Origin of the sequence: Nocardioides rubriscoriae, assembly GCF_008087085.1 — a bacterium.
GTDB classification, from domain to species: Bacteria; Actinomycetota; Actinomycetes; order Propionibacteriales; family Nocardioidaceae; genus Nocardioides; species Nocardioides rubriscoriae.
On the sequence record NZ_VIYJ01000005.1, the window covers coordinates 230,687 to 287,364 of the forward strand.

The 56,678-nt window shown below is 72.7% G+C and carries 51 protein-coding genes (2 of these 51 running past the window's edge); 20 read left to right on the plus strand and 31 right to left on the minus strand.

Annotation, left to right across the window (positions count from 1 at the left end; genetic code table 11):
- Positions 1 to 480, plus strand: the 3' portion of a protein-coding gene (locus FZC61_RS10720; RefSeq protein ID WP_148614159.1) for a class I SAM-dependent methyltransferase. Its footprint begins 354 nt before the window's first position; 480 of the gene's 834 nt are visible here — the last part of the coding sequence; its start codon lies beyond the left edge, outside the window; its stop codon occupies positions 478 to 480.
- Between the two features lies 1 nt (position 481).
- Here FZC61_RS10720 and FZC61_RS10725 read toward each other — a convergent pair whose 3' ends face one another.
- The gene (locus FZC61_RS10725; RefSeq protein ID WP_148614160.1) at positions 482 to 2,026 is read right to left on the minus strand and encodes an acyl-CoA synthetase; all 1,545 of its coding nucleotides are present in this window, start codon (positions 2,024 to 2,026) and stop codon (positions 482 to 484) included.
- A gap of 117 nt (positions 2,027 to 2,143) precedes the next feature.
- Here FZC61_RS10725 and FZC61_RS10730 point away from each other — a divergent pair, with 117 nt between their 5' ends.
- The 3 genes from FZC61_RS10730 (at position 2,144) to FZC61_RS23060 (ending at position 7,216) form a co-directional block, all read left to right on the plus strand.
- Positions 2,144 to 4,288 (plus strand): MMPL family transporter, encoded by a 2,145-nt coding sequence (locus tag FZC61_RS10730; protein ID WP_148614161.1) that lies wholly within the window; start codon positions 2,144 to 2,146, stop codon positions 4,286 to 4,288.
- Between the two features lie 69 nt (positions 4,289 to 4,357).
- Positions 4,358 to 6,889, plus strand: coding sequence for a bifunctional FO biosynthesis protein CofGH (locus FZC61_RS10735; protein WP_148614162.1), 2,532 nt, complete (start codon positions 4,358 to 4,360; stop codon positions 6,887 to 6,889).
- A gap of 162 nt (positions 6,890 to 7,051) precedes the next feature.
- Positions 7,052 to 7,216 carry a GPGG-motif small membrane protein gene (locus tag FZC61_RS23060; RefSeq protein WP_170286066.1) on the plus strand — a complete coding sequence of 55 codons (165 nt, stop codon included), beginning with the start codon at positions 7,052 to 7,054 and terminating at the stop codon, positions 7,214 to 7,216.
- Between the two features lie 107 nt (positions 7,217 to 7,323).
- Here FZC61_RS23060 and FZC61_RS10740 read toward each other — a convergent pair whose 3' ends face one another.
- On the minus strand, positions 7,324 to 7,716 hold the full coding sequence (locus tag FZC61_RS10740; protein ID WP_148614163.1) for a VOC family protein: 393 nt from the start codon (positions 7,714 to 7,716) through the stop codon (positions 7,324 to 7,326).
- A gap of 77 nt (positions 7,717 to 7,793) precedes the next feature.
- Here FZC61_RS10740 and FZC61_RS10745 point away from each other — a divergent pair, with 77 nt between their 5' ends.
- A complete protein-coding gene (locus FZC61_RS10745; RefSeq protein WP_148614164.1) occupies positions 7,794 to 8,291 on the plus strand; it encodes a DUF5709 domain-containing protein in 498 nt (165 codons plus the stop codon).
- Positions 8,292 to 8,362: 71 nt separating this feature from the next.
- The gene (locus FZC61_RS10750) at positions 8,363 to 9,220 is read left to right on the plus strand and encodes a TIGR03619 family F420-dependent LLM class oxidoreductase (RefSeq protein WP_148614165.1); all 858 of its coding nucleotides are present in this window, start codon (positions 8,363 to 8,365) and stop codon (positions 9,218 to 9,220) included.
- A gap of 6 nt (positions 9,221 to 9,226) precedes the next feature.
- Here FZC61_RS10750 and FZC61_RS10755 read toward each other — a convergent pair whose 3' ends face one another.
- Together FZC61_RS10755 and FZC61_RS10760 are read right to left on the minus strand one after the other, a co-directional pair.
- A complete protein-coding gene (locus tag FZC61_RS10755; RefSeq protein ID WP_170286067.1) occupies positions 9,227 to 10,507 on the minus strand; it encodes a calcium-binding protein in 1,281 nt (426 codons plus the stop codon).
- The gene (locus tag FZC61_RS10760) at positions 10,504 to 11,481 is read right to left on the minus strand and encodes a calcium-binding protein (protein WP_148614167.1); all 978 of its coding nucleotides are present in this window, start codon (positions 11,479 to 11,481) and stop codon (positions 10,504 to 10,506) included. The genes FZC61_RS10755 and FZC61_RS10760 overlap by 4 nt, the downstream gene beginning before the upstream one ends.
- 97 nt (positions 11,482 to 11,578) lie before the next feature.
- Here FZC61_RS10760 and FZC61_RS10765 point away from each other — a divergent pair, with 97 nt between their 5' ends.
- Together FZC61_RS10765 and FZC61_RS10770 are read left to right on the plus strand one after the other, a co-directional pair.
- Entirely contained in the window at positions 11,579 to 12,916 is a 1,338-nt protein-coding gene (locus FZC61_RS10765; protein WP_148614168.1) for a cation:proton antiporter, read from the plus strand.
- A gap of 41 nt (positions 12,917 to 12,957) precedes the next feature.
- The gene (locus FZC61_RS10770) at positions 12,958 to 13,647 is read left to right on the plus strand and encodes a response regulator transcription factor (RefSeq protein WP_148614169.1); all 690 of its coding nucleotides are present in this window, start codon (positions 12,958 to 12,960) and stop codon (positions 13,645 to 13,647) included.
- Between the two features lie 47 nt (positions 13,648 to 13,694).
- Here FZC61_RS10770 and FZC61_RS10775 read toward each other — a convergent pair whose 3' ends face one another.
- Positions 13,695 to 15,140 carry an SGNH/GDSL hydrolase family protein gene (locus tag FZC61_RS10775; RefSeq protein WP_148614170.1) on the minus strand — a complete coding sequence of 482 codons (1,446 nt, stop codon included), beginning with the start codon at positions 15,138 to 15,140 and terminating at the stop codon, positions 13,695 to 13,697.
- Positions 15,141 to 15,221: 81 nt separating this feature from the next.
- On the minus strand, positions 15,222 to 16,820 hold the full coding sequence (gene guaA, locus FZC61_RS10780) for a glutamine-hydrolyzing GMP synthase (protein WP_148614171.1): 1,599 nt from the start codon (positions 16,818 to 16,820) through the stop codon (positions 15,222 to 15,224).
- 43 nt (positions 16,821 to 16,863) lie between these two features.
- Between guaA and FZC61_RS10785 the strand changes: the two genes are divergently transcribed.
- Complete coding sequence (locus tag FZC61_RS10785; protein WP_170286068.1) at positions 16,864 to 17,712, plus strand: sulfotransferase family protein; 849 nt, start codon at positions 16,864 to 16,866, stop codon at positions 17,710 to 17,712.
- Between the two features lie 304 nt (positions 17,713 to 18,016).
- On the opposite strand, the gene FZC61_RS10790 is transcribed toward FZC61_RS10785, so the two are convergent.
- From FZC61_RS10790 to FZC61_RS10810, 5 genes are all read right to left on the minus strand, one after another.
- Complete coding sequence (locus FZC61_RS10790) at positions 18,017 to 19,726, minus strand: GMC family oxidoreductase N-terminal domain-containing protein (RefSeq protein WP_148614173.1); 1,710 nt, start codon at positions 19,724 to 19,726, stop codon at positions 18,017 to 18,019.
- Between the two features lie 86 nt (positions 19,727 to 19,812).
- Positions 19,813 to 21,441, minus strand: coding sequence for a succinic semialdehyde dehydrogenase (locus tag FZC61_RS10795; protein WP_148614174.1), 1,629 nt, complete (start codon positions 21,439 to 21,441; stop codon positions 19,813 to 19,815).
- A 180-nt stretch (positions 21,442 to 21,621) separates the two neighbouring features.
- On the minus strand, positions 21,622 to 23,076 hold the full coding sequence (locus tag FZC61_RS10800; RefSeq protein ID WP_148614175.1) for an aldehyde dehydrogenase: 1,455 nt from the start codon (positions 23,074 to 23,076) through the stop codon (positions 21,622 to 21,624).
- A 76-nt stretch (positions 23,077 to 23,152) separates the two neighbouring features.
- Positions 23,153 to 24,295 carry an Rv3169 family protein gene (locus FZC61_RS10805; RefSeq protein ID WP_246142631.1) on the minus strand — a complete coding sequence of 381 codons (1,143 nt, stop codon included), beginning with the start codon at positions 24,293 to 24,295 and terminating at the stop codon, positions 23,153 to 23,155.
- Position 24,296: 1 nt separating this feature from the next.
- The gene (locus FZC61_RS10810) at positions 24,297 to 25,460 is read right to left on the minus strand and encodes a phosphotransferase family protein (RefSeq protein WP_211357205.1); all 1,164 of its coding nucleotides are present in this window, start codon (positions 25,458 to 25,460) and stop codon (positions 24,297 to 24,299) included.
- A 142-nt stretch (positions 25,461 to 25,602) separates the two neighbouring features.
- On the opposite strand from FZC61_RS10810, the gene FZC61_RS10815 reads away from it, so the two are divergent.
- Positions 25,603 to 27,183 (plus strand): sulfatase-like hydrolase/transferase, encoded by a 1,581-nt coding sequence (locus FZC61_RS10815; RefSeq protein WP_148614176.1) that lies wholly within the window; start codon positions 25,603 to 25,605, stop codon positions 27,181 to 27,183.
- A gap of 28 nt (positions 27,184 to 27,211) precedes the next feature.
- Here FZC61_RS10815 and FZC61_RS10820 read toward each other — a convergent pair whose 3' ends face one another.
- Entirely contained in the window at positions 27,212 to 27,652 is a 441-nt protein-coding gene (locus tag FZC61_RS10820; RefSeq protein WP_170286069.1) for a PaaI family thioesterase, read from the minus strand.
- Between the two features lie 53 nt (positions 27,653 to 27,705).
- Between FZC61_RS10820 and FZC61_RS10825 the strand changes: the two genes are divergently transcribed.
- From FZC61_RS10825 to FZC61_RS10845, 5 genes are all read left to right on the plus strand, one after another.
- A complete protein-coding gene (locus FZC61_RS10825; RefSeq protein ID WP_148614178.1) occupies positions 27,706 to 28,305 on the plus strand; it encodes a TetR/AcrR family transcriptional regulator in 600 nt (199 codons plus the stop codon).
- Positions 28,302 to 29,927 carry an acyl-CoA dehydrogenase family protein gene (locus FZC61_RS10830; protein WP_148614179.1) on the plus strand — a complete coding sequence of 542 codons (1,626 nt, stop codon included), beginning with the start codon at positions 28,302 to 28,304 and terminating at the stop codon, positions 29,925 to 29,927. The genes FZC61_RS10825 and FZC61_RS10830 overlap by 4 nt, the downstream gene beginning before the upstream one ends.
- A 132-nt stretch (positions 29,928 to 30,059) precedes the next feature.
- Complete coding sequence (locus tag FZC61_RS10835; RefSeq protein WP_148614180.1) at positions 30,060 to 31,232, plus strand: glycosyltransferase; 1,173 nt, start codon at positions 30,060 to 30,062, stop codon at positions 31,230 to 31,232.
- On the plus strand, positions 31,229 to 32,875 hold the full coding sequence (locus FZC61_RS10840) for an ABC-F family ATP-binding cassette domain-containing protein (RefSeq protein ID WP_148614181.1): 1,647 nt from the start codon (positions 31,229 to 31,231) through the stop codon (positions 32,873 to 32,875). Before FZC61_RS10835 ends, FZC61_RS10840 begins: the two co-directional genes overlap by 4 nt.
- 197 nt (positions 32,876 to 33,072) lie before the next feature.
- On the plus strand, positions 33,073 to 34,452 hold the full coding sequence (locus tag FZC61_RS10845; protein WP_170286070.1) for a sensor histidine kinase: 1,380 nt from the start codon (positions 33,073 to 33,075) through the stop codon (positions 34,450 to 34,452).
- A gap of 16 nt (positions 34,453 to 34,468) precedes the next feature.
- On the opposite strand, the gene FZC61_RS10850 is transcribed toward FZC61_RS10845, so the two are convergent.
- The 5 genes from FZC61_RS10850 to FZC61_RS10870 all read right to left on the minus strand — a co-directional run bounded on the left by FZC61_RS10850 (position 34,469) and on the right by FZC61_RS10870 (position 38,121).
- The gene (locus tag FZC61_RS10850) at positions 34,469 to 34,705 is read right to left on the minus strand and encodes a DUF1059 domain-containing protein (protein WP_148614183.1); all 237 of its coding nucleotides are present in this window, start codon (positions 34,703 to 34,705) and stop codon (positions 34,469 to 34,471) included.
- Between the two features lie 71 nt (positions 34,706 to 34,776).
- Positions 34,777 to 35,631 (minus strand): sigma-70 family RNA polymerase sigma factor, encoded by an 855-nt coding sequence (locus FZC61_RS10855; protein WP_148614184.1) that lies wholly within the window; start codon positions 35,629 to 35,631, stop codon positions 34,777 to 34,779.
- Positions 35,632 to 35,717: 86 nt separating this feature from the next.
- Positions 35,718 to 36,287, minus strand: a complete 570-nt coding sequence (locus FZC61_RS10860) for a C40 family peptidase (protein WP_148614185.1) — start codon at positions 36,285 to 36,287, stop codon at positions 35,718 to 35,720.
- On the minus strand, positions 36,284 to 37,387 hold the full coding sequence (locus FZC61_RS10865) for a dipeptide epimerase (RefSeq protein ID WP_148614186.1): 1,104 nt from the start codon (positions 37,385 to 37,387) through the stop codon (positions 36,284 to 36,286). Before FZC61_RS10865 ends, FZC61_RS10860 begins: the two co-directional genes overlap by 4 nt.
- Positions 37,384 to 38,121 (minus strand): serine hydrolase, encoded by a 738-nt coding sequence (locus tag FZC61_RS10870; protein ID WP_170286071.1) that lies wholly within the window; start codon positions 38,119 to 38,121, stop codon positions 37,384 to 37,386. Before FZC61_RS10870 ends, FZC61_RS10865 begins: the two co-directional genes overlap by 4 nt.
- Positions 38,122 to 38,145: 24 nt before the next feature.
- On the opposite strand from FZC61_RS10870, the gene FZC61_RS10875 reads away from it, so the two are divergent.
- Complete coding sequence (locus tag FZC61_RS10875) at positions 38,146 to 39,000, plus strand: protein kinase family protein (protein WP_148614188.1); 855 nt, start codon at positions 38,146 to 38,148, stop codon at positions 38,998 to 39,000.
- Positions 39,001 to 39,019: 19 nt separating this feature from the next.
- Positions 39,020 to 39,928, plus strand: a complete 909-nt coding sequence (locus tag FZC61_RS10880; protein ID WP_148614189.1) for an NAD(P)H-dependent flavin oxidoreductase — start codon at positions 39,020 to 39,022, stop codon at positions 39,926 to 39,928.
- A 29-nt stretch (positions 39,929 to 39,957) separates the two neighbouring features.
- Here FZC61_RS10880 and FZC61_RS10885 read toward each other — a convergent pair whose 3' ends face one another.
- Together FZC61_RS10885 and rnhA are read right to left on the minus strand one after the other, a co-directional pair.
- Entirely contained in the window at positions 39,958 to 41,064 is a 1,107-nt protein-coding gene (locus tag FZC61_RS10885) for a GuaB3 family IMP dehydrogenase-related protein (protein WP_148614190.1), read from the minus strand.
- Between the two features lie 26 nt (positions 41,065 to 41,090).
- Positions 41,091 to 41,543: a ribonuclease HI gene (gene rnhA, locus FZC61_RS10890; RefSeq protein WP_148614191.1), complete on the minus strand. Its 453-nt coding sequence runs from the start codon at positions 41,541 to 41,543 to the stop codon at positions 41,091 to 41,093.
- A 99-nt stretch (positions 41,544 to 41,642) separates the two neighbouring features.
- Here rnhA and FZC61_RS10895 point away from each other — a divergent pair, with 99 nt between their 5' ends.
- Positions 41,643 to 43,709, plus strand: a complete 2,067-nt coding sequence (locus tag FZC61_RS10895; protein WP_148614192.1) for an autotransporter outer membrane beta-barrel domain-containing protein — start codon at positions 41,643 to 41,645, stop codon at positions 43,707 to 43,709.
- A 7-nt stretch (positions 43,710 to 43,716) separates the two neighbouring features.
- Here the strand turns inward: FZC61_RS10895 and guaB are convergent, their stop codons facing one another.
- The 5 genes from guaB to FZC61_RS10920 all read right to left on the minus strand — a co-directional run bounded on the left by guaB (position 43,717) and on the right by FZC61_RS10920 (position 48,039).
- Positions 43,717 to 45,219, minus strand: a complete 1,503-nt coding sequence (gene guaB, locus FZC61_RS10900) for an IMP dehydrogenase (protein ID WP_148614193.1) — start codon at positions 45,217 to 45,219, stop codon at positions 43,717 to 43,719.
- Positions 45,220 to 45,266: 47 nt separating this feature from the next.
- Positions 45,267 to 46,151, minus strand: coding sequence for a GNAT family N-acetyltransferase (locus tag FZC61_RS10905; RefSeq protein ID WP_148614194.1), 885 nt, complete (start codon positions 46,149 to 46,151; stop codon positions 45,267 to 45,269).
- 72 nt (positions 46,152 to 46,223) lie between these two features.
- Complete coding sequence (locus tag FZC61_RS10910) at positions 46,224 to 47,129, minus strand: hypothetical protein (protein ID WP_148614195.1); 906 nt, start codon at positions 47,127 to 47,129, stop codon at positions 46,224 to 46,226.
- Positions 47,126 to 47,500 (minus strand): hypothetical protein, encoded by a 375-nt coding sequence (locus FZC61_RS10915; RefSeq protein ID WP_148614196.1) that lies wholly within the window; start codon positions 47,498 to 47,500, stop codon positions 47,126 to 47,128. The genes FZC61_RS10910 and FZC61_RS10915 overlap by 4 nt, the downstream gene beginning before the upstream one ends.
- Positions 47,497 to 48,039 carry a hypothetical protein gene (locus tag FZC61_RS10920; protein WP_148614197.1) on the minus strand — a complete coding sequence of 181 codons (543 nt, stop codon included), beginning with the start codon at positions 48,037 to 48,039 and terminating at the stop codon, positions 47,497 to 47,499. The genes FZC61_RS10915 and FZC61_RS10920 overlap by 4 nt, the downstream gene beginning before the upstream one ends.
- A 104-nt stretch (positions 48,040 to 48,143) precedes the next feature.
- Here FZC61_RS10920 and FZC61_RS10925 point away from each other — a divergent pair, with 104 nt between their 5' ends.
- The gene (locus FZC61_RS10925; RefSeq protein WP_148614198.1) at positions 48,144 to 49,196 is read left to right on the plus strand and encodes a hypothetical protein; all 1,053 of its coding nucleotides are present in this window, start codon (positions 48,144 to 48,146) and stop codon (positions 49,194 to 49,196) included.
- On the opposite strand, the gene FZC61_RS10930 is transcribed toward FZC61_RS10925, so the two are convergent.
- The 4 genes from FZC61_RS10930 to groES all read right to left on the minus strand — a co-directional run bounded on the left by FZC61_RS10930 (position 49,174) and on the right by groES (position 52,455).
- The gene (locus tag FZC61_RS10930) at positions 49,174 to 49,731 is read right to left on the minus strand and encodes a hypothetical protein (RefSeq protein WP_148614199.1); all 558 of its coding nucleotides are present in this window, start codon (positions 49,729 to 49,731) and stop codon (positions 49,174 to 49,176) included. The genes FZC61_RS10925 and FZC61_RS10930 overlap by 23 nt on opposite strands.
- Before the next feature lies 1 nt (position 49,732).
- Positions 49,733 to 50,275 carry a cbb3-type cytochrome c oxidase subunit II gene (locus FZC61_RS10935; protein ID WP_148614200.1) on the minus strand — a complete coding sequence of 181 codons (543 nt, stop codon included), beginning with the start codon at positions 50,273 to 50,275 and terminating at the stop codon, positions 49,733 to 49,735.
- Between the two features lie 165 nt (positions 50,276 to 50,440).
- Positions 50,441 to 52,066, minus strand: a complete 1,626-nt coding sequence (gene groL / locus FZC61_RS10940; RefSeq protein WP_148614201.1) for a chaperonin GroEL — start codon at positions 52,064 to 52,066, stop codon at positions 50,441 to 50,443.
- A gap of 92 nt (positions 52,067 to 52,158) precedes the next feature.
- Complete coding sequence (gene groES / locus FZC61_RS10945; protein WP_148614421.1) at positions 52,159 to 52,455, minus strand: co-chaperone GroES; 297 nt, start codon at positions 52,453 to 52,455, stop codon at positions 52,159 to 52,161.
- 204 nt (positions 52,456 to 52,659) lie between these two features.
- Between groES and FZC61_RS10950 the strand changes: the two genes are divergently transcribed.
- Positions 52,660 to 53,838 carry a class I SAM-dependent methyltransferase gene (locus tag FZC61_RS10950; RefSeq protein WP_148614202.1) on the plus strand — a complete coding sequence of 393 codons (1,179 nt, stop codon included), beginning with the start codon at positions 52,660 to 52,662 and terminating at the stop codon, positions 53,836 to 53,838.
- A 3-nt stretch (positions 53,839 to 53,841) separates the two neighbouring features.
- On the opposite strand, the gene FZC61_RS10955 is transcribed toward FZC61_RS10950, so the two are convergent.
- From FZC61_RS10955 to FZC61_RS10965, 3 genes are all read right to left on the minus strand, one after another.
- The gene (locus FZC61_RS10955; RefSeq protein ID WP_148614203.1) at positions 53,842 to 54,867 is read right to left on the minus strand and encodes a cobalamin B12-binding domain-containing protein; all 1,026 of its coding nucleotides are present in this window, start codon (positions 54,865 to 54,867) and stop codon (positions 53,842 to 53,844) included.
- Positions 54,868 to 54,958: 91 nt separating this feature from the next.
- Positions 54,959 to 55,606 (minus strand): MBL fold metallo-hydrolase, encoded by a 648-nt coding sequence (locus tag FZC61_RS10960; RefSeq protein ID WP_148614204.1) that lies wholly within the window; start codon positions 55,604 to 55,606, stop codon positions 54,959 to 54,961.
- On the minus strand, positions 55,606 to 56,678 hold the 3' portion of the coding sequence (locus tag FZC61_RS10965; RefSeq protein ID WP_148614205.1) for an S-(hydroxymethyl)mycothiol dehydrogenase. Its footprint extends 28 nt past the window's final position; 1,073 of the gene's 1,101 nt are visible here — the last part of the coding sequence; the start codon falls outside the window, past its right edge; the stop codon is at positions 55,606 to 55,608. The genes FZC61_RS10960 and FZC61_RS10965 overlap by 1 nt, the downstream gene beginning before the upstream one ends.

Genomic DNA, 56,678 nt, shown 5'->3' on the forward strand with positions numbered 1-56,678 from the left:
GAGGGCGCCTTCGACCTGGTCTTCACCGGGATCGGCGCACTGTGCTGGATCCCGTCGGTGGCGCGGTGGGCCGACGTGGTCGCCCGGCTGCTCGCACCCGGCGGCCGGCTGTTCCTGCGCGAGGGGCACCCGATGCTGTGGGCCCTCGGCGACCCGCGCCCCGACGGCCTGGTGACCGTGGAGCACCCCTACGTCGAGCGCGCCGAGCCGACGGTGTGGGACGAGCCCGGCACCTACGTCGAGACCGACCACGAGTTCGAGCACACCGTCACCCATGAGTGGAACCACGGCTTGGGCCAGATCTTCACCGCGCTCACCGCCGCCGGCCTGCAGGTCACCTCGTTGGAGGAGCACGACAGCGCCCCGTGGAACCCCCTGGGCGACTACTGCGAGCCCGCCGGGCACGAGGGTGAGTTCCGGCTGCGGGACCGGCCGTGGCGGGTGCCGTTCACCTACACGCTGCAGGCGGTCAAGGGCTGAGTCAGGAGCCGACCTGTGCGGCGTACTCGTCACGCAGGCGGCCCTTGACCATCTTGCCGGTCGGGGTGCGAGGCAGCTCGTCGCGGAAGTAGATCTCGCGCGGCACCTTGAAGTGCGCGATGCGGTCGCGCGCGTAGGCCGTCAGCTCGGCGGCCAGCGCCTCGTCGGGCTCGACCCCGGGCGTGGGCTGGACGAACGCGACGACCCGCTCCCCCATCTCGTCGTCGGGCACGCCCAGCACGGCGATGTCGAGGACGGCGGGGTGCAGCGAGAAGAGGTCCTCGACCTCCTGCGGGTAGATGTTGACGCCGCCGCTGATGATCATGAAGGCCTGGCGGTCGGTGAGGTAGAGGTAGCCGTCGTCATCGAGGTAGCCGAGGTCGCCGACCGTGGTCCAGTTGGGGTGCTGGGGGTGCTGGGTGGACGCGGTCTTCTCCGGGTCGTTGTGGTACTCGAACGAGGCGCCCTCGAACTCCTCGCGCTCGAAGTAGATCGTGCCGACCGACCCGACGGGCACCTCGGCGCCGTCCTCGCCGCAGATGCGGGGCCTGCCGATCAGCGGCACCCCGACCGAGCCGGGGTGGGCCAGCCACTGGGCGCTGTCGATCATGGTGCCGCCGTTGGCCTCGGTGGAGGCGTAGTACTCGTTGATGATCGGGCCCAGCCACTCGATCATGCGGTGCTTGACCTCGACCGGGCACGGCGCGGCCGCGTGCACGACGCAGAGCAGCGACGACACGTCGTACGACGCCCGCACCGACTCGTCGAGCTTGAGCAGCCGCACGAACATCGTCGGGACCATCTGGGTGTGGGTGACGCGGTGCTCCTGGACCGCGGCCAGGAAGGCCTCGGGCTCGAACCTCTCCATCATCACCAGGGTGCCGCCGAGGGCGTGGATCACGCCGCCGAAGCGCAGCGGCGCCGCGTGGTAGACCGGCGCCGGCGACAGGTAGACCGTCGAGGTGTCGAAGCCGTAGAGACCGCCGAAGATGGCGACGTACTTGTAGCCGGGCTCGTCGACCGCGTAGTCGGGCAGGGGCAGCTTGATGCCCTTGGGGCGACCGGTCGTGCCGGAGGAGTAGAGCAGGTCGTCGCCGTGGGGCTGCGCCGGCAGCGGGTCGTTGCCCGCGCCGGCCAGCGCGGCCTCGTAGTCGCCGTACCCGTCGAGCCGGCCGCCGTAGGCCAGCCTCTCGGCGACGTCGACGTCGAGGGCGGCGACGAGGTCGGACTTGGCGGCCGACACCACGAGGGCCTTGGCCCCGCAGTCGCGCACGATGTAGGACACCTCGTCGGCGCTGAGGTGGTGGTTGACGGCGGTGATGTAGAGACCCGAGCGCAGCGCGGCCCAGTAGACCTCGTAGGTCTCGGGGGTGTTGTCGCTGACCATCGCCACGACGTCGCCCTGCCGCAGCCCGGCGGCGCGCAGCCGGTTGGCCAGGCGCAGGCTGCGGTCGTCGAGCTCGGTGTAGGTCAGGGTGCGTCCGGAGCCGGCCATCACCAGCGCGGGCTTGTCGGGGTGGGTCTGGGCCCAGGTACCGGGGTACATGTCACGACTCTGTCAGCCCGCCCGTCGGTGGACCAGAGATGAATTCGTCCCCGGACCCCGGTCCGTCCGGGAAATCCCTGATGCCGAGTGTCCCCCGTACCTGAGAGGGTCGTGACCATGCACCGTCAGATCGCCGGCCGGCTGACCGGCCGTGTCACCAAGTGGGTTGTCCTCGTGGTCTCGCTGGTCGCCATGGCGACGTGCGCGCCCTACTTCGAGAAGCTCGCCGACGTCCAGGACAACGACTCGACTTCCTGGCTGCCGGGCAACGCCGAGTCGACCCGCGCCTACGAGCTGCTCGCCGACTTCGGTGACCCCGAGGCGATCACCACGGCCGTGGTCTACGAGAAGCCCGCCGGCTTCGACGAGGCCGACGTCACCGCCCTGCAGGAGCAGGCGACGCAGATCGCCACCATCAAGGGCGTGATCGGTCAGGTCGACCCGCCCCGCCTCTCCGATGACCGCCAGGCGGCGGTGATCGAGGTGACCGTCAGCTACGGCGGCGACACCTTCCTCGAGATGCCCAAGGCTGCCGACCGGATCCGTGAGATCGCCGAGTCGGGTCCGCAGGACGACGTCTACGTCGCCGGCTTCGGCGGCCTGGTCGCCGACCAGGCCGAGGTGTTCAGTGGCTCCGACGTCAACCTGCTCCTGATCACCCTCGGCATCGTCATCCTGATCCTGCTGGTCACCTACCGCAGCCCGATCATGTGGGTCCTGCCGATCTTCTCCTCCATGGTCGCGCTGGCCGTCTCCAACGCGGTCGTCTACTTCCTCGCCAAGGAGGCCGGGCTGACCGTCAACGGGCAGAGCGCGTTCATCCTCACGGTGCTCGTGGTGGGGGCGGGCACCGACTACGCACTGCTCCTCGTCGCGCGCTATCGCGAGGAACTGCGCCGGCACGCCGACCGTCACGAGGCCATGGCCGTGGCCCTGCACCGGGCTGCTCCGGCCATCATCGCCAGCGCGGCCACCGTGGCCCTGGGGCTGTTGTGCCTGACCCTGGCCGAGATGAACTCGACCGCGGGTCTCGGGCCCGTCCTCGCCGTCGGGGTCGTCGTGACCCTGCTGGTGATGGTCACGACCCTGCCGGCGCTGCTGGTGATCTTCGGGCGCTGGATCTTCTGGCCCAAGCGTCCCCTGGAAGGCTCCCACGAGCCGACCACGACCGGCGTCTGGGCCCGGGTCGGCTCGGCCATCGCCCCTCGCCCGCGACTGGTGTGGGTGGGCACCGCGGGGCTGCTCCTGGTGGCGTGCCTGGGCCTGTTCACCCTCGACAACCGCGGCCTGTCCGGCGAGGAGTCGTTCGTCGGGTCCGACGAGGTCGAGTCCCTGGTCGGCGATCAGGTCGCGGTCGACCACGGCCTGAGCGACAACTCCAACCCGCTGCTGGTCGTCGCCCGAGCCGACCAGGCGGAGGCCGTGACGGCTGCTGTCGGCGCCGTCGACGGCGTCACGGGCGTCGCCCCCGCCGGGGAGGCCGACGGCCGGGTGCTGCTGGCCGCCTCGATCAACGGCGACCCCTACGCGCAGGCCGCCTTCGACATCGTCAAGAAGGTCCGCACGGCCGTTGACGACGTCCCGGGCGACGAGGTGCTCGTCGGTGGCAACTCCGCGGTGGGCCTCGACATCGCCGACGCCTCCGCGCGCGACAACTTCGTCGTGACCCCCGTGGTGCTGCTGGTCGTGCTGCTCGTGCTCATGGTGCTGCTGCGCTCACTGGCCGCGCCCCTGCTGCTCATCGGCACGGTGGTCCTGTCCTTCGGAGCGGCCCTCGGGCTCTCGTCGCTGATCTTCACGCAGGTCCTGGGCTACGAGGCCACCGATGCGGCGTTCCCGTTGTTCGCCTTCGTGTTCCTGGTGGCACTCGGGATCGACTACAACATCTTCCTGATGACCCGCGTGCGGGAGGAGTCGGCCAAGCACGGCACCCGCAAGGGCTCGCTGATCGCGCTGTCCGCGACCGGCGGGGTGATCACCTCGGCCGGCCTGGTGCTCGCAGCGACGTTCGCCGCCCTCGGCACCCTCCCGTTGGTCTTCGCCCTGCAGATCGGCATCGCGGTCGCGCTCGGGGTGCTGCTCGACACGATGATCGTGCGCTCGATCCTCGTCACGGCCCTCAACCTCGACCTGGGCGCCAAGATCTGGTGGCCGAGCCGCCTCGACCCCGACGACCGGCCGCTGACCCGCGACGACCTCGACCGCGCGCTCGACGAGCCCTCCGGCGAGGGTCGGCCCACCCCGCAGTCCGCCGGGGTCTGACCCGGCGACGGTCGATCAGCACGTGGGCCGGGGAACACCGCCGGGCGACATGCGCTTACCGTTCTCGTGATGAATGACACGCCGACCCCGCAGCAGGTACGCCGCGCGCTCGCGCGGGCCGAGCGCGGTGCTGCCCTCGACGTGGCGGAGGCGACCGTCCTGCTGGCCGCCACCGGCGACGACCTCGACCGGCTGACCGCCGCCGCGGCCCGGGTCCGCGACGCGGGCCTGGTCGCCGCGGGGCGTCCAGGCGTGGTGACCTACTCCCCCAAGGTCTTCATCCCGGTCACCAAGCTGTGTCGCGACCGCTGCCACTACTGCACCTTCGTCGAGACCCCGGGCCACGCCGCCCGCGAGGGCCGCGAGCCGTTCCTGTCGCCCGACGAGATCCTCGAGATCGCCTCGCAGGGCGCGGCGCTGGGCTGCCTCGAGGCCCTGTTCACCCTGGGCGACCGGCCCGAGGACCGCTGGCCCGAGGCCCGCGAGTGGCTCGACTCGCAGGGCTACGACTCCACGCTCGCCTACGTGCGGGCCATGGCGGTGCGGGTGCTCGAGGAGACCGGCCTGCTGCCCCACCTCAACCCCGGCGTCATGTCGTGGGAGGAGATGAACCGCCTCAAGCCGGTCAGCCCGTCGATGGGCATGATGCTCGAGACCACCTCGCGTCGGCTCCACGAGACCAGGGGCGAGGCCCACTTCGGCTCCCCCGACAAGGACCCCGCCGTGCGGCTGCGCGTCCTCGAGGACGCCGGGCGCCTGTCGATCCCCTTCACCACCGGGCTGCTGGTCGGCATCGGCGAGACGCTGGTCGAGCGGGCCGAGACGATCTTCGCCCTGCGCAAGGTCTCCACCCAGTTCGGCTCCGTGCAGGAGGTGATCGTCCAGAACTTCCGGGCCAAGCCCGACACCGCGATGCGCCACACCGACGACCTCGACCTCGACGACTTCCGCGCCGCGATCGCCGTGACCCGCCTGGTCCTCGGCCCCAAGGCGCGCCTGCAGGCCCCGCCCAACCTCGTCGACCTCGCCGAGTGCCGGGCGCTGCTCGGTGCCGGCGTCGACGACTGGGGCGGGGTCTCCCCACTCACCCCCGACCACGTCAACCCCGAGCGCCCCTGGCCCAGCCTCGAGCGGCTCCGGTCGATCACGGCCGAGTGCGGCTTCGACCTGCAGGCCCGGCTCACCGTGCACCCCGAGTACGTGCGCGCCGGCGAGCCGTGGCTCGACCCGCGCGTCTCGGGCCACGTCGCGGCCCTCGCCACCGACGAGGGCCTGGCCGTGCCCGGCGTACGACCGGTGGGCCGGCCGTGGCAGGAGCCCGACGGCGGGTTCGAGTCCGTCGGGCGCACCGACCTGCACGCGGCCATCGACGCCGACGGACCCGACGGGGGCCGCACCGACGACCGGCGCTCGGACTTCGACGACGTCTACGGCGACTGGGGCCAGGTCAAGGACGCCGCGGCCGGCACGTCCCTGCTCGACGGCGCGCCGTCGGTGCTCCACGCCGAGGGGCGCGACGCCCTGGCCGCCGCCGAGGCCGACCCGGGCCACCTGTCCGACGAGCACGCGCTGACCCTGATGACCGCCGAGGGGGCGCTGCTCGACCAGGTCACAGCCCTGGCCGACGCGCTGCGCCGCGAGGTCGTCGGCGACGACGTGACCTACGTCGTCAACCGCAACATCAACTTCACCAACGTCTGCTACGTCGGCTGCCGGTTCTGCGCGTTCGCCCAGCGGCGTACCGACGCCGACGCCTACACCCTGTCCCTCGACGAGGTCGCCGACCGGGCCGCGGAGGCCTGGGACCTCGGCGCCACCGAGGTCTGCATGCAGGGCGGGATCGACCCCGAGCTGCCCGCCGACGCCTACTTCGAGCTCGTCGGCGCGGTCAAGCAGCGCGTGCCCGACATGCACGTGCACGCCTTCTCGCCCATGGAGGTCGTCAACGGCACCGCCCGCACCGGGCTCTCGGTGGAGGACTTCCTCGTCAAGGCCCGCGAGGCCGGGCTCGGCTCGCTGCCCGGCACCGCCGCCGAGATCCTCGACGACGAGGTGCGGTGGGTCCTCACCAAGGGCAAGCTGCCGGCCCGCACGTGGATCGACATCGTGAGCACCGCTCACCGGGTCGGCATCCCCACGACCTCGACGATGATGTACGGCCACGTCGACAACCCGCGGCACTGGGTCGGCCACCTGCGGGTGCTGTCGCGGATCCAGGACGAGACCGGTGGCTTCACCGAGTTCGTGCCGTTGCCGTTCGTGCACACCAGCGCCCCCATCTACCTGGCCGGCGTCGCCCGCCCCGGCCCCACGCTGCGCGACAACCTCGCCGTGCACGCGATGGCGCGGATCCTGCTGCACGGTCGCATCGACAACATCCAGACCTCCTGGGTCAAGCTCGGCGTCGAGGGCACCCGCGCCATGCTGACCGCCGGCTGCAACGACGTCGGCGGCACGCTGATGGAGGAGACCATCTCCCGCATGGCCGGCAGCGAGCACGGCTCCGCCAAGACCGTCGCCGAGCTCGAGGCGATCGGCGCCGGGATCGGTCGCCCGGTGCGCGAGCGCACCACGCTCTACGGCGTCCCCGCCCCCCGCTGACCCGGACGCGCGGGGGTCCCCGGGCCGGCGCGCTCCATCCCCAGGTGTACGCCAGTGCGGGTGAAGCGACCCCCACCGCACCGCGGAAGGGTGGAAGTCGCCCGAGATCCGGGCCGGCCCCACCCCCACTACCGGGGCCACCAGCAGTCAGGAGCAACACCCATGGGCTTCCTTCTTTGGATCCTTGCCGTCATCCTCGTCGTCGTCGGCGTCGTCCAGCTCATCCAGGGGCAGATCCTCTTCGGGATCGTCCTGATCGTCGTCGGCCTGGCCATCGGCCCGGGCGGCTACAGCATCTTCAACAGCCGCAAGGGAAGCCGGGTCTGACCCCTGCCGGCGCCCCTCGAGGGGCGCCGGCACCCACGGCGTACGAGGGCACTCCCAGCGGGGGTGCCCTCGTGGCGTGTCCGGGGCCGGCCGCAGGCCGGGACCGGTCAGCGGCCGGGCTCGAGCACGACCTCGACCTCGAACCCCTCGGAGCTCTCGAGGTAGAGCGCCACGTGCTCCTCACCGCCGGCGTGCGGGTAGCGGTCGGCGTAGAGCTCGTGCCAGCCGTGGGCCGTCGACTCCGCACGCAGCCGATCGAGCAGGGCCCGCGCATCGACGGTCAGGGCCAGGTGGTTGACCCCGGGACGCAGCCGGTCGTGAGGCTCGTCGACCTGGTCGGGCGACCGCTCGAGGAAGAGGTAGGTGCCGTCAGGGTGGCACCACGACGACCCCGCCGCGTCGACCTCCCACTCGAGCTCGCCGAGCAACCAACCCCACTCGTCGGCCGCCACGGCCGCGTCGGACACCCACAGGTCGACATGGTGGATCGCTCGTCCCATGGCCCCACCCTAGGAAACCCCAGGGTCGACGACCTTCGGCCCTCGGCGCGGCCGCGGTCGGCTACTACGGTGGGGCCATGACCGAGTCCGAGAGCAGCGACGAGTACGGCACCTACAGCACCGACGACAGCGACCAGCTGACCGGTGAGGACACGCTGGGCGACGGTGGCGGTACCGACGTGGTCGACGAGCTCGACCGCGGCTACTCCCCGCCGGAGCGCTGGTCGGCGGCCGAGGGCTTCGGCAACACCCCCTACGAGGAGTCGATCGGCGAGAGCTTCGAGCAGCGCCTCGCGCAGGAGGAGGCCGAGCCCGACGTCGACCTGCCCGCCCCCGACGAGCAGTCCGAGTCGGCCGTCGACGACGGCCAGGTCGGCCGGGTGCGCGCCGGCCGGCTGGTCGCCCCCGACCATGGGTTCGGCGAGGACACCGAGAAGGACCTCATCGGCATCGACGTCGGCATCGATGGCGCGGCCGCCTCGGCCGAGGAGGCCGCCATGCACATCGTCGACGAGGACGACCACGTCTTCGACGAGGACGACGACCTCGACGACCTCGACGACCTCGACGACTGACGATCTCTCTCGCGGCCAGAACGAGAACACGTTCTACTTCCCTGCTCTAGGCTGCGTGCGTACGCTTCTCCATCGTCACCGCCTTCCAACCGGCCGACCACCTCGTTCCCCTGGCCCGCGCGGCCGACGAGCTCGGCTACCACGCGATCTCCGTGCCCGACCACGTCGTCGACCTGGAGGAGCTGAGCACGCCGTACCCCTACACGCCCGACGGCGCACGACGCTGGGACATCGAGGCCGAGTGGCCCGACCCCTGGGTGCTCATCGGGGCCCTGTCGGCGGTCACGACCCGGGTGCGCTTCTTCACCTCCGTCTACGTCGCCGCGCTGCGCAACCCGTTCCAGGTCGCCAAGTCCGTCGGTACGGCGGCCGTGCTGTCGGGCGGTCGCGTGTCGCTGGGCGTGGGCATCGGCTGGTGCCGTGACGAGTTCGACCTGCTCGGCGCCGACTTCAGCACCCGCGGGCGGCGTACCGACGAGGGTCTGGCGCTGATGAGGGCGCTGTGGGAACCCGGGTGGACCGAGTTCGAGGGCGAGTTCTACTCCGCGCCCCGCCTGCAGATGAACCCCTCGCCGCCGTCGCAGGTGCCGATCCTGGTCGGCGGCCTGTCGGAGGTCGCGTTCCGGCGCGCCGTGCGCCACGAGGGCTGGGTCGGCGACATCTACACCGTCGAGGAGGCCTGCGGGCACGCCGCCCGCCTGCGCGAGCTGCGCGCCGAGGCGGGTCGGGCCGACGAGCCGTTTGAGATCATCACCGCGCTCTCCGACGCGTTCCTGCCCGGACAGTTCGCGACCGCCCGCGACGCCGGCGTCACCGAGGTCTGGACGATGCCGTGGGCCTACTACAGCGGCGTCGACGCGACCCTGGAGCAGAAGCTCGACGGCATGCGGCGCTTCGCCGACGACGTGATGGCGCCGGCGCAGCGCTGACCGGCGCTAGGAGAACAGGTCGACGAGGACCCGCGGGGACGGGCGGCTGTGGGTCGTCTCGGGCAGCGGCAGGTCCGGGTACTGCGCCTGGAACTCGGCCTCGGTCAGGCTGACCGACTGCTTGTCCTGATCGTCCTTGGGCCCGCAGTTGCGGATGTCGTCGAGGGGGTCGACGGTCTTGTCGGCGCTGACGTAGACGACCAGGTCGCCGGGGTCGGGCGTGGGACCGCCGCTGAAGGCGTCGACGCAGAAGATGCGATCGTAGACCCCGTCGTTGCGGAGCACGAACAGGTCGGCCCCCTCCTCGCCGAAGACGACGTCGATGCCGTCGCCGGGGTAGATCACGTCGTCGCCGGCGTCACCGGTGGTGTTGATGCCGCCGCCCGTCGCCGGGAACCCGGTGCACCCGTTGTCCTCGGTCTTCGGCGTGGGTGACAGACCGAACCCCGGACACGAGTCGTCGCCAGGGCCGGCGTCGATGAAGTCGGCGCCCTCGTCCCCGTCGAGCTGGTCGGTTCCGTCGCCGCCGTAGACCCGGTCGTCGCCGGGGCCGCCCTGGACGTAGTCGTCACCGAGCTCGCCGTAGACCCGGTCGTTGCCGGTGGCGCCCTGAAGGGTGTCGGCGCCGTCGCCGCCGGTCACCAGGTCGTTGCCGCCGTCGCCGTTGAGGACCCGGTCGTCGCCGGCCTCGCCCTTGATGGTGTCGTTGCCGTCCTGGCCCTTGGCCTGGTCGTCGCCGGGACCACCCAGCACCTTGTCGACCCCGTCACCGGCCCCGAGCACGTCGTTGCCGCTCCCGCCCGACACGAGGTCGTCGCCAATGCCGGCGTCGGTGGTGTCGTTGCCGTCCTCGCCGTAGACCCGGTCGTTGCCCGCGGCCGCCTTGAGCGAGTCGTTGCCGGGGCCGCCGTAGAGCTGGTCGGTGCCGTCGCCCGACACGACCTTGTCGTTGCCGTCGCCGAGCAGGACGTAGTCGTCGCCGAGCCCGGCGTCGACGTCGTCGTCGCCCGTGCTCGCATCGACGCGGTCGTTGCCCAGCCCCAGGTCAAGCCGGTCGTTGCCGGGCCCGCCGTTGACGGAGTCGTTGCCGCCGGCAGCGTCCACGGTGTCGTTGCCGCCCAGCGCGGTGACCTTGTCGTTGCCGCCGCGTGCCGTGATCGTGTCGGCCTGGGCCGTGCCCTTGATCGTGTTGGCGCCGGCGGTGCCGTCGATGACCTTCGCCTGCGCGACGGCGGGGACGGCGAGCAGCACGGCGGCGAGAGCGGTGGCGGCGATGCGGGCGTTCACGACGTCCTCCTGGCGTTCGCGGCGGTGGTCGGCAGTGGGAGGTCGGGGTAGCGGCGCTCGAACTGCACGGGGGTCAGCGACACGCGCTTGCAGCGGCGCAGCTCGTCCCTGCGGTCGATGCCGCCGACGTAGACCACGGTGCCGCCGGCGGCGCTGAGACCGGGCTCCGACGCGGCGTCGCGGCACGACAGCCGGTCGTAGGAGCCGTCGCGCACGGCCACGATCAGGTCGTCGCCCTCCTCGCCGAAGACGTTGTCGACGCCGTCGCCGGGGTAGATGACGTCGTCGCCCGCGTCGCCGGTCACGTTGATCGACCCGCCACGGGCGGGGAAGCCACGGCAGGCGGACCGGTCGACTCCCGGGCCGAAGCCCGGGCAGGAGTCGTCGCCGGGACCGGCGTCGATGAAGTCGTCACCCTTGTCGCCGTCGACCTGGTCGCGGCCGGGCCCGCCGAAGACCCGGTCGTTGCCGGGACCACCCTGCGGGTGGTCGTTGCCGGGGCCGCCGTCGATGCGGTCGTTGTTCTCGGCGCCGGCGAGCTCGTCGTTGCCGTCGCCGCCGTCGATGCGGTCGTTGTCGGGCCCGCCGTTGAGCACCCGGTCGTTGCCGGGGCCGCCGACGACCACGTCGTCGCCCTTGCCCCCGGTGACCGCGTCGTCGCCCTCGCCGCCGTCGATCCGGTCGGCGCCGTCGAAGCCGCTGACGACGTCGTCGCCGTCGCCACCGTCGACCAGGTCGCGACCGGCACCGGCCTCGACCTTGTCGTCACCGCCGAGGGCGGCCACCCGGTCGTTGCCCGACAGCGCGCGGATCGTGTCGCCCCGCCCGGTGCCGTTGACGGTGTCGTTGCCCAGGGTGCCCCTGATCGAGGCGGCCCCCGCGACGGACGGGACGAGGAGCACCACGGCCAGGACCGCGGCCGACGTCAGGAGGCGGGGCGCGACGGGAGGACGGGTGTGGCCGGGGGGGAGCACGAGATCGACGCTACGCGAATCCGCGGTCTCCCGCGGGCGAACGTGTCACCCGCGCGGGGATGGTGGGCGCACCGCCGCTGCGCGAGGCTGGGACGACATGAGTTCCGAGGGCTACTTCCTGCTGGCGGGCGTGTGCCTCCTCGGAGCCGTCGCCCTGCCGACCCTGCTGCACCGCTTCGCCGTCTCCCCCGCGATGGTGCTGCTGCTGACCGGGGTCGTGCTCGGCTTCACGCCGCTGACCGACTCGCTGGTGGTCTACGTCCCCGACGCCGACGACCGACTGGTGGTCGAGCACGTCACCGAGATCACCGTGATCGTCGCGCTGATGGGCGTGGGCCTGGCGATCGACCGGCCCCTCGACCTCCTGCACCCGTCGACCTGGCGACGCTGGTCGGCCACGTGGCGCCTGCTGGGGGTCGCGCTGCCGGTCACGATCGGCCTCGTCGCGCTCCTCGGCTGGGCGGCCTTCGGCCTCGCACCCGCGACGGCGCTGCTGCTGGGCGCCGTGCTGTCCCCCACCGACCCGGTGCTCGCCTCCGACGTGCAGGTCGGCGGGCCGGGGTCGTCGATCGCCGACGACGCGCCCGACGAGGTGCCCTACGCCGAGGACTCCACCACGGTCGACGAGGCCGGCGAGGTGCGCTTCGCCCTCACCTCCGAGGCCGGGCTCAACGACGGGCTCGCCTTCCCGTTCGTCCACCTCGCGGTGCTCGTGGTCGCGGGCGGCTCGTTCTGGGCCGGGGCCGGGCAGTGGCTCGGCTGGTACGTCGTGGGCAAGGTCGTCATCGGCGTCGTCGTCGGGGTGGCCCTGGGCCGCGGCCTCGGTGCGGTCGCCTTCCGCAGCCGGTCGGCCTCGTTGCGCCTGGCCGAGCAGGGCGAGCCGCTGCTGGCCCTGGCAGCCCTGCTGACGGCGTACGGCCTGACCGAGGTCGCGCACGGCTACGGGTTCTTGTCGGTCTTCGCCTGCGCGATGGCGCTGCGTGCAGCCGAGCACCGCCACGACTACCACCGCGCGATGCACGACGTCGTGCAACGGCTCGAGCGGCTCCTCACGCTGGTCGTGCTGCTCCTGCTGGGCGTCGCCCTGGCCTCGGGGCTGCTCCAGGACCTCGACTGGCGCGGGGTCACCGTCGGGGTCGCCCTGGTCCTGGTGATCCGTCCGGTCGTGGCGTGGGCGGCGCTGGCCGTGCTCCCCCGCCGCAACCCGCTGGCCGGCGGGCTCGGCACCCGGGGCCGCCTCGCCGTGGCGTTCTTCGGCATCCGCGGGGTCGGCAGCCTCTACTACATGGCGTGGGCGACCCACGAGGCCGACTTCCCCGACGCCGGGTGGGTGTGGGCGACCGTCGGCTTCACCGTCGCCTTCTCGGTGATGGTGCACGGCATCGCGGCCACCCCGGTGATGCGCCGGCTCGAGGACGAGACCACGGCGGTCTGAGAACGGCCCGGCAGGCACGTCACAGCGGTACGTTGGCCCCCATGACGTCCTCCCGGGCCCCGCTACGACTGGCCATCGTGGACGACTACGCGGTCGTGGTCGCCGGCGTCTCGGCCTTCCTCGCCGCGGAGCGCATCGACGTCGTCGAGATCGGGGCGTCGGTGCCGGTCATCACCGACGTCGACGTCGTCCTCTACGACACCTTCGGCCAGGTCCAAGGCACCGGCGTCGACCTCGAGGACTTCGTGCGCGACAGCGGCGCCAAGGTCGTCGTCTACAGCTGGAACCTCGACCCCCGCCTGATCCACCAGGCCATCGCGGCGGGCGCCCGGGGCTACCTGTCCAAGGTGCTCACCGGCCCGCAGGTCGTCGACGCCCTCGAGCGGGTCATGCGCGGCGAGGTCGTGGTGCGTGCCGGTGACATGGAGACCAGCGCCGACGGCGAGGGCGACTGGCCTGGACGCGAGGCCGGGCTGACGCCTCGTGAGGCCGAGGTCATCGCCCTGGTCACCCAGGGCCTGACCAACCAGGAGATCGCCGACCGCGTCTACCTCGGCATCAACACCATCAAGACCTACATCCGCACCGCCTACCGCAAGATGGACGTCACCCGGCGCTCGCAGGCGGTGCTGTGGGGCATCGCCCACGGCTTCCAGCCCGACACGCTGCGCAGCATCGACCCGGCGCTGCTCGTCCGCCCGGCCACTCCTTCTCGTACGCCGGTCCCCTGACCCGACCTGCGTGCTCCTGGCGCTGCCCGGTGCCCGTCCGGGCGCGCTCAGCCCCGCCGCACCCGGACCGTGACCACCACGGCCTTGCGGCGCTGCTGCTGGTCGACGTAGACCGCCCTGACCCGGTGGGGCCCGGGCCGCAGGCCCTCGACCCGGAGCACGTTGCGCCCGCTGGCCGCCACCCGCGCCGTGCTCACGACCTGCCCACGAGACCGCAGCAGCACCCGGCCCCGCGGCCGGGTCCCGTCGCTCCTGGTGACGGTGGTGCGGACCCGGACCACCCCACCGGCAAGGTAGCTGCGCCGGACCGACCTGGCCCGCAAGGTGGTGCGCACGACCGCGGCCGGGGTCGCTCCGTAGTCGCCGCCACGCAGCAGCACCGCGGCGTAGGCCGTCTGGCCCAGGCGGTTGGGGTGGTACCACAACGAGGTGTTGGTGCCGTCGCCCGCCTGGTTGACCCACCGGTCGAGGTTGCCCACCGGTGTGGTGGCGTCCGGCTCGTGCCCGGCGAACGCCTCCGTGACGCCCCCGACGAAGACCATCTGACCGGGGTGCCCGACGTTGGCGTCGGCCGGGACGCTCGCGAGCGCGGCGGTGCCGTCGTCGATCAGCGAGCGCACCGCGTCGCCGGCGGCGTACGGCGGCACCCCGACGGCCGTGTAGCCGTTGTCGAGCTGGAGGTAGGGGTAGCCCAGCTGCACGATCCTGGCGTCGTCGCGCAGGCCGGCCGCGCGCAGGCCGGCGACGTCGTCGAGCAGCTGCTGCTTGATCTGCGGCAGCAGGGAGCGGGCGGTGTCGATGGTGCCCTGGCAGCCGGGACCGGACTTGAGGATGAAGCACTGGGTGACGATGTCGGTGAACCCGGCGTCGTTGCCGCCCATCGTGAAGAGCACCAGGTCGGTGCCCGCGGTGACGAACTGCGCCTGGGGCCGGAGCCGGCGGGTGCAGTCGTAGTCGATCGTGGCGTCGTCGACCGCGGTGGCGTGATAGGTCCAGAACTCCTCGCGCGGGAAGCGCCGGGTGTTGCAGAGGTCCTGCGCGGCGAGGTAGGCGTCGGCCTGGGCGAGCGTGGTCACGCCGTCCTTGTTGTCGGTCGAGCTGCTGGCGGTGTCCATCTCGCGCGGCGCGACGATGTCGACTGCCGTGCCCCCGCTGCAGGCGTGGTTGGCGAGATGGACGGTCCGGCCCTGGCTGCGCAGGGCGGCGGCGTACTTCTCGGCCCAGCCGACACGGCTGCGGTAGCAGTCGGCGGGGCCGTAGGTCTGCGGCTGGCCGGCGTCGTCGGTCGCGCCGTTGCCGGCCGAGTAGGAGTCGCCGAGCACCACGATGTCGAGCGGCGGCGCCGGGGCGGTCACGCGAGCCGGCGCGGTGGCGGGCGCGGTGGCGGGCGCGGCGACGGCCGTCGGCCCCGCCGGGGCCAGGAGCGCGGTGCCCGCGACCAGGGTGGCGACGAGCACCAGGACCGGTGTGTGACGCAGCGAGGCGACTCGCACGATGAACCCTCTCTGAGCAGTAGATGTCAGGAGGGTTAACGCGGCCTGTCGCAGGAGGCTACGGGCGGGTGCGGGCGAGACTCACTCCCACTCGATGGTGCCCGGCGGCTTGCTGGTGATGTCGATGGTGACCCGGTTGACCTCGGCGACCTCGTTGGTGATGCGGGTGGAGATGCGCTCCATGAGCTCGTAGGGCAGCCGGGCCCAGTCAGCGGTCATGGCGTCCTCGGAGGTCACCGGTCGCAGCACGACGGGGTGGCCGTAGGTGCGGCCGTCGCCCTGCACGCCGACCGAGCGGACGTCGGCCAGCAGCACGACCGGCATCTGCCAGATGTCGCGGTCGAGCCCGGCGCGGGTGAGCTCCTCGCGGGCGATGGCGTCGGCCTGGCGCAGCAGGTCGAGGCGCTCGCGGGTGACCTCGCCGATGATCCGGATGCCGAGCCCGGGGCCGGGGAACGGCTGGCGCCACACCATCGTCGACGGCAGGCCGAGCTGCTCGCCCACGGCGCGCACCTCGTCCTTGAACAGCGTGCGCAGCGGCTCGATGAGCTCGAAGTCGAGGTCGTCGGGCAGCCCGCCGACGTTGTGGTGGCTCTTGATGTTGGAGGCACCCGCTCCCCCACCGGACTCGACGACGTCGGGGTAGAGCGTGCCCTGCACGAGGTAGGCCGTCTCGGCGCCGGCGTCGAGGTCGCCGAAGACCCGCGCCTCGGCGGCCTCGAAGGTGCGGATGAACTCCCGCCCGATGATCTTGCGCTTCTCCTCGGGGTCGCGGACCCCGGCGAGCGCGTCGAGGAACTGGTCGGCGGCGTCGACGACCTCGAGGACGTCGAAGACCTCCTCGAAGTCGTGGCGCACCTGCTCGGTCTCGCCCTGGCGCATCATCCCGTGGTCGACGTAGACGCAGGTGAGCCGATCGCCGATCGCGCGCTGCACGATCGCCGCGGCCACGGCGGAGTCGACACCGCCCGAGAGCGCGCAGATGGCGCGCCCCTCGCCGACCTGGGCGCGGATGTGCTCGACCTGCTCCTCGACGATGTTGAGCATCGTCCAGGTCTGCCGGCAGCCGGCGATGTCGTGCAGGAAGTGCTCGAGGACGGCCTGGCCGTGCTCGGTGTGGAGGACCTCAGGGTGCCACTGGACCCCGGCCATCCGGCGCTCGAGCGACTCGAAGGCCGCCACCGGGGTGCCGGCGGTGGCGGCCAGCACCTCGAAGCCCGAGGGAGCAGCGACGACGCAGTCGCCGTGCGACATCCACACCGAGTGGGCCACGGGGACGTCGGCCAGCAGCGTGCCGGGCGTGGAGACGGTGACGGGGGTGCGGCCGTACTCGCGCGCACCGGTCGCGGCGACCTCGCCGCCCAGGCCCTGGGCCATCAGCTGGAAGCCGTAGCACATGCCGAACACGGGCACCCCGGCCTCGAAGATCGAGGCGTCGACGCCCGGCGCCCCCTCGGCGTACACCGAGGACGGGCCGCCGGACAGGATGATCGCCTTGGGGCGGCGGGCCAGCATCTCGGCGACCGGCACGTGGTGGGGCACGATCTCGGAGTAGACCCGCGCCTCGCGCACGCGGCGCGCGATCAGCTGGGCGTACTGGGCGCCGAAGTCGACCACCAGGACCAGGTCGTGCTCGGTGGTCGACGTGCCGGCCGACGTGGGATTCTCGGGCGCCGTCATGGCCGCACTGTATCGAGCGCCGGCGCCGCCTAGACTCGCGCCCGTGCCTGCACCCACCTTCCTCTGCATCGGCGTGCAGAAGGGCGGCACCACCTGGCTGGCCAGGGCCGTCGGTCAGCACCCCCAGGTGGCCACCGGCAGCCGCAAGGAGCTGCAGTTCTTCAACCACCGCGAGGCCTACGACCGGGGGCTGGAGTGGTACGAGGGTCAGTTCCGCGCCCGCCGCCGGACCCGGGCGATCGGGGAGTTCACCCCCAACTACTGGTGGACCGAGGGCACCACGACGGCCAACAACTACCTCGGCTCGGCCGGCCGCGTCGCCGAGGCCTACCCCGACCTGCAGCTCGTCGTGTGCCTGCGCCACCCCGTCGACCGGGCCGTCAGTGCCTACTTCCACCACATGAAGGCCGGGCGCTACCCGCCGTCGGTCGGGCTGCTCGAGGCGGTCGAGCGCTATCCCGACGTCCGCGAGTTCGGCGACTACGGCACTCAGCTCGGCGCCTGGCTCGAGCACTTCCCGCTCGAGCGGTTCCTGTTCCTCGTCTACGAGGACGACATCCGCCCCGACCACGCCAAGCTGCCGACGCTGCGCCGGGTCTTCGAGCACCTCGGGGTGCGCCCCGGCTTCGAGCCGGTCGACCTGGGCCTGGCCCGCAACGAACGGGGCTCCCACTTCGACCTGCGCCTCAAGCACGCCCCGCCCCGCACCCAGCGGGTGATGCGCGCGCTCCCCGCGCCCGTACGCCGCTGGTCACGGTGGGACATCGAGATCGCCGAGGCCGACCGGGCCACCCTGGCCGCGCACTACCGCCCCGAGATCGCCCGGCTCGAGGAGCTCCTCGGCCGGTCGATGCCCTGGGACCTCGGCGCGCCGCGTCCGTCACGCAGGTAACTGACTGTGCAAGGCACACCCAGGTCGGTAGAGCGCCCGGGGTGTACGACGAACAGTCAGTGACATGCGCTGCTCGGCCTCGGCGACGGCGGCGATCCAAAAAGCACTCAGCCCCGCCGGGGAGGGAGGGTGGCGGGGCTGTGCGCGTCCACGCGGATGTTGGACATCACACGGACTGTGAACCCGGCCCTTCGGGAGGGAGCATGTATCGCCGGGTTCGATGGCTTAACGAGCCGGGTGCGGGCGGGTTACGCCCGGTCCGAAAACTTTCTGCAAGAGTGCCCCACTGGTCTGGACCAGGACCTCAGGAGACGCTCACGATCGGCAGCCGCAGGGCACCGGACGCCGTCGGCGGGACCGCCGGGTGGCGCGGGGTGACCGGGGCTATCCGCTCGTAGTCGGCACCCAGGGCCGGGCGGGGGTCGGCCTCGCCCTTGTTGGGCCACAGCGCCATCGCCCGCTCGGCCTGGGCCGTGATCGTCAGCGAGGGGTTGACGCCGAGGTTGGCCGAGATGGCCGAGCCGTCGGCGACGTGGAGGCCGGGGTAGCCGAAGACCCGCTGGTAGGGGTCGACGACCCCGGTCTCGGGCGAGGTGCCGATGGCGCAGCCGCCGATGAAGTGGGCGGTCAGCGGCATGTTGAACGGCTCACCGATGTTGCCGCCGGGGATGCCGCCCAGGATGCCGGCGATGCGGCGTACGGCGTCGTTGGCGGCCGGGATCCAGGTCGGGTTGGGCGCACCGTGGCCCTGCTTGGAGGTCATCCGCCACCCGAGCGCGCCCTTCTTGCCGTAGGTCGTGATCGAGTTGTCGAGGCTCTGCATCACCAGCGCGATCACGGTGCGCTCCGACCAGTGCTTGAGGTCGTAGAAGTCCAGCAGGCTGCCCTTCTGCTTCCACATCTCCTTGGCCCACTTGCGCACGCGCGGCACGTCGCCGTCGCCGTCGGTGAGGACGGTCTGCAGCATCGCCATCGTGTTGAAGCCCTTGCCGTAGCGGCACGGCTCGATGTGGGTGTGCTCGTCGGGGTGGAAGCTGGAGGTGATCGCCACGCCGTAGGTGTAGTCGGTCGTGTCGCTCTTGGGCGCGATGGCGCCGAGGATCGACTCGGAGTTGGTGCGCGACAAGAAGCCGAGCCGGTCGGACAGACGCGGCAGGTGCCCCTCGTCCTTCATCCGGTGCAACAGCTTCTGGGTGCCGAGCGCGGCGGCCGCCATGACGACGTGCTCGGCGGTGATGACCCGGGTGTTCTTGCCGGTGGCGCGCTTGGCCTTGGTGTACTTGACCCGGACGTCGTAGCCGCCGCCCTCGCGCGGGTTGATGCGGGTGACCGTGGTCAGCGGGAGGACCTTCGCGCCGCGCTTCTCGGCGAGGTAGAGGTAGTTCTTGACCAGGGTGTTCTTGGCGTTGTGGCGACAGCCCGACATGCACTCGCCGCAGTTGAGGCAGGCGTTGCGCGCCGGGCCCTCGCCGCCGAAGAAGGGGTCCTCAACCTGCTCGCCCGGCGCGGCCTCGGGGCCGCCGAAGAACACGCCGACCGGGGTCGGGTGGAAGGTCTCGCCGACGCCCATGTCGGTCGCGACCTTCTCCATCACGTCGTCGGCGGGGGTGCGCACCGGGTTGTCGACCACGCCGAGCATCCGCTTGGCCTGGTCGTAGTAGGGCGCGAGCTCGTCCTTCCAGTCGGTGATGCCGGACCACTGCGGGTCCTTGTAGAACTGGTCGAGCGGCTCGTAGAGGGTGTTGGCGTAGACCAGCGAGCCGCCGCCCACGCCGGCACCGGCGACGATGAGGGTGTCGCGCAGCGCGTCGATGCGCTGGATGCCGTAGCACCCGAGCGCGGGCGCCCACAGGTAGCGCTTGAGGTCGAAGGTGCCGGAGGCGAAGTCCTTGTCCTCGAAGCGAGGGCCGGCCTCGACGACGCCGACCTTGTAGCCCTTCTCGGTCAGCCGCAGGGCGGCGACGGAGCCACCGAAGCCGGAGCCGATCACCAACACGTCGAAGTCGTAGTCCATGTCCCTGTCCTTGTCCCTGGTCACACCGGTGGTCGAGCTGGTCGAGCTGGTCGAGCTGGTCGAGCTGGTCGAGCTGGTCGAGCCCATCAGGCCCGTCCGAGCTTCTTCATGAGGCGGAGGTTGGCGGTCATCACCTTGGCGTAGGTCTCGTCGGACATGCCGAGCATCGGCGCGAACCGGACGAGCCGCTGCGTGGCGACCGACTGCGACTCCGTGTAGCGGTGGACGCCCTCCGCGCCCTGGCGGCGTCCCATGCCCGACTCGCGCATGCCGCCCATCGGGGAGTCGATGCTGGCGAACGTCGCCCCGAAGGCCTCGTTGATGTTGACGGTGCCGCACTTGATCTCGCGGGCGACCGAGCGGGCGCGGTGGCCGTCCTGGCTGTAGATCGACGCGTTGAGGCCGTACTCGCCGTCGTTGGCGCGGGCCACGGCGTCGGTCTCGTCGTGGAAGCGGTAGAGCGACACGACCGGGCCGAAGGTCTCGTGGCCGAAGCAGGTCATGTCGGGCGTGACGCCCTCGAGGATCGTCGGCTCGTAGTAGAAGGGCCCGAGATCGGGCCGCGCCCGGCCGCCGACGAGCACCCGGGCGCCCTTCGCGACGGCGTCGTCGACGTGGGCGACGACGGTGTCGAGCTGATCCTGGCTGATCAGGGAGCCCATGTCGTTGTCCCAGTCGAGGGTGGCCCCGAGGGTCATCGCCTGGGTCCGGGCGACGAACCGCTCGACGAACCGGTCGTAGACCTGGTCGGCGACGAACATCCGCTCGGTCGAGACGCAGAGCTGGCCCGCGTTGGAGAATGACGCGCGCACGGCGCCCTCGGCCGCCTTCTCGAGGTCGGCGTCACGCAGCACGAGCAGGGGGTTCTTGCCGCCGAGCTCGAGCGAGCAGCCGATCAGCCGCTCGGCGCACTGGGCGGCGATGATCTTGCCGGTGGCGGTCGAGCCGGTGAAGCAGACGTAGTCGGACCGCGAGATGATCGGGCCGCCGAGCTCGCGCCCGGGCCCGGCGACGACCTGCCAGAGGTCCTTCGGGAAGCCGGCCTCGTCGAGCAGGCGGGCGCCGAGCAGGGCGGTGAGCATCGTCTGCGCGTCGGGCTTGGTCACCACGGCGTTGCCGGCGAGCAGGGCGGGCAGCCCGTCGCACAGCGCCATCGTGAACGGGTAGTTCCACGGCGAGATGATGCCGACGACGCCCTTGGGCACGTGGTTGACCTCGACCCGGGTCAGGCCGGGCACCACGCCGAGCCGGCGCCTGGTGTCGAGGTGACGATGGGCGGTGCGCGCGTAGTAGCGGGCCGTGAGCGCGATGTGGAGGGCCTCGTCGAAGGCGTGCTTGCGGGCCTTGCCCGACTCGAGCACGACCAGGTCGATGATCTCGTCCTGCCGGTCGAGCACGAGGTCGTGCAGGCGCAGCAGCATCGCGGCCCGCTCGTCGAGCGGGGTGCGGGCCCACACGGCCTGGGCCCGTCGGGCCCGGGCGAAGGCGTCGGCGACGTCGTCGTCACCGGACTGCGGGACGTGCGCGAGCGGGGCGCCGTCGAGCGGGCTGTGCACGGCGACCGTGCGGCCGGTGGTGGCCACGAGCCGCGCGGTGAGGCCGGCGACGTAGTCGGGCTCGAGAGCGTAGGCCGCCGTCGGGTCGTGCTCGGGATCGGCCGGGCCCTGCGCCAACGGAGGTCCACCTGCGGGCGTCGGGTTCTGAGGGGCGACCATAAGTACCGAGAGTATGTGACCGGGGTCTCCACGGCTACCGATCGGTCACGATGTGGCGCTTTACACATCATGGTCGCGTGTCAACCGCGGGTGGGGTCGGCCTGGTCGGCTGCGGTCGGGGTCTCGAGACGGTCGCGGGCGACCACCTCGACCACCGCGGGGTGACGGTCGCGGGCGGTGCTAGGTGGCCGGCGCCTCGAGGTAGATCGACTTGAGCTCGGTGTACTGGCCCAGGCCCTCCGGTCCGAACTCGCGACCCAGCCCGGAGGCCTTGTAGCCGCCGAACGGCGCGGCGAAGTCCATCGTGTAGGTGTTGACGCCGTAGGTGCCGGTGCGCACGCGGCGGGCCACGTCGAGGCCGGCGGTCGGGTCGCCGGTCCAGACCGTGCCGGCCAGCCCGTAGTCGGAGTCGTTGGCGATCCGGACGGCGTCGTCGACGTCGTCGTAGGCGATCACCGACAGCACGGGGCCGAAGATCTCCTCCTGGGCGATGCGCATCCGGTTGTCGACGTCGGCGAAGACGGTGGGCCGGACGTACCAGCCGCGGTCGAGGCCGTCGGGCATGCCGTTGCCGCCGACGACCACGCGGGCGCCCTCCTCCTGGCCGATGGCGATGTACTTCTCCACGCGCTCCTGCTGGCGCTGGGCGACCATGGGCCCGATCTCGGTGGCGGGGTCCATCGGGTCGCCGACCTGCATCGTGCCGACCGCCTCGGCGAGGGCGTCGACCACGGCGTCGTAGTTGGCGCGGCTGGCCAGGATGCGGGTCTGGGCCACGCAGGCCTGCCCGGAGTTCATCAGGGCGGTGAACTTCAGGCCCTCGATCGCGGTGGTCAGGTCGGCGTCGTCGAGCACGATGGCGGCGGACTTGCCGCCCAGCTCGAGGCTGACCCGCTTGAGCTGGGTGCCGCAGACGGCGGCGATCCTGCGGCCGGCGTCGGTCGAGCCGGTGAACGCGACCTTGTCGACGCCCGGGTGGGCCACGAGGTGCTCGCCGACCTCGCGGCCACCGGCGACGATGTTGACCACGCCGGCCGGCACCCCGGCCTCGTGCAGCAGCTCGGCCATCAGGTAGCAGTCGAGCGGGGTCTCGGGCGCGGGCTTGACGACCACGGTGCAGCCGGCGAGCAGCGCCGGGACGACCTTGGACATGATCGTGAACTGCGGGACGTTCCACGGCGGGATGGCAGCGACGACGCCCACCGGCTCTCGGCGTACGAGGACCGGGGTGCCGAGGACGCCGGTCCGGGACTCCTCCCACGGGTAGTCGCGCGCGATCGTCAGGAACGCCTCGATCTGCATCCACGGCGCGGGCGACTGGGCCAGGTTGGAGAACGACGTCGGCGAGCCCATCTCGGTGGTGATGAGGTCGGCCATCTCGGCCAGTCGGCCGGCGTAGAGACCGGAGAAGGTCTGCACGACGTCGATCCGTTCCTGCGGCGTGAGCCGGGGCCATGGCCCGTGGTCGAAGGCGCGCCGGGCTGCGGCGACCGCGGCATCGATGTCGGCGGTGGTGCCCTCCGGCACGGTCGCGACCACCTCCTCGGTGTGGGGCGAGACGACCTGGAGGGTCTGGCCCGTGGCGGGGGCCGCCCAGCCGCCGTCGATGAAGAAGGTGTCGCGGTCGAGGGTCATGGTCGTCTCCGTCAGGGTCGGGTGGGCTGATGTGGTCTCGACGCTCGCTTCGCTCGCACCTCGACCACCGTCGTGGTCAGGGGGCGAGGGTGAACCAGTCGGCGAAGCCGGAGGGGTCGTGGCGGCCGAGCGCGCCGTGCTCGAACAGGCCCCAGCCCTCCTGGGCGTCGCCCCCTCCCTCACGGCACAGGGCACGGCCGACGTGGTCGATCACCCCGAACATGACGCGCCCGGCGACGTCGGGGGCGCTGACGTCGTAGGTGACGCGCTCGGTGAACCCGGCGCCCTTCCAGACGCCGTGGCTCCAGTCGGGGTCGCCGCCGTAGCCACCCCCGACGTGCAGGGGAACGGCGAGCCGCGACTCGACCTCGACGACCAGCGGCGTGCCGGTGGGCGTGGTGCACGTGAGGGTCGCGCCGGTCGGGACCCGGGTGCCCGAGGTGTAGCGCACGCTCACGTGCGGCCAGCCCAGCTGCTCGACGCGACCGTCCTTCCAGACCCGGTGGCAGTCGTTGAGCGAGCGGTAGCCGTCGGGCTCCTCCTGCACGATGAGGCACAGCATGAAGTCGTCGAAGCGCATCGGCACGTAGAGCCACCACATGCCCTCGAACTCCGGCGTGGCCGGCGCGCCCGCGGGTGGCGCCTCCCCCACCGGCCGGATGCCCCACGACCGGTCGCGGCTGCCGACCCAGCGGTCGGGGGTGACCTCGAGGTCGGTGCCGTCGACGCTGATCACGCCCTCCCAGGAGCCGACCTGGGCGAAGCGCTGGGCGTCGAGGGTGACCCGCGAGCCGGCCCGCATCACGTGCGGCACCTCCTGCAGCGCCGGGAAGGACCCCTGCCAGGTGAGGTCGGCCGCGATGCCCTCGGTCTCCTCGAGCACCATCCGCACCCGCTGCAGCGGCTCGAGCACCTCGAGCCGGTAGGGGCCGACGTGCTGGTTCATCCGGTCGTCGTCGATCGGGTCGCCGAGGTGGAGCGCCGTCTGCTCGTCGCCGCGACGCAGCAGGAAGAACGCGTCCTTGGTGCCGAGGTTGGGGTAGTAGCCGTGCCCGAAGATCGCGAAGACGTCGCCGGTGCGGTCGTGGGCGTTGAAGTAGGACCGGTCGTAGAAGTTGCGGTCCGACGAGGCCGCCCACGTGACCGGCAGCGGCGCCTGGTGGATCGGGTACTCGTCGAGGGCGCTCAGGCCGTGCGTGCTCGGCAGCCGGGAGGCCACGTCAGGCCCCCGCCCGCTCGAGGATCGACTCCATGAGCAGCTTGTGGTGCATCAGGGTCTCGATGTCGTCGGGGCGCTCGATCTCGCCGAAGTGGATCGAGCGGGCCCCGGTGCGCATGAAGACGATGCACCACTGCACGGCGTTGTAGAGGTGGAACCAGGTCAGGTCGCCCAGCGTGACGCCGGTGAGCTCCTCGTAGGTCGCGGTCACGTCGCCCTCGTAGAGGAAGTCGGGCATGCCCGGCATCCCCATCACGCCGGTGATGGACTCGAAGACCATGTGGGCGAAGACCATCCACGACACGTCGAGCTCGCGGGGGCCGATGGTGGCCATCTCCCAGTCGAGGACGGCGACCGGCGCGAAGTCGCGGTAGATCACGTTGCCGATCCGGCTGTCGCCCCAGCACAGCACCACGTCGCCGCTGCCGGCGGCCTCGGCCTCGGGCAGGTGGGCCTCGAGCCAGTCGAGCCCGCGCTCGGTCAGCGGCGAGCGGCCGATGTCGGCGACCGCGAAGTCGTACCAGGCCCGGGTGCGCGCGAGGTTGCGGGCGAGCGGGGTGTCGCCGGGCTGCTGCGGGTCGAGGCTCTGCTGGTTCAAGAAGGCGAAGGTCCGCTGGGCGTCGGGGATGGCGTGCAGATCGGCGACGACCTTGACCGTGGCGTCCTGGAGGCGGCGCTGCTCGGCGGGGGTGGCGTCGTGGAGCCAGTTGTCGCCGAAGTTGTAGGGCAGCACGTCCTGCGGGATGACGCCCTCGACGCGGTCCATCAGGAAGAACGGGGTGCCCAGCACCTCGCCCGTCGGCTCCATGAACCCCACCGTCGGCACCGGCACGTCGCTGAGCTCGGCGACCAGGCGCATGGCGTCGTACTGATCCTGCAGCGCGTAGGTCGGGAACACCGGGAAGTCCTGCGGCGCCGGGGCGACGCGGGCGACGTACGGGCGGGTGGCGCGGGAGCCGTCCTCGTCGGTCCAGGTGGCGTCGAGCACCAACGTCTCGGAGCTCATCCCGTTGGCGTCGATCCCCGAGAGCAGCGCGACCTCGGGCTCGGCCCCCGCCGGCAGCAGCGTCGCGAGCCAGTCGGCCAGCCGGCGCGGCACCGTCGTGGCGTCGCGGCTCGACCGCTGCATCTTGAGGTCGGCGGCGGGGGGTGTGGCGTGGGTCACCTTCGGAAGTCTCAGTGGAACACGTTCTAGTTGTCAATGAGCGCGGCCGGTGAGGACGCGTCGACCACGCCACCGCGCCGGTCCAGCCCAGCACCGCTTGAGGAATCGGGGGGCAGCGGGCCCGGATGATTGACTTCGGCGCGTGTCCCTCGGTCTTGGTCCCGCCGCTCGCACACACATCCCGGCCGACCCACCGGCCGGCTCACCGGCCGCCGGTCCCGTCGGCCCTGGGTCGCACCGCTCGCTGTGGGCGACGGCCGCCCTGGTCCTCACCCTGGTCCTCGGCGTCCTGGTGGCGGCCGTGGCCGACCAGCAGGCCCACTCGTCGGAGTCCGCGACGTCGACCGGCCAGGTGCACGTCGACAACGCGATCGTCTTCCTCGTCGACGACATGCCCGACTTCAGCTGCGCGGACGCCGACCTCTACCTGCCGCAGAGCAGCCCGTGGCTGCGCGAGCAGGGCACCTGCTTCGAGTCGGCCACGACCTCCACGCCCGTCTGCTGCCCGGCTCGCGCCCAGATCCAGACCGGCCAGCTCGCCCACAACAACCGGGTGGTGAGCCAGACCGCGGCTCGCAACCTCGACCCCCACGACACCGTGCAGCACGACCTCGCGCTCCGCGGCATCGACACCTACGGCCTGGGCAAGAACCTCAACGGCATCGACGCGAGCGAGTACTACGGCCCCGACGCCCGCGACAACGGCTTCTCACACTTCAACTTCTGGAACTCCTACCGCGGCGCCCCCGGCGCCTTCAAGCTCTACGACGAGCAGGGCCAGCAGTACACGCCGACCGACGGCCTGAGCACCACCGAGACCAACGGCGCCTACCTCGACGCCTACCTCGACGACCAGCTCGCCTCCGGGGAGCCGTTCTTCGTCTACGACGCCTTCTTCGCCCCGCACAAGCAGGGCGTCGGCGCCACCGCCGCCGACCTGCCCTACGTCTCGCCGGAGCACGCCCAGTCCCCCGTGCCGCCCTTCCGCTACGCCCCGGAGGGCCCGGGCCGCGACAAGCTCCGGATCTTCCAGGGCGCGCGGTTCTCGCGGGCCTACTACGAGCGGCTCTACACCGCGCGGGTGCGGGCGCTCTACGACGTCGACGAGCAGGTGGCCGCGACGTTCCAGCGCCTCGAGGACGCCGGCGTGCTCGACGAGACCGCCGTCATCTTCACCAGCGACAACGGCTACACCGACCGCGGCCAGGACAACTGGGAGGGCAAGTCGATCCCCTACCCGGCCGCCACCAACATCCCGATGCTGGCGTGGTTCCCCGGGCGGGCGCCGGCGGTAGACACCAAGCCGGTCGCGCTGGTCGACGTCGCCCCCACCCTCTACGACGTGCTCGGCGTCGAGCCCGGCCACCTCCTCGACGGCCACTCGCTGCTCAGCGACCACCGTCGCGACTACGTCTACGCCGAGTTCTACAACGAGGACAGCGGCCCGTCGCGCCGCGAGTCCGGCCCGCTGACCTCCCACCTGCGCTCGTGGCGCGTGGTCAAGCAGGGCCGCCAGGCCTACGTCGAGTGGTACGACGACGACCGCGAGGTCGCCTTCCGCGAGTTCTACCAGGACCCGGGGATGCTCAAGAACCTCCTGTCGCCCGTGCACGCGCGCGAGCGGCCGTCGGCCGCCACGATCGATCGCTTCCGGGCCCTGCTGCGCCGCTTCGGCACCTGCCAGGGCACCCAGGAGCAGGGCAGCCCGCAGCCCTGCCCGTGACCTGCGGCCGGGCGACCTCAGGTCGGGGTCAGGTCGGGGTCAGCACCGCGTGGCTGGTCACCGCGCGCGCGACCACCCGGCCGTCCTGGTGGACCTCGGCCTCGGCGGAGGCGATCCGGCGCCCGGCGCCGACGCAGCGGGCCGTGCAGACCAGGGTGCTGCCGGGCAGGGCGGCGCGCACGTACTGCACGGTGAGCTGCACGTGCGGGGCCGGCGTACCGGCGGGCACGCGGGCGTGGACCGCCCAGCCGGTCGCGGAGTCGAGCAGCGCACTGAGGTAGCCGCCGTGCAGGATGCCGCCGCCGTTGCAGTGCTCGGCGCGCGGGTCGGCCTCGATGACCGCACCCTCGTCGTCGGCCCGCACCAGGCGGAAGCCGAGCAGCCGGGAGAACGGGCCCGGGCCCGTGGAGTCGGGCCGGGAGTCGGGCCGCGTGTCGGGCCGCGTGTCGGGCCGGTCTGCAGAGGTCACCGGGTGACGGTACTGCTCTTGCGCCAAGATATGAATCGCGGTTCACTTCATCAGTGGCCTACCGCCGTACCCCCGCCGTGCAGGAGCGGCTCGACGCGACCCGCGCCGCGATCGTGGCCGCCGCGCACGCCCTGGTCGCCGAGCGCGGGTACGCCGGGTGCTCGGTCGCGCTGGTCGCCTCCGGTGCCGGTGTCGCCACCGGCACCGTCTACCGGCACTTCCCCGACAAGGGCGCCCTCTTCGCCGAGGTCTTCCGCGCCGCGACCCAGCGCGAGGTCGACGCCGTGGCGGCGTCCGCCGCCAAGCCGGGCACGGTCGCTGCGCGGATCGAGGTCAGCGTCGAGACCTTCGCGCGCCGCGCGCTGAAGGCCCCGCGCCTGGCCTACGCCCTCATCGCCGAGCCGGTCGACCCGCAGGTCGAGGCCGAGCGGCTCACCTACCGTCGTGCCTACCGCGGGATCTTCGCGGCCCTGGTCGCCGACGCGGTCGCCGCAGGCGACCTGCCGGCCCAGGACCCCGAGGTCTCGGCCGCCGCCGTCGTCGGCGCGATGGCCGAGGCGCTCGTCGTCCCCCTGCACGCAGGCGTCGCCTCGCAGCGCGTCGTGCCCGAGCTGACCGCTTTCATCACCCGATCGATCGGAGCCACCCCATGAGCACCACCCACGAGGTCACCAACCAGGTCCCGCCGCTGGTCGGCCACGACACCGCGCACGACCCGGCACTGCTCGCCGCCGTCGAGCGCGAGGGGGCCGGCTGGGCGCTCGACGAGATCCACGCGCTGGGGCGTCTCGCGGGCACCGAGGAGGCACAGGAGTGGGGGCGCCTGGCCGAGCGGGTGCCGCCGGTGCTGCGCACCCACGACCGCTACGGCCACCGCATCGACGCGGTCGACTACGTCCCGGCCTACCACCAGCTGATGACCACGGCGGTCGAGCACGGGCTGCACGGCGCCCCTTGGGCCGACGACCGTCCGGGTGCCCACGTCGCCCGCGCCGCCAAGTTCCTGGCCTGGAACGTCGACGCGGGCCACGGCTGCCCGATCTCGATGACCTACGCGGTGGTCCCGGCGTTGCGGGCCGCACCCGACCTCGCGGCGACGTACGAGCCGCTGCTGACCTCGCGCACCTACGAGCCCGGGCTGCGTCCCCCCACCGGCAAGGCGGGCCTGATCGCCGGCATGTCGATGACCGAGAAGCAGGGCGGCTCCGACGTGCGCGCCAACACCACGCGCGCCGTGCCGCAGCCCGACGGGTCGTGGCGGCTGACCGGGCACAAGTGGTTCACCTCCGCGCCGATGAGCGACCTGTTCCTGGCCCTCGCGCAGACCGAGGGCGGGCTGTCGTGCTTCCTGGTGCCGCGGGTGCTGCCCGACGGCGCGCTCAACCCGATGCGGCTGATGCGCCTGAAGGACAAGCTCGGCAACAGGTCCAACGCCTCCTCCGAGATCGAGTACGACGACGCCGCGGCCTGGCTCGTCGGCGAGGAGGGCCGTGGGGTGCGGACGATCGTCGAGATGGTCAACATGACCCGCCTCGACTGCACCCTCGGCACCGCCTCGGGCATGCGCCTGGCCACGGTGCTCGCCACCCACCACGCGCGGCACCGCTCGGCGTTCGGCAAGCACCTGGTCGACCAGCCCGCGATGAAGAACGTGCTCGCCGACCTCGTCGTGGAGTCCGAGGCCGCCACCACCGTGGCGATGCGGCTGGCCGGGGCGACCGACCGGGCGGTGCGCGGCGACCTCGAGGAGGCGTCGTTCCGGCGCCTGGCCCTCGCGGTCTCGAAGTACTGGGTCTGCAAGCGCGGACCGGTCCACGCCGGCGAGGCGATGGAGTGCCTGGGCGGCAACGGCTACGTCGAGGAGTCGGGCCTGCCGCGCATCTACCGCGAGCTGCCGCTGCTCTCGATCTGGGAGGGCTCCGGCAACGTCGCCGCGCTCGACGCCCTGCGCGCCATGGGTCGTGAGCCCGAGTCGGTCGAGCGGTTCTTCACCGAGGTCGAGCTCGCCGCCGGCGCCGACCACCGCCTCGACGACGCGATCGCGCTGGTCAAGAAGGAGCTCTCCGACGGTGCCGAGCTCGAGCTGCGCGCCCGCCGGATCGTCGAGCAGCTCGCACTCGTGCTGCAGGGCTCGCTGCTCGTGCAGCACGCGCCGCACGCCGTGGCCGACGCGTTCTGCGCCTCGCGGCTGGCCCGGGACTGGGGTGGCGCGCTCGGCACGCTGCCGCCCGGGCTCGACCTCGACGCGATCGTCGAGCGGGCCCACGTCGACTGAGGTCGTCTCGCCGTGGTCACAACGGCGCGGCAGGTCTAGCGTGGTCAGGGACGCGCACGGGGGCACGTCTCGACCTGAGGAGCACCATGCCGACCACTGTCGTCGCAACCGACGCCACCGGCTGAGTGACCGGTGCGCGTCCTGTTCTCCTCGACGTCGGGACTCGGCCACGTCTACCCCCTGGTGCCGCTGGCGCGTGCCCTCCTCGACGGCGGGCACGACGTGCTGTGGGCCGTCGGTGCGGACGCGCGTGCTGCGGTGGAGGCCTGCGGCGTGCCCACCGTCGTCTGCGGAGGAGCACGCGACGTCCTGGGCGCGATCCGCGCCGACGTGTTCAGCGTGGCCAAGCGCCTACCGCCGCCCGAGCAGGCCGCCTACCTCTTCCCGCGGTGGTTCGGCGGCCAGGTTCCGTCGATGGTCGACGGCCTGCTGCCGCTGGCCCACGACTGGCGGCCCGACCTGCTCGTCCACGAACAGGCCGAGCTCGCCTCCCCGCTCGTGGCAGCGGTGGTCGGTGTCGCGTCGGTGACCACGGCGTTCGGCGGCCACGTGCCCGCCGCCTTCGTGGCGGCCGCGGGCGAGCGTCTCGCGCCGCTGTGGGCCGCGCACGGCCTCACGGTGCCGCCGTACGCCGGGTGCTACGGCTCGCTCTACCTCGACATCTGCCCGCCGTCGGTCCAGACCGTGCCCGGCGACCACGTGCCGCACCGCCAGCCGCTGCGGCCGGTCGCGATGACCGGGCCACCGCCGTCGGCGACGCCTGACTACTTCGCGGCCGTCGACCGCCCACTGGTCTACCTCACCCTCGGCACGGTGCGTCACGACGCGAGCGTGCTCCGCGCGGCCGTCGCCGCGACCGCAGCCCTCCCGGTTCGGGTGCTGGTCGCGCTCGGCCCCGGTGGCGACGCGTCCGCGCTGGGCGAGGTCCCCGCACACGTGCGCGTCGAGCAGTGGGTGCACCAGCCACAGGTGCTCGAGCACGCTGCCGTCGTGGTCTCGCACGGGGGGTCGGGCACGTTCCTCGGCGCCCTCGCCCAGGGCCTTCCCCAGCTCTGCCTGCCCCAAGCCGCCGACCAGTTCCGCAACGCCGAGGGCGGTGTGCGCAGCGGCGCTGCCCTCGCGCTGCGGCCATCCGAGACGGACGTGAAGGCCGTGCGTGCGGCGGTCGAACGGCTGCTCGCGGAGCCGTCGTTCTCGACGGCCGCGACGGTGGTGGCCGACGAGATCGCAGCCATGCCCTCGCCGGCCGAGGTGGTCGAGGTGCTGGAGGCCCGCTTCGGCTCGGCCCCTACGATCGAGCCGTGACCGCAACCCTCGTCGCGAAGGACCTGTCCGGCGGGCACGGCCACCGCGTGCTGTTCGAGGGGCTCGACCTCACCGTCGCCCCGGGCGACGTCGTCGGCGTCGTCGGCGCCAACGGGGCCGGCAAGTCCACGTTGCTGCGCCTGCTCGCGGGCCAGGCCACGCCGTTGGACGGCACCGTGACCACCGCGCCCAGCGACGCGTTCGTCGGGTGGTTGCCGCAGGAGCACGAGCGGGTCGCGGGCGAGAGCGTCGCGGCCTACCTCGCCCGGCGTACCGGCGCGGCGGAGGCGACCGAGGCGATGGAGTCGACCGCGGCCGCCCTCGGGTCGGGCGTGCCCGGCGCCGACGACGCCTACGCCGTGGCGTTCGACCGCTGGATGGCCAGCGGCGCCGCCGACCTCGAGGACCGCACCGGGTCGGTGCTGGCCGACCTCGGCCTCGACGTCGGGCCCGACGCGCTGATGACGTCGCTCTCGGGCGGGCAGGCCGCGCGGGTGGCGCTGGCGGCGCTGCTGCTCAGCCGCTTCGACGTCGTGCTGCTCGACGAGCCGACCAACGACCTCGACCTCGACGGGCTGGCCCGGCTCGAGACGTTCGTGCAGGGGCTGCGCGGCGGCGTCGTGCTCGTGTCGCACGACCGCGAGTTCCTGGCGCGCTGCGTGACCCGCATCGTCGAGCTCGACCTCGCCCAGCACCAGGTGAGCGTCTACGACGGGGGCTACGACGCCTTCCTCGAGGAGCGCGAGGTCGCCCGACGCCACGCCCGCGAGGCCTACGAGGAGTACGCCGACACCCGCGCCGACCTCGTCTCGCGGGCGCGCACGCAGCGCGAGTGGAGCTCGCAGGGCGTGCGCAACGCGATGAGGAAGAGCCCCGACAACGACAAGATCCGCCGCAAGGCCGCGACCGAGTCGTCGGAGAAGCAGGCGCAGAAGGTGCGTCAGATGGAGTCGCGGATCGCCCGGCTCGACGAGGTCGAGGAGCCGCGCAAGGAGTGGGTGCTGCAGTTCGACATCGCCGCCGCACCGCGCTCGAGCTCGGTCGTGGCGACCCTCAACGAGGCGACCCGTCGGCTCGGCGACTTCACGCTCGGCCCGGTGTCGCTGCAGGTCAACGCGCGCGAGCGGATCGGCATCACCGGTCCCAACGGCGCCGGCAAGACGACCCTGCTGCGGCTGCTGCTCGGCGACGACCGTCCCGACACGGGCACGGCCGCCCTCGGGTCGTCGGTCGCGGTCGGCGTCATCGACCAGGCCCGCACCGGACTGGCCGACGACCAGCCGCTGGGCGAGGCCTTCGAGGCCGTCGTACCCGAGTGGACACAGGCCGAGGTGCGCACCCTGCTGGCCAAGTTCGGGCTCAAGGCCGACCAGGTCGCCAGCCTCGTCGGCCGGCTCTCCCCCGGTGAGCGCACCCGCGCCGCCATGGCGCTGCTGCAGGCCCGCGGCGTCAACCTGCTCGTGCTCGACGAGCCCACCAACCACCTCGACCTGCCCGCCATCGAGCAGCTCGAGCAGGCGCTGGAGTCCTACGACGGTGCGCTGCTGCTGGTCTCCCACGACCGGCGCCTGCTCGAGAACGTGCGCCTCGACCAGCGCTGGGAGGTCGACGCGGGCCGGGTCGCGGCGCGGCACGGGACCTAGGTCCCGAACGGGCCGGGTCGAACGGCCCGACTCCGGTCGTTTCGCACCCGGCGACGCCCACGAAATCTACGGTGGGAGCCCCGAGGATCGACCGAAGGGCAGCCATGCGCACCAGGACGAGGGCCGACCGGCCCGCACGGTCTGCGGAACGCGACGAGGTCGTCGCCGTCCTCGGTCGTGCGGGTGACCACCCGCTCATGCGCTCGTTCCCCCAGGGTGCGTTGTTCGCCTTCGACCACGACCTGCGTTACCTCTGCGCGGGCGGTCAGGGGCTCGCCGACGTAGGTCTGTCGCGCGAGATGCTCGAGGGCAGGACGCTCTTCGAGGCCTTCCCCGACGAAACGGCGGCCGTGATCGAGCCGCAGTACCGCACCGCGCTGAGCGGGGACTCGACGGCCCGCGACATCGCCTACGAGGGGCGGACCTACTCCCAGCGACTCGCCCCGGTGCGCGACGACATGGGGCACGTGGTCGCGGGTCTCGGGGTATGCGTCGACGTGACCGAGGCGCGCCGGGCCGAGCACGCCCTGCGGGTGTCGGTCCAGCAGAACCGGCTGACGTTCGAGCACGCCCCGATCGGCATAGCGATCGTCGAGCTCGACGGCACCTGGCGCGAGGTGAATCCGGCCGTCACCCGGTTCACCGAGTACACCGAGGAGGAGCTCCTGGGCCTGACCTTCCAGGAGATCACCCACCCTGACGACCTCGAGCTCGACCTCGAGCACGTCGGGCGGCTCGTCGCGGGCGAGATCGGGTCCTACCAGATCGACAAGCGCTACATCACCAAGTCCGGGCGCACCGTGTGGGCCCTGCTCTCGGTGGCCCTGGTCCGCGACATCGACGGGTCGCCGCTCCACTTCGTCTCCCAGATCCAGGAGGTCACCGACAGTCGGCGAGCGCACCAGGCGCTGCAGGACCTCACCGCGATGCTGGCCCACGACCTACGCACCCCGGCGGCGGTGATGCTCGGGTTCGCCGAGCTGCTCGAGGGCCTGAGCGGCGCCGAGATGCAGGCGGTCCGTGAGTATGCGTCGCGCATCTCGGCCGGTGCGCGCGCGATGACCGAGATGCTCGACAACGTGCTGGCCGCCACCGTGCTCGACGCCGGTCAGGTCGTCGCCTCGCCGCAGGCGGTGCCGCTGCGGGACTCCCTCGACCTGGTCGTCCACGCCCTCACCGCGCACCCGGTGGTCATCGACACCTCGGGCGTGGACGACGTCGGCGCCTGGGTCGACCCGGTGCATCTGCAGCAGGTCCTGACCAACCTGCTGACCAACGCCGTGAAGTACGGCGGCGACACGATCAACGTCACGGCGACCTCCCGCCGCGGGCGGGTGACCATCGCGGTCACCGACGACGGCCCCGGGGTCCCGCCGGACTTCGTGCCGCACCTCTTCGACCGGTACAGCCGGTCGACGCAGGCCCGTGACGGCCTGCGTCGCGGCAGCGGGCTCGGCCTCTACATCGTGCGGGACCTGCTGGCGGCCAACGCCGGCACGATCACCTACGCGCCCTCCCCGATCGGCGGGGCGACCTTCACCGTCGAGCTCCCCGAGGCGCCCGCCCGGCTGCTCTGAGGCGCGCGCCCCGGGCTCAGTCGTCGGGCAGGTCGGCGAAGGCCTGCTTGGTGGCCTTGTACCAGCCCATCGCGCGCTTGGGGTGACGCCAGCGGCCCTTCATCGCGTCGCGCGCCTCCTGGTGGGAGGCATCGCCGGCCTTCTCCGCGGCCTTGAGGTGCTGGTCCTGGGCGTTGATGACGTCGTCGGCGCTCTCGCCGTGGTGCGCGAGGTCGCAGGGGCCGCCGAGGTCGCGGCAGGTCATGGTCTTCATGTCGTCTCCTGTACGTGGTGGGTGCGAGCTGTCGTGATGCTGACGATCGGTGGGGCCGGGGTGTGACCGGCTCAGCCTCGGGCCTGGCCGCCGTCGCGGCGTACGACGTCGGCGAGCACGTCCGGGGCCGCGCGGAAGGTGATGGCCCGGACCTGACCGTCGGCGACGGTGAAGTCGAAGACGACCTTGGCGGCACCCAGGTGGAACCACGCCGCGGCGGGACGGCCGCCGACCAGCACGGGCAGCGCGGCGCGGGCACTGCCGTCGAAGAACGTCGCCACCTCCTCGCGGCCCTCGATCGACGCCGGGGTGCCGAGCAGGACGGCAGCGTCGTCCGCGGTGACGACGGCGTCGGGGGCCAGCAGCTGGAGCAGGCGGTCGAGGTCGCCTTTCCTGGCGGCGGCCATGAAGGCGTCGACGACCTCCCAGTCGGCCAGGCGGTCGTCGGAGCGGGGCTGGGCCACCTTGGCCCGCGCCCGTGAGGCGAGCTTGCGCGCCGCGACCGGTGTGGTGTCGAGGACCGCCGCGATCGTCGGGAACTCGAAGCCGAAGCTGTCGTGCAGCACGAACGCGACCCGCTCGCGCGGCGAGAGCCGGTCGAGCACGACCTGCAGCGCGACGCCGACGGTGTCGGCGAGCACGACGTCGTCGGCCGGGTCCGGGACCGAGTGCTCGCCGTCGACGTCCTCGACCTCCTCGACCGGCACCGGCGTGCGCGCGCGCAGCCGGTCGAGGCACAACCGCGTGGTCACGGTCGTCAGCCAGGCCGGCAGGCTCTCGATCTCGGTGCCGCCGCGATCGGTGCGGTGCAGCCGCAGCCACGCCTGCTGCACGACGTCCTCGGCCTCGGCGTGGTCACCGAGCACCCTGCTCGCGAGCGCGACCAACCGTGGTCGCTCCGCCTCGAACCGCTCCGTCTGGTCCATGGTCGACACCCTTCCCTCTGGGCTCCCCCTCGGGGCTCCGTCACTCCCCTGACGTGCGGTCGCGGTCGGGTGTGACCGGCTCGCGATCAGAACCGGCCGGCCGCCACCAGGGTCGGACGCCGCTCGTCGGGCAGCGCCTCCTCGACGACGTAGCGCCGCGGGCCGGCGTCGGGGGCGTGCAGGAGGGTGTCGGGACCGGTCCAGAACCCGACGTGGGTGATCGGGGTGCCGGCCCCGTCGCGCGCGAAGAACCACAGGTCGCCCGGGCGCTCGTTGCCCAGGGCGACGGGCTCGCAGCGCGCAGCCTGGTCGGAGGCGTCGCGCGGCACCTCGACCCCGACGGCCCGGAAGGCCGCGTGCACGAGACCGGAGCAGTCGATGCCGTCGTGGGTCAGGCCGCCCCAGACGTACGGCGTGCCGAGGTAGGTCCGCGCGATAGCCACGACGCTCTCCTCGTCGAGGGCGAGGTCGTCGGCGCGCACCCACCCGGGGTAGCCGACGGGGTCCTTCGACGACCACTGGGCCGGGGCGACCACCCGCAGCCAGTCCCCCTCGCGGGCGCGCACCTCGACGTGCTCCCCCACCCACAGCTGGGTGACCTGCTCGGCGGACTCGTCGGGTCCGGCCAGCACGCCGGTCACTCGGATCGCTTTCATGACAGCACTCCTTCGATGCCCAGACCGGGCCGGTCGGACAGGACGAGCCGGTCGCCGTCGTACGACGGGCCCCCGGCGTAGGGCGACGCCACCGACCACCAGGCGGCGTCGAGGTCGGGCAGGCTGGTCGTGCCCACGGCGGCGACCAGCGCGGCCGCGGCACCCACCCCGAGGTGCGACTCCATCATGGAGCCGACGAACGTGCCGAAGCCGTGCAGGTGCGCGACCCGCAGCAGCTCGAGCGCGGGCGTCAGCCCGCCGCACTTGGCGAGCTTGACGTTGACCAGGTCGGCGGCGTCGAGGCGGATGACCTCGACGAGGTCCTCGAGGGTGAAGAGCGACTCGTCGGCCATCACGGGGGTCTCGACGTGGGCGGTGACGTAGGCGAGACCGATCAGGTCGTGCGCCGGGACGGGCTGCTCGACCAGCTCGACGTCGGCACCGGCCGCTTCGAGAGCACCGATCACGCGCACGGCCTCGAAGGCGTCCCAGCCCTGGTTGGCATCGAGGCGCAGGCCGACACCGGGACCGACCGCGGCCCGCACCGCGAGCACCCGGGCGACGTCGGTGGTGGCGTCGGTGCCGACCTTGAGCTTGAGCGTGTCGAACCCGTCGTCGACCCGCGCCGTCGCGGCCGAGGCGAGCTCGGCCGGGCTGCCGGCCGCGAGCGTGACGTCGGTGCGGACGTAGGCCGGCGGCAGCGCCGTCACGCCCACGTGGGCCGCGAGGTGCTGGGCCAGCGTCAGCCCGGAACGCCGCGCGGCGAGGTCGTGCAGGGCGACGTCGGCGGCCATCTTCGCCGACCGGTTGGCGACGACCGCACGCTGCACGAGAGCAGTGCTCTCGGACAGGTCGGCGGGACGGCCGACCAATGCGTCGCGCAGCGGTCCCTCCAGGCAGGCCTGCGACCCGGCGAGCGAGTCGCCGGTCACCTGCCACACCTGCGGTGCTTCACCCCACCCGACGGCGCCGTCGCTGTCGACGACCTCGACGAGCACCGCCTCGACGGTCGTCGTGGAGCGCAGGGCGGTGACGAAGGGCGTGTGCAGCGGCACGCTCAGGCGACGGGTGCGCACCTCGGCGACCGTGGGCGTGTTCATCGGCGACGCTCCCAGGCCTCGGCGGCGAGCGCGGCGATGCGCGCCTCGGCGACCTCCAACGAGTCGTCGGTGCGGGTGAGCACGACCAGCGCGAACGCCGCGCCACCCTGCGCGGCCGTCGGCCGGACGATCGCCATGTCGTGGGTGAGGCCGTCGACCCAGCCGGTCTTGTTGGCCACGTGGGTGCCGGCGGGCAGCCCTGCGGGGATGCCGTCGCGGTAGCGCTGGCCGAGCATGACCTGCTCCACGGCCGTCGGCGTGTGGGCCAGCACCCGGCCGAGGTCGCGGGCGGTGACCTCGTTGGCCAGTCCGGCCTCGCGCGCGGCCAGGTCGCCGATGCCGCGGGTGAATCGCGTGCGGCCACTGACCCCGGCGTCGGCCAGCACGCGCTGGACCGCCGCGACCCCGACCTGCTCGAGCAGCAGGTTGGTCGCGATGTTGCTCGAGTCGACGATCGCCCGGCAGCGCAGCTCGCGCAGGGTCTCGGTCGCGCCCAGGGCGTCCCAGGTCGCGTCGTCCTGGTCGTCCTCGCGCGCGATGGTGAAGCGCCCGCCGACCGCCGACTCGAAGTCGTCGTGCACCCGTACCGCGGTGTCGAGGTCGACCGCCTCCGCAGCGGTGGCCAGCGGCACCTTGACCAGGCTCGCGGCGTACGCCGGCTCGTCGGCGTCCTGCTCCCACCAGGTCGTGCCGTCGAGCCCGCCGAGCCAGACCCCGATCAGCTCCTGTGTCACGGGTCCCACCTTAGGATCCGCCCCGTGCCCGACCTCACCCCGCACCAGCGTGAGCTCCTCGACCGGTGGCTACCGGGGTGGGCCGTCGTGCGCGACCACAGCTGGGGCCAGGTCGACCGGACCGTCCTGGAGGTACGCCGCGCCGACACCTCCTACGCCGTCAAGGCGTCAGGGCCCGACGACTCCCACCTGGCCCGCGAGGTCCGCGCGCACCAGGAGTGGCTCGGGCCGTGGCGCGCGACCGGCCACGCCGCCACCCTGGTCGGCGCCGACCTCGAGGCCCGCCTGCTGGTGACGACGTGGCTGCCGGGCCGCCTCGTCGAGGGCACGGCGGCCCAGGGCGCGCCTGCGACCTACCACCAGGCCGGCGTCCTGCTGGCGGTGCTGCACGGGCAGCTCGCCGTCGTGGACCCCGACCACGAGGCCCGCGAGAACGCCCGCGCCCTGCGCTGGCTGGACGAGCCGCACCGCATCGCCACGGACACCGAGGCGCTGCTGCGCGACGAGATCGCCGCCTGGCCGACGCCCCCGGCGAGGTTGGTCCCCACCCACGGCGACTGGCAGCCGCGCAACTGGGTCGTCGACGACGACGGCACCGTGCGGGTCATCGACCTGGGCCGGGCCGACCTGCGCACCGCCGCCTCCGACCTCGCCCGGCTCGCCGCCCAGGACTTCCGCCGCGACCCGGCCCTCGAGGCCGCCTTCCTCGAGGGCTACGGCACCGACCCGCGCGAGCCCCACGCGTGGTGGCGCCAGCAGGTACGCGAGGCGATCGGCACCGCCGCCTGGGCCCACCGCGTCGGTGACGAGCCGTTCGAGGCCCAGGGCCACCGGATGCTGCGCGACGCCCTGGTCGGGCCACGACCACGACCTGACTAGGACCTGATTAGGGTGCAGCATGCCCAACCGCGTGCAGGACCTGCTCGGCATCGAGATCCCGATCGTCCAGGCCCCGATGACCTACATCGCCCGGGCGGGCCTGGCCGCCGCCGTGTCCGAGGCGGGCGGGCTCGGCGTCGTGGAGTCGCTGACCGACGAGGGGCGTGCCGACCTGCTCCGGATGCGCGACCTGACCGCCAAGCCCTACGCCGCCAACCTGATGATCCAGGGGTGGAAGAACGACCCGTCGATCGTCGACGTGCTCGCCGAGGCGGGCGTCCCCGTGGTCACGACGTCGGCCGGCGACCCGGGACTCTTCACCGACCGGCTGCACGACGCCGGCATCACCGTGCTCCACGTCGTCGGCACGCTGCGCGGTGCCCAGAAGGCCCGTGACGCCGGCGTCGACGGGCTCGTGGTCGAGGGGGTCGAGGGCGGCGGCTTCAAGGGCGCCCTCAGCGCCTCGACCCTCGTGCTGCTGCCGCTGGTCGCCCAGCACGTCGACCTCCCGCTGATCGCCGCCGGCGGCATCTGCGACGCCACCTCGATGGCCGCCGCCCTCGTGCTCGGCGCCGACGGCGTGCAGATGGGCACCCGGATGCTCGCCACCCACGAGGCCGGCGTCCACCAGCACTTCAAGGACGCGATCGTCGGCGCCGGCGACGACGCCACCGTGCTGCTGAGCGTGCCGGGCAACCCCACGATGCGGGTGCTGCGCAACGAGCTGACCGCACGCACCGAGCACGACACCAAGCTGCTGGGGCGCATCACCGACCTCTACTTCGGCGGCGAGATGGACGCCAGCGTCGCCAACACCGGTCAGGTGTCGGCGCGGATCGGCTCGGTCGAGCCCGTCGCCGACGTCGTACGCCGCACCTGGGACGGCTGCCGCGCCGCCCTCGACGCTGCGTCAGCCCGCCTGGGCTGACCGGCCGGCTCGCGCGGCCCCGGCGAGACCTACTCGACGACGACCTCGACGCGCTGGAACTCCTTGAGGTCGGTGTAGCCGGTGGTCGCCATCGAGCGGCGCAGCGCACCGATGAGGTTCATCGTGCCGTCGGCGACGCGCGAGGGACCGAAGAGGATCTCCTCGAGGGTGCCGACCTGGTCGAGCCGGACGCGGCGACCGCGGGGCAGGACCTCGTGGTGGGCCTCGGCACCCCAGTGGAAGCCGTGGCCGGGCGCGTCGGTGGCCCGCGCGAACGGCGAGCCGACCATGACGGCGTCGGCGCCGCAGGCGATCGCCTTGGCCAGGTCGCCGGACGTGCCGATCGAGCCGTCGGCGATGACGTGGACGTAGCGCCCGCCGGACTCGTCGAGGTAGTCGCGACGCGCGGCGGCGACGTCGGCGACCGCGCTGGCCATCGGCACCGCGACACCCAGGACGGTGCGGGTGGTGTGGGCCGCGCCGCCGCCGAAACCGACGAGCACACCGGCCGCGCCGGTGCGCATCAGGTGCAGCGCCGCCTGGTGGGTCGCGCACCCGCCGACGATGACCGGCACGTCGAGCTCGTAGATGAACTCCTTGAGGTTGAGCGGCTCGGCCTGGCTCGAGACGTGCTCGGCGCTGACCGTGGTGCCCCGGATGACGAACATGTCGACGCCGGCGTCGACGACGACCTTGGCGAACTCCTTGGTGCGCTGCGGCGACAGCGAGCCCGCGACCGTCACCCCGGCGTCGCGCACCTCGCGCAGCCGCTCGGTGATGAGCTCGGGCTTGACCGGCTCGGTGTAGATCTCCTGCATCCGTGCGGTCGCGTCGATGCCCTCGAGCCCCGCCACCTCGGCCAGCAGGTCGCTCGGGTCGTCGTAGCGGGTCCACAGGCCCTCGAGGTTGAGCACCCCGAGCCCGCCGTGGTGGCCCAGCGCGATCGCGGTGGCCGGCGACATCACCGAGTCCATCGGCGCGGCGAGCACCGGCAGCGAGAACCGGTAGGCGTCGATCTGCCAGTCGGTGCTGACCTCCTCGGGGTCACGGGTGCGCCGCGACGGCACGATCGCGATGTCGTCGAAGGAGTAGGCCCGGCGGCCACGCTTGGCCTGGCCGATCTGGATCTCGGTCATGCGGTCAGTCTCCCATGCACGCCGGGTCAGCGCGCAGCGGCGGCGACCGCCTCACGCAGCCCGCGCGAGGCGAGCCGGTCGGCTCGCTCGTTGCCCTCGTTGCCGGCGTGGCCCTTGACCCAGTGCCAGTCGACGTCGTGCTCGGCGCAGGCCGCGACCAGGCGCTGCCACAGGTCGACGTTCTTGACCGGCTGCTTGGCCGAGGTGCGCCACCCGTTGCGCTGCCAGTTGACGACCCACTGGGTGATGCCGCTGCGGACGTAGACGCTGTCGGTGTAGAGCTGCACCGCCGAGCGACGGGTGAGCGTCTCGAGCGCCATGATCGGCGCCATCAGCTCCATCCGGTTGTTGGTGGTCGTCTCGGCCTCGCCACCGCAGAGGTCCTTCTCGTGGACGCCGGCACGCAGGTAGGCGCCCCAGCCGCCCGGTCCGGGGTTGGGCTCGCACGCCCCGTCGGTGTAGATCACGACCTCGTTCACGCCCGTGATCGTAGGCCGTTCGGGCTATGGACCACGCCGCGACGCGGCGGGACGGTGACGTGCAGCCCGTCTCCCCCCAGCCACCCTCCAGGAGTCATCGTGCGGATCCGTCCCGCGCTGGTCGCGCTCAGCCTCGTCCTGCCCGCCCTGGCCGTCGTCACGGTCGTCGACGGCGCTCCACCTGCGCGGGCCGTGACGGCGTACACCTGGCAGGGCACGCAGAGCACCCTGTGGAGCGACATGCGCAACTGGGAGCCGCAGGGCATCCCGGAGGACGGCGACTCGGTCACGCTGCCCACCGGGACCATCACCGGCGTCCCCACGGTCACCCTGGGCATGCTGACGGTCAACGGTTCGCCGGACGCCGCCACGTCGTTGTCCGGCGAGGGCACGGTGTCGGTGGGGACCCTGCTGTGGCAGGGCGGGGACATCAACGTCGATCTCGAGGTCGGTGCCCTCGGTGCCCTCCCGTCGATCATCGCGCCGGGCAACACCCCGCTCCGGTTCGGCTACGGCGGCCAGCAGACCCTGCGCCTGCTCGGTCAGACCTCGCTGGCCACGGGCCTCGGCGCGGGCACCGAGCCCTGGTTGCAGCTGATGTTCGACAGCTCCATCGAGGTGGCCGGCACCGGCACCCTCACGCTCGACCCCGAGGCCTGGGTCCTGGGCAACCGTTGCTGCACCGCTCCCTCCTCGACCCTGCGGGTCGACGGCACGGTCGAGGTCGGGTCGATCACCGGTGCCACCGGACGCACGGTGCGCCTGCAGGAGGTGGGCCTCGACCTCGGCGGCCGCTTCGACGTCGGCACCGGCAACACCGTCGACCTCGTGGGCGGCCCGGTCCGCGCCGGCAGCGCCCCCGGGTCGGCGACCCAGGGCCCCGGGTCGATCACCGGTGGCGGCACCTTCCGCGTCACCGAGACCGACGGCGAGGCCTTCGAACCCGGCGACCCCACGGCCGCCGACGGCACCCTCAAGCTCCTCGACGACCTGACCCTCGCCGACGGCACCACCCTCGAGCTGGGCCAGTACGCCGAGCTCGCCGGCGCCCACCAGGTGCTCGGCGACGGGTCGGTCCGGCTCGCCGGGGCGCGGGTGCGCGGAGAGGTCCGGGTGGCCCCCACCGTCCCGGTGACGGTGCTGCCCGGCCCGCCGACCCGGGTGCAGCGCTGGTCCGCCGACGTCGGCCAGCGCGGGCTGCTCACCCCCGCCGGCGGACTCACCGTCGCCCCCGGCGCCACCCTCGCCGTCGACAGCGGCGCCCGTCTGGTCGTGCCGGCGCAGGCCACACTGAGCCTGCCGGCGGGCGCGACCCTCACCTCCGGGTCGTGCTGCACCGACCCCGGGCGGGTCACCGTCCAGCGCGACGCCACGCTCGCCATCGGGCGCGGCAGCGGCGACCCGACGGTGCTGCAGTCGGTCGAGATCGGCGGCGCCGGGGACCTCACCCACGCCGGCCGCTCGCAGTGGTCGCTGGCGGGCACGACGTTCGTTACCGGCGCGACGTTCACCGGCTCGGGCAGCATCGACGGCGACCTGCCGGCCGGCGCGCTGCGGGTGACTCCGGTCGGTGTGCTCGCGATCGACGGCGACTACACCGCCAACGCCGGCGGCACCTACGTCGTGCGCGTGCCCACCTCGACGGACGCCACCGCGACCGACCGCGTCACCGTCACCGGCACGGCGTCGCTGAGCGGGGCCGTCGTGACCACGGGCGGCACCCGGTGGCCGCGCGACACCGGCTTCGCCGTGCTCACCGCAGGACAGGTGGTCGGTGGTTTCGGCTGTGCCCGCACCCCCGGCTTCGTGCCGGTCATCGGCAGCCGCTCGGTCAACCTGCGCTCCGTGGTGGTGCGCGACGGCGGCTGCTTCGTCCCGGCCGCGAGCACCCGGCTGAGCGCGACCTTCAGCGGCCGTCGCGCGACCAGCGTGGCGGTGCCCGGCCAGGCCCGCCGGGTGCTGCTGCGGGTGACGGTCTCGCGGACCACCCGGCCCACGCGGCTGACCCTGTCGGCCCCCGGCGGCGCGACCGAGCGGGTCGACGCCCCCGCGCGGCGTACGACGGTCACCTACGTCGTCGTCCGGCTCGGCGCGACGTCACGGCTGCAGGCCACCTTGGACCGCCGGGCCCGCCTGACGGTCGCCCAGGTCGGCTGGTACGGGTGAGCGCGGCCTAGGAGCCGGTGTAGTTGGGGGCCTCGACGGTCATCTGCACGTCGTGGGGGTGGCTCTCCTTGAGCGAGGCGGCGGTGATGCGCACGAAGCGGCCCTTGTCCTGCAGCTCGGGCACCGTGCGGGCACCGACGTAGAACATCGACTGGGTCAGCCCGCCGATGAGCTGGTGGGCGACCGCCTCGAGCGGGCCGCGGTAGGCGACCTGGCCCTCGATGCCCTCGGGCACGATCTTGTCGTCGCTGGACACCTCGGCCTGGAAGTAGCGGTCCTTGGAGTAGGACTTCTTGCCGCGGCTCGACATCGCCCCCAGCGAGCCCATGCCGCGGTAGGCCTTGAACTGCTTGCCGTTCATGAAGACCAGGTCACCGGGCGACTCCTCGCAGCCGGCCAGCAGCGAGCCGACCATCACCGAGTCGGCGCCGGCCACGAGGGCCTTGGCGATCTCGCCGGAGTGCTTCATGCCGCCGTCGGCGATGACGGGGACCCCGGCGGGCTTGCAGGCCAGTGACGCCTCGTAGACCGCGGTCACCTGGGGTACGCCGACGCCGGTGACGACGCGGGTGGTGCAGATCGAGCCGGGCCCGACCCCGACCTTGACGGCGTCGGCGCCGGCGTCGACGAACGCCTGGGCGCCCTCGCGGGTCGCGACGTTGCCGCCGATGACCTGCACGTGGCGGGTCGCGGGGTCGTTCTTGAGGCGCTGCACCATCTCGAGCAGCATCCGCACGTTGCCGTGGGCGGTGTCGGCGACCAGCACGTCGACGCCGGCCTCGACCAGGGTCGTGGCGCGCAGCCAGGCGTCGCCGAAGTAGCCGATCGCGGCGCCGACCATGAGCCGGCCGTGGGCGTCGTTGGAGGCCAGCGGGAACTGCTCACCCTTGACGAAGTCCTTGACGGTGATGAGGCCGCCCAGGCGCCCGTCGGGGTCGACCAGCGGCAGCCGCTCGCGCTTGTGGGCGCGCAGCAGCAGGGTGGCGTCCTCGCGGGAGATGCCGACCGGACCGGTGATCAGCGGCATCGGGGTCATCACCTCGTCGACCTTGGTGGTGGCCCACTCGGCGACCGGGGTGAAGCGCAGGTCGCGGTTGGTGCAGATGCCGATGAGGCGGTTGTCGGAGTCGACGACCGGCAGGCCGGAGACGCGGTACTCGCCGCAGATCCGGTCGAGGTCCTCGAGGGTGCGGTCGGGGGTGATCGTGACCGGGTTGGAGATGATGCCGGTCTGGGTGCGCTTGACCAGGTCGACCTGGTAGGCCTGGTCCTCGATCGACAGGTTGCGGTGCAGCACGCCGAGCCCGCCCTGGCGGGCCATCGCGATCGCCATCCGCGACTCGGTCACGGTGTCCATCGCGGCGCTGATGATCGGCACCTTGATCGAGATCTCGCGGGTCAGCCGCGTGGTGGTGTCGATCTCGTCGGGCGCGAGGTCGGAATGACCGGGCAGCAGCAGGACGTCGTCGTAGGTGAGACCGAGGGCGGCGAACTTGTCAGGGACCTCCACACACCAAGCCTACGCGGAGACGCACGTCACCTGCCGGTCAGCCCGGCTCACTCCTCCCGGGGCCGCAGCTCGGTCACCGAGATCCGCACGGTGAGGGTCTCCCCCGCCATCCGGATCCGGCCGCGCATGCCCGCCGCGAGCACCATCGGCATCACCGCGCGGTTGTCGTGGGCGGTGGTGAGCACGACCTCGGCGGCCCCTAGCCCGCGGGCCACCCGCGCGCCCTCGCCGAGCAGCTTGGTGCCGATCCCGCGCCGCTGCCACGCCACGTCGACCTCGAGGTCGATGGTGTGGACGGCCGGGTCCTCGGGCGTCGGCGTCACGACCGCGCGGCCCACCGCGACGCCGTCGGCGAGCGCGGTCACCCGGGGCCCCTCGACGACGTACGTCGGGACGGCGCCGCTGCCCATCCGGCGGCCCCCCGAGGGGGCGAAGGCGGGCCGTTCGCGACCCAGGACGTCGCTGACGAGGTCGGCCATCGCCGCCCCGCGGTTGCGCTCGACGGCGGTGAACGGCGCCGTACGACGCACCTGCACCTGCACCTCGCCGACGCTCATCTCCATGACGTCCTGGGGCTCGTCGCCGGGGTGCACGTCGGCGTCGAAGAGGTGGGCCACGACGTCGGGGAACGACGCCGGCTGCTCGAGCACCGCGCGCGCGGCCTCGACGTAGCGGGTCGGCTGGTCGACCAGCGCGTCCTCGGAGCACGGGCTGGCCACGACCCGGGTCGCCCCGGCGCGCTCGACCAGCGCGACGAGGTCACCGGCCGCCCAGTCCTCGGGGGTGCGCACCACGAGCTCGTCGGTGACCTGCTCGACGTCGGGGAACGCCTGGAAGCCGACGATGTTGACCCCGGCGCTCCCGCACTCCTGGGCCAGGGCGGCCAGGGCTCCAGGTCGGTCCGGCAGCGTCGCGCGCACTCTCCACAGCATGTCCGGAGCGTGCCCGGAGCGTGTTACGACCACAAGTCTCCGCAGGTTTCGCCCGCGATCCGGCGCACCTGCTCAGTTGGTCCAGCTGCCGCTGTCGGAGTACTGGCTCGAGTCGTCGGGGTCGATCGGGGGCCACGAGGTGCCGCCCTTGAACGCCTTGGAGCTGCCCAACGACATCCAGTCCATCGCGCCGACCGTGTCGGCGTTGAGGTTGATGTCGCGGATCGCCTTGGTGCACGCGTTGACGAGGTTGAGCGCCGAGCTGATCAGCGACAGGATCGGGCCCGAGTCGCCGGTCAGGATGTTGCCGAGGTCGAGACCGCTGGCGATCTTGGACACGATGTCGGAGGCGAGCGCCAGCAGGGCCTGGACGATGTTGCTCCACGCCTGCTTGAGCGCCTGGGCGGCTGACGCCATCAGCTTGGCGGCGGCGCCCATCTTGTCGGCCATCACGGTCATGGCGGCGACCTGCTCGCGGCTGGCCTCGCCGAACGCGGTGAAGCCCAGGCCACCCCAGTACTTCGCGAGCTGGCCCTTCTCGTGCTCGGCGTCGAACACCGCACTCTCCAGGCTCTCCTTCGCCGAGAGGTACCTCGTGCCGAGCTCGAACAGCTTCGCGGGGTTGCCGATGAGCGCGTCGACCGCGGCCTGGACGGCGTCCCAGAGCTCGTCGAGCTTGTCGAAGACGTCCTGGGCGATGCCTTCGAGCTTGTCCCCGAGGATGCCCTGACCGAGGGCCGCGGTGATCCCCAGACCCGGGCTGATCACGCCGATGCCCACCAGGTCCCAGAACCCGAGCTTGCAGACCCGGTCGTGGACCTTGCTGATCCCCTCCTTGACCCCGGCGACGATGGCGTCCTCAGCCTTGTTGATCTCGGCCACCCAGTCGTCGGGGGTCGTGAAGAGGAGCAGCTCCAGCCCCGTCAGCACCCCGGTCGGGTCGGCGAACACCGGCAGGGGCAGGTCTCCGTCGCTCATGGCTGCTCCACCGCACGCCGGACGCGGTCGGCGTCGCTCGCCGCCCCGTCGTCGGTCCTGACGAAGTCGTCGGCGGCCAGGCGGATCGCCTTGCCCATCTCCGCCGCGTTGTCCATGCCGGCGGACAGCAGGCGGTCAGCCAGCTCCATGAAGTCCTGGTGCTTGTCGGCGACCGACGACATCGCCAGCCCGAACAGGCCGTGGGCCGTCGTGCCCTGCTGCGCGACCGCCATCGCCGCGACCAGGTCGTAGGTGATCGTCCACTCCCACGTGTACGCCGAGGAGTAGAGCTGGGTCGTGTCGGCCCACATGGTCTGCTTGCCCGACAGCGGGATGGTGCTGCCCCCGGTCGCTTCGACTGCCTGGTTCATCGGATCAACGTCTCCTTCAGGGCCTTGGTGAGGTGGGCGAGCGTGGCGACCTGCAACCAGCCCGGATCGGTCTCGAGCCGGTCGGGCACGCCGGCGTCGCTGAGGTGGACGGTGAGGCAGCCGTTGCCCGACACCCGGGGCCGGGGGGCTTCGTCGAGCCGCGGCGAGTAGGCGAAGAAGCGCTCGCGGGCCTCCTGCGGCGACGCGATCGTGATGGGTCTCGCGCGGTAGGTCTGCAGGATCCGGGGCGGCTCGAGACCCCGCTCGGCACGCTCGGCCAGGCCGGAGACGAGGGCCGACCGCACCGACCGCTCGCCCTCGGCCCGGGCCAGGGCGCCCAGGACCGCTTCGGCGAGACCCTCCGGGGTGCGCAGGGCGTCGGTGTCGCGGACCGCGACGACGTCGACCACGTCACCCGCGGCGTCCACGGTGACCCGGATGACGCCCCCGGCGTCCGTGGCCGTGACCGGGTCCTCGCAGGCGTAGAGATCGTTCCCGTAGCGCCGGCGGCGGCGCTGGAGACTCTCGGTGGTCGACATGGGGGTCCTCTCGTCGTGCTCGGGGTCGTGGTGCCCCGCGAGACGGGCGCCAAACCACGGGCCCGCCGCGTTTGGGCTCCCGCCGAACGGGCAGGAGCGCGCTCATGTGCCCGCGCCGTGTCGCCCGTCGCGGCGTCGTCACCCTGGTCGTCCTCGTCGCCCTGGGTGCCGTGCTCCTGGTCGGGGCCGGGCTCGTCACCGTCCGCGTGCTCGACGGGCGTGACCGGGTCGAGGTCGGCGACGAGGTCGACGCGGCGTTCGTCCCGCGGTCCACGCCGGTCACGGTGCGGGTGCCCCCCGGCACCCTCCAGGTCGTCGTCGGCGACCCGGTCGACGAGGTCGATGGGGTCGACGGGGTCGACGTGGGCACCCGGGCTCCGCGCGGAGGGAGCCTGGTCGGCGTGTCGGTCACGATGACGCCGGACCCGCGGGCCCTCTACGGGCCGAGCGACGCGGCTCCGGCCGAGCCCGAGCTCCAGCTGCGGATCGGCGACGCGCGCTACCCGGTCTCCCTCGCCTCGGCCTTCGTGCAGCCCGGCGGGACCGCCGTGGCCGCCACCCGATCGGCGTACGTCGCCGTCGACGGGCGTCCCGACCTCGACCGGAGCACGCTCGTCGTGACCTTCGACGGGGTCGCCCAGACCGTCGACCTGGCCTCGGGCACGGTCGACCGGGGGCGCGCGGCGGGTCTCTACGACACCGCCGCGACGCGGCCGCAGGACGTCGCCTGCCCCGACGCCACGTGGTCGACGGGCTTCCGGGGCGAGCCCGGGTCGGCCACGCGCTGCGGCGTCGCGGTCCTCGGGGTGCCCTGGGTGACGACCCTGGGCTGGGCGCCCGTCGACCGGGACTGGGTCGTGGTGCTCGGCACCCAGCCCGGCTTCACCAGCGTCACGTCGCGCGAGGACGACCCGGGGTCGCACGCGGCGCAGGCGAGCGGCACCGCGGCGTACGCGCTCGACGGCGCCGACCCCGTCGCGACGTTCCCCCGCTCGATCGACCCGGCCGACGGCGAGGTCGTGGTCTTCGCGCCCACCGACGCGCCCGGGGCGCTGAGGATCACCCGGACGTACACCACGACGGACACCAGCGGGCTGACCGCGCAGGCGACCTGGCGGGTCCGGCTCGCGTCGGCTACAGCGGGTCGATCCCGTTGATCTTCCACGCGCCGGAGCGCAGCACCATCTCGACGCGGACCCGGTTCCTCGACAGCACCCGTGGCTGCGCGTCCTTGCGGCCTTCTCGCGGGCGGACCTGGACCTGGTCGACGTAGACCAGGCAGACCACGGCGGTGTCGCCGTCGGTGCGCACGACGCCGGCCCCGCGCACGCGGGCCTCCACGACGGAGCGTTGCCGCTGGGCCAGCGGCCGGACCCGGCGGTCGAAGGTGCGCGTGAAGACGCGGGCGTAGCCGGTCGTCATCGCCTGCGTGGCCCGCGTGAGGGTGGCGTCGAGGTCGCGGTGGTCGTAGCCCAGGGCCGCCGGGAGCGCCGAGACGGCGGCGGCCAGGGCCTCGCCGCCCGGCCCGAGGAGGTCGGCCGGCACGAAGTAGGGTGCCTGGGCGGTCTCGACCGGGGGCGCGGTCGCGCCGTCGGCGGCGGGCCGGGTCAGGGCGAGCACGACCGCGAGGGCCGAGCCCAGCAGCACCAGCACGAGCAGCACCGTCACGCGACGATCGCGGAGCACCGTCACCTCACGCCACCTCGTCCAGGCTCGCGACCAGCCACCGGCCGTCGACGAGGTCGAGCCCGACCCGGGTGCGGTAGCGCGTGGTGCCCTCGGCGCCGACCCGCGCCGTCGTGACGTCGACCGACACCAGCACGACGGCCCGGTCGGTCACGAGGTACTCGGTGGCGGTGCCGTCGCGCGGCAGCCTGGCGGACAGCACGAGGTCCTGGGCGACGATCCGCTCCGCGAGGGTCTTGGCCCGGGCGTCGTACTCGTCGACGAAGCCGGGCGTGCCGAGGGCGCGCATCGCCGCCATGTCGGCCTTGATCGTGCGGTGGTCGAGGGTGAAGTAGGTCGTGGCGGCGGTCCGGGCCGCCACCACCGCGCGTCCGGCGCTGTCCTCGGTCCAGCCGGCGTTGCCGATGTCGGCGGGCCGCTGGACGCGGATGCCCGCCGCGTCGCGCCGGTCGTGCAGCAGGACCAGCGACGTCGCGACGACCACGACGAGCAGCGCGGCCAGCAGCGCGAGGAGCAGGCGTGGGCTGCGCGGGGCCGCGGTCTGGTCCATCGCTCCCTCCCTGGGCTCACGGGCTGACCGGGACACCCTGGCACGAACCGCCTGCGCGCGTGCAGGGTTCGCCGCAGAGCCGAGGGTGAGTCGAGGGAGCACAGCGGCCCGGTGCCGAAGCACCGGGCCGCTGGTCGAGCTGGTGGAGCTGGTGGAACGGGTCGATCAGTGACCGTGGCCGTGGCCGTGGCCGCCGGCCGCGGCGGCCTCGTCCTCGTCCTCGGGCTTCTCGACGATGAGGGTCTCGGTCGTCAGCAGCATCGCGGCGATGGAGGTCGCGTTGATGAGGGCCGAGCGGGTGACCTTGACCGGGTCGAGGACGCCCTGGGCGACCAGGTCGCCGTACTCCTCGGTCGCAGCGTTGTAGCCCTTGCCGAGGCCGAGCTCGCGGACCTTGCTGGTGACGACGTAGCCGTTGACGCCGCCGTTCTCGGCGATCCAGCGCAGCGGCTCGTCGGCGGCCTTGCGGACCACGCGGACGCCGAACGCCTCGTCACCGGTGAGGCCGAGGTCCTTGTCGAGCACGGAGACGGCGTGGATGAGCGCCGAGCCACCGCCGGGGACGATGCCCTCCTCGATCGCGGCGCGCGTCGCGGAGACGGCGTCCTCGATGCGGTGCTTCTTCTCCTTGAGCTCGACCTCGGTGGCCGCGCCGACCTTGATGACGCAGACGCCGCCGGCGAGCTTGGCGAGGCGCTCCTGGAGCTTCTCGCGGTCCCAGTCGGAGTCGCTGTTGTCGATCTCGGCCTTGATCTGGGCGACGCGCGCCTCGACCTCGGCGCTGTCGCCGGCACCGTCGACGATGGTGGTGTCGTCCTTGGTGACCACGATGCGCCGGGCGGTGCCGAGCACGTCGAGACCGACCTGGTCGAGCTTGAGACCGACCTCGGGGGCCACGATCTGGCCGCCGGTGAGGGTCGCGATGTCCTGCATCATGGCCTTGCGACGGTCACCGAACGCCGGGCTCTTGACCGCGACGGCGCTGAAGGTGCCGCGGATCTTGTTGACCACGAGGGTCGAGAGCGCCTCGCCGTCGACGTCCTCAGCGAGGATGAAGAGCGACTTGCCGGCGGCGATGACCTTCTCGAGCAGGGGCAGCAGGTCGGAGACCGAGCTGATCTTGCCCTGGTGCAGCAGGATGTAGGGGTCGTCGAGGACGGCCTCCATGCGCTCGGGGTCGGTGACGAAGTACTGGCTGATGTAGCCCTTGTCGAACTGCATCCCCTCGGTGAACTCCAGCTCGGTGCCCATGGTGTTGGACTCCTCGACGGTGATCACGCCGTCCTTGCCGACCTTGTCGAAGGCGTCGGCGAGCAGCTCGCCGATGTGGCTGTCACGGCTCGAGATGGTCGCGACGGACGCCATGTCCTCGCGGGTCTCGACCTCGCGGGCTGCGGCGAGCAGGGCGTCGCTGACGGCCTGGGCGGCGAGGTCCATGCCGCGCTTGAGGCCCATCGGGTTGGCGCCGGCCGCGACGGCGCGCAGGCCCTCGTGGACCATGGCCTGGGCCAGGACGGTGGCGGTGGTGGTGCCGTCACCAGCGATGTCGTTGGTCTTGGTGGCCACCTCCTTGGTGAGCTGGGCGCCGAGGTTCTCGAACGGGTCGTCGAGCTCGATCTCACGAGCGACGGTCACACCGTCGTTGGTGATGGTCGGCGCGCCCCACTTCTTGTCGAGGACGACGTAGCGGCCCTTGGGGCCGAGCGTGACCTTGACGGCGTTGGCGAGGGCGTCCACGCCGCGCTCGAGGGCGCGGCGGGCGTTCTCGTCGAACTCCAGGATCTTGGGCATCTGGCTACTTCCTTGGAACGTTGCGAAATGGGGGTCGGGCCGTGTGCCCGGCCGCGGTCAGGGGACCGGGCGCAGGCACACGACCCGAGGGATCAGGAGACGACCGCGAGGACGTCGCGCGCGGAGAGGATGAGGAACTCCTCGCCGGAGTACTTGACCTCGGTGCCGCCGTACTTGCTGTAGATCACCTTGTCGCCGACGGCGACGTCCATCGGGATGCGGCCGTCGCCGTCCTCGTTGGAGCGGCCGGGGCCCACGGCCACGACCTCGCCCTCCTGGGGCTTCTCCTTGGCGGTGTCCGGGATGACCAGGCCGGAGGCGGTGGTCTGCTCGGCCTCGAGGGGCTTGACGACGATCCGGTCCTCGAGGGGCTTGATGTTGACCGACACGATGTCGACCTCCACTTTCCATGTTGCTGCGGGCTCGGGGGCGGCTTGCAGGAGTACGCCGTCGCGGGGGTCGTACGTTGCAAGCGCTGGCACCCTCGGGTCGAGAGTGCCAATCAGAAACTAGCACTCCCCCCGGTCGAGTGCCAGAGAGCCCCGGGAGACGTCGCGATGTCGTCCCCGGAGCCGGCCTGCGAGGATCGCCCCGTGGACCTCGACGCCTTCCGCTGGCTGCTGACCGACGACGGTCAGGCGCTGCTGGCGTCGGCCACCGAGGCGACCGCGGCGCCGGGGGTCGACGAGCTCGCGGTGCAGGCCCGGCTGCGGCGCGGGGCGAGCCCCGCGCACGTCGCGGCGGCGCTCACGCAGGCGGGCCTGCGACGCCGCGCCGAGGCCAAGCTGGGGGCCAGCGCCGCCCGCATGTACTTCACCCCCGACGGGCTGGAGCAGGCGACGCGCCTGACGGTCGCCCGGCACCGCGCCGGGCGCCTCACGGCGTTCGACACCCGCACCTTCGTCGACCTGGGGTGCGGCATCGGCGGCGACCTGGTCGCGGCCGCGGAGGCCGGCATCACCTGCGTGGGCGTCGACCTCGACCCGGTGCGGGTCGCGGTGGCCGAGGCCAACCTGGCCGCCCTGGGCCTGCCCGGGGCGGTGAGCGTGGCCGACGCGACGACGGTCGACACCAGCGTCTTCGACGTGGCGTTCGCCGACCCTGCCCGGCGTACGGGGGCGGGACGGACGTTCCGCGTCGAGGACTGGACGCCGCCGTGGTCGTTCGTCGAGACGCTGCTCGCGCGCGACTCGTGCGTGAAGGTCGCGCCCGGCATCCCCCATGCCCTGGTGCCGCGGGGGGTCGAGGCCGAGTGGGTCAGCGACCACGGCGAGGTCAAGGAGGCGGCCTTGTGGTCGGGCCGGCTCGCCACGGTCGAGCGCCGGGCGACGGTCATCGGCGACGGCGGCCTGGCGACGCTGACCGACGAGGACGACCCGGGGGCCGCTGCCGTCGGCCTACGCGCGGTGGGCGCCTACCTCTACGAGCCCGACGGGGCGGTGGTGCGCGCCGGGCTCGTCACGGCGGTGGCGGCCGGTGTCGCCGGCGGCCTGGTCGACGAGCACATCGCCTACGTCACCTCCGACTCGTCGTTCCGGACGCCGTTCGCGCGCGGCTACCGGGTGCTCGAGGAGCTGCCCTACCGCGAGAAGCAGCTGCGCGCCGCCCTGCGCGAACGGGGCGTCGGCCGGCTGACGATCAAGAAGCGCGGGGTCGACGTCGTGCCGGAGCAGCTGCGCAAGCGGCTGGCCCTCGACGGCGACGCCGAGGCCACGATCGTGATGACCCGCGTCGGCGGTGACGGCACCGCCCTGCTCGTCGAGCCCTTCTGAGGCTCAGCCGTCGGACAGGACCGGCTGCGGCGCAGCGGCGGCGGTCGCCGCCGCCGCGAGGTGGATCCGCGCCAGCGGGTGACCCCGCAGGGGGACGGCGAGCAGCGACCACAGCTCGGTGACGACGCCAGCCTCGCCGCCGCGCGCCTCGACGACGTGGGCCAGCCAGTCTCGGACCTCCACGACGATCGTCTCGTCGCCGGTGACGACCGCCGCCGCCAGGCAGCCCACGACGTGGTCGACGTGACCGACGAGGTCGGGCCACCACGACGGCGGCACGCCCGTGCCCAGGCGGTCGACCAGACGCGCGACGACACCCTCGGTGAGCACGTGCCGCTGCTCGAGGATCCACTCGGCCTCGACGTCGGCCGGCGTCCGCTCCGGCACCTGGACCGGTGTGACGCGCCGCGGCAGGGTCTCGAGCAGCTCGATCGCGGCGTCGAGGTCGGCGGCGTACGCCGTGGCGCCGAGCGCCTCGGCCCGCGCCGGGTCGCCCCCGAACGCGCTGCCTCCGACGACGACCGGGATGCCGGTGGCCCGCAGCTCGCCGAAGACCCGCTTCTGCCCCGCGAGCGAGGAGGTGAGCGAGGCGCTGAACAGCACGGCCCGCGGGCGGGTGCCGAGCACCTCGCGCATCATCCGGTCGGGGTCGGGGTCACCGCCGAGGTAGACGACGCGGAAGCCCGCCCAGGTCAGGCCCTCGGCGACCACCAGCGCCGGCAGCGAGTGGCGCTCGTGCTCGACGCAGGCGACCACGACCGTGGGGCGGTCGGGGTGCGGCGGCGGGGCGAACGAGCCCAACCAGTGCACCAGGCCCTCGTTGATCTCGGTGGCCCGCGCCTCCTGCTCGACGTCCCAGACGCCGGCCAGCCACAGCTCGCCGATGCGGGCCTGCGCGGGCACGACCAGGTCGTCGATCACCTCGGTGGCCGTGCGACCGCGGGCCTGCTCGGCCTTGACCACGTCGAGGGCGGCGAGGCGGTCGCCGGACTGCAACGCGGTCCAGTAGTCGGTCCGGACCTGGTTCATGCGACCTCACACGCCGTCGGGAGGGGGGCGAGCCGTCATGACAACACGGCGTCACCCGCGATTTCCTCCACCGTGGGGGTGAGAGCGCTCCTCAGTCCCCCGGCCGGCCGTCCAGGCCCGCCCGCTCGGCCCCGATCGTGGTGTCGTCGCCGTGGCCGGTGTGCACGACGGTGTCGTCGGGCAGGGCGAGGAGCTTGGCCCGGATCGAGGCCTCGATCGTGGGTCGGTCGCTGTAGCTGCGCCCGGTCGCACCGGGGCCGCCCTGGAAGAGGGTGTCGCCGGTGAACACGCAGCCGAGCTCGGCGGCGTACAGGCAGATCGCGCCGGGCGCGTGGCCCGGCGTGTGGAGCACCTGCAGCGGCGTGCCGCCGATCTCGAGGACCACGCCGTCGGCGAGGTCGAGGTCCCAGAGCAGGGCGTCGACGTCGTCGGGTCCGCCGTGGGTGAGCTCCCACAGCGGCTTGTCGTCGGGGTGCAGCATGATCGGCGCGCCCACCCGCTCGCGCAGCGCGGGCGCGACACGGCTGTGGTCGTCGTGGGCGTGGGTGAGCACGACCGCCTTGACCGTGCGCTCCCCCACCAGCGCCATGATGTCGTCGACCGAGTGTGGGGCGTCGACGACCAGGCACTCGTCGTCGTCGCCCACGACCCACAGGTTGTTGTCGACCTGGTGGGTCTCGCCGTCGAGGGAGAAGGTGCCGCTGGAGACGGCGTGGTCGACGCGGACGGCCCCGGCCATCAGAGGATGACCACGGAGCGGAGCACGTCGCCGCCGTGCATGCGCTCGAACGCTGCTTCGACGTCGCTGATGCCGATCTCCTCGGTGACGAACGCGTCGAGGTCGAGCCGGCCCTGGCGGTAGAGGTCGACGAGCATCGGGAAGTCGCGCGACGGCAGGCAGTCGCCGTACCAGCTCGACTTCAGCGACCCACCACGACCGAACACGTCGATGAGCGGGATCTCGGGGATCGTCATGTCGGGGGTCGGCACGCCGACGAGCACCACGGTGCCGGCCAGGTCGCGGGCGTAGAACGCCTGCTTCCAGGTCTCAGGACGCCCGACGGCCTCGACGACGACGTCGGCACCCTCGGCGCCGGCGTAGGTCTCGGCGCAGATGCGCTTGATCTCCTCGACCGGGTCGACCTTGCTCGAGTCGACGGTGTGGGTCGCGCCGAGGCTCTTGGCGGTCTCGAGCTTCTTGGCGCTGATGTCGACGGCGATGATCGGGCTCGCCCCGGCCAGCGCGGCACCGGCGATCGCGGCCACGCCGACACCACCGCAGCCGATGACCGCGATGCTGCGCCCACGACCGACCTGGCCGGTGTTGATCGCGGCCCCGATGCCCGCCATCACGCCACAGCCGAGCAGGCCGACGGCCGCCGGACGCGCGTCGGCGTCGACCTTGGTGCACTGGCCCGCGGCGACCAGGGTCTTCTCGGCGAACGCGCCGATGCCGAGCGCGGGGCTCAGCTCGGTGCCGTCCTCGAGGGTCATCTTCTGCGTCGCGTTGTGGGTGTTGAAGCAGTACTGGGGCTCGCCGCGGTTGCAGGCCCGGCACTCGCCGCACACGGCGCGCCAGTTGAGGATGACGAAGTCGCCCGGCGCCACCGACGTCACGTCGGGACCGACGGCCTCGACGATGCCCGAGGCCTCGTGGCCCAGGAGGAACGGGAAGTCGTCGTTGATCCCGCCCTCGCGGTAGTGCAGGTCGGTGTGGCACACCCCGCACGCCTGGACCTTGACCAGGGCCTCCCCCGGGCCGGGGTCGGGCACGTTGATGGTGACCAGCTCGACGGGGGCTCCCTTGGCCT

Bases quoted from the DNA above. Each gene is read 5' to 3' on its own strand.
- FZC61_RS10850 (WP_148614183.1), bottom strand. From the start codon at position 34,705: ATGAAGACCATGACCTGCCGCGACCTCGGCGGCCCCTGCGACCTCGCG.
- FZC61_RS10855 (WP_148614184.1), bottom strand. From the start codon at position 35,631: ATGGACCAGACGGAGCGGTTCGAGGCGGAGCGACCACGGTTGGTCGCG.
- FZC61_RS10920 (WP_148614197.1), bottom strand. From the start codon at position 48,039: ATGTCGACCACCGAGAGTCTCCAGCGCCGCCGCCGGCGCTACGGGAAC.
- FZC61_RS23060 (WP_170286066.1), top strand. From the start codon at position 7,052: ATGGGCTTCCTTCTTTGGATCCTTGCCGTCATCCTCGTCGTCGTCGGC.
- FZC61_RS10915 (WP_148614196.1), bottom strand. From the start codon at position 47,500: ATGAACCAGGCAGTCGAAGCGACCGGGGGCAGCACCATCCCGCTGTCG.
- FZC61_RS10880 (WP_148614189.1), top strand. From the start codon at position 39,020: ATGCCCAACCGCGTGCAGGACCTGCTCGGCATCGAGATCCCGATCGTC.
- FZC61_RS10910 (WP_148614195.1), bottom strand. From the start codon at position 47,129: ATGAGCGACGGAGACCTGCCCCTGCCGGTGTTCGCCGACCCGACCGGG.
- FZC61_RS10795 (WP_148614174.1), bottom strand. From the start codon at position 21,441: ATGGTCGCCCCTCAGAACCCGACGCCCGCAGGTGGACCTCCGTTGGCG.
- FZC61_RS10955 (WP_148614203.1), bottom strand. From the start codon at position 54,867: ATGAACCAGGTCCGGACCGACTACTGGACCGCGTTGCAGTCCGGCGAC.
- FZC61_RS10905 (WP_148614194.1), bottom strand. From the start codon at position 46,151: ATGCTGTGGAGAGTGCGCGCGACGCTGCCGGACCGACCTGGAGCCCTG.
- FZC61_RS10790 (WP_148614173.1), bottom strand. From the start codon at position 19,726: ATGGACTACGACTTCGACGTGTTGGTGATCGGCTCCGGCTTCGGTGGC.
- FZC61_RS10845 (WP_170286070.1), top strand. From the start codon at position 33,073: ATGCGCTCGTTCCCCCAGGGTGCGTTGTTCGCCTTCGACCACGACCTG.
- groL (WP_148614201.1), bottom strand. From the start codon at position 52,066: ATGCCCAAGATCCTGGAGTTCGACGAGAACGCCCGCCGCGCCCTCGAG.
- FZC61_RS10960 (WP_148614204.1), bottom strand. From the start codon at position 55,606: ATGGCCGGGGCCGTCCGCGTCGACCACGCCGTCTCCAGCGGCACCTTC.
- FZC61_RS10770 (WP_148614169.1), top strand. From the start codon at position 12,958: ATGACGTCCTCCCGGGCCCCGCTACGACTGGCCATCGTGGACGACTAC.
- FZC61_RS10885 (WP_148614190.1), bottom strand. From the start codon at position 41,064: ATGACCGAGATCCAGATCGGCCAGGCCAAGCGTGGCCGCCGGGCCTAC.
- FZC61_RS10745 (WP_148614164.1), top strand. From the start codon at position 7,794: ATGACCGAGTCCGAGAGCAGCGACGAGTACGGCACCTACAGCACCGAC.
- FZC61_RS10740 (WP_148614163.1), bottom strand. From the start codon at position 7,716: ATGGGACGAGCGATCCACCATGTCGACCTGTGGGTGTCCGACGCGGCC.
- FZC61_RS10730 (WP_148614161.1), top strand. From the start codon at position 2,144: ATGCACCGTCAGATCGCCGGCCGGCTGACCGGCCGTGTCACCAAGTGG.
- FZC61_RS10735 (WP_148614162.1), top strand. From the start codon at position 4,358: ATGAATGACACGCCGACCCCGCAGCAGGTACGCCGCGCGCTCGCGCGG.
- FZC61_RS10765 (WP_148614168.1), top strand. From the start codon at position 11,579: ATGAGTTCCGAGGGCTACTTCCTGCTGGCGGGCGTGTGCCTCCTCGGA.
- FZC61_RS10935 (WP_148614200.1), bottom strand. From the start codon at position 50,275: ATGGACCAGACCGCGGCCCCGCGCAGCCCACGCCTGCTCCTCGCGCTG.
- guaA (WP_148614171.1), bottom strand. From the start codon at position 16,820: ATGACGGCGCCCGAGAATCCCACGTCGGCCGGCACGTCGACCACCGAG.
- FZC61_RS10865 (WP_148614186.1), bottom strand. From the start codon at position 37,387: ATGAACACGCCCACGGTCGCCGAGGTGCGCACCCGTCGCCTGAGCGTG.
- FZC61_RS10830 (WP_148614179.1), top strand. From the start codon at position 28,302: ATGAGCACCACCCACGAGGTCACCAACCAGGTCCCGCCGCTGGTCGGC.
- FZC61_RS10925 (WP_148614198.1), top strand. From the start codon at position 48,144: ATGTGCCCGCGCCGTGTCGCCCGTCGCGGCGTCGTCACCCTGGTCGTC.
- FZC61_RS10725 (WP_148614160.1), bottom strand. From the start codon at position 2,026: ATGTACCCCGGTACCTGGGCCCAGACCCACCCCGACAAGCCCGCGCTG.
- FZC61_RS10800 (WP_148614175.1), bottom strand. From the start codon at position 23,076: ATGACCCTCGACCGCGACACCTTCTTCATCGACGGCGGCTGGGCGGCC.
- FZC61_RS10860 (WP_148614185.1), bottom strand. From the start codon at position 36,287: ATGAAAGCGATCCGAGTGACCGGCGTGCTGGCCGGACCCGACGAGTCC.